The 57671-nt window shown below is 44.2% G+C and carries 44 protein-coding genes, 2 tRNA genes and 1 other RNA gene (2 of these 47 running past the window's edge); 27 read left to right on the forward strand and 20 right to left on the reverse strand.

What is annotated here, in order from left to right; genetic code table 11:
- A protein-coding gene (gene leuD / locus IP485_RS02300; RefSeq protein WP_198325821.1) for a 3-isopropylmalate dehydratase small subunit crosses the window boundary here: on the reverse strand, nt 1-282 show its start. 369 nt of this gene lie to the left of the window's left edge; only the first 282 of its 651 coding nucleotides appear in the window; its start codon is at nt 280-282; its stop codon lies off the left edge, out of view.
- Nucleotides 283-416: 134 nt separating this feature from the next.
- The gene (gene leuC, locus IP485_RS02305) at nt 417-1835 is read right to left on the reverse strand and encodes a 3-isopropylmalate dehydratase large subunit (protein WP_197175527.1); all 1419 of its coding nucleotides are present in this window, start codon (nt 1833-1835) and stop codon (nt 417-419) included.
- Nucleotides 1836-2180: 345 nt separating this feature from the next.
- On the opposite strand from leuC, the gene IP485_RS02310 reads away from it, so the two are divergent.
- Together IP485_RS02310 and putP are read left to right on the forward strand one after the other, a co-directional pair.
- Nucleotides 2181-3053, forward strand: coding sequence for a LysR family transcriptional regulator (locus tag IP485_RS02310; protein ID WP_194362982.1), 873 nt, complete (start codon nt 2181-2183; stop codon nt 3051-3053).
- 459 nt (nt 3054-3512) lie between these two features.
- Nucleotides 3513-5012, forward strand: a complete 1500-nt coding sequence (gene putP, locus IP485_RS02315) for a sodium/proline symporter PutP (RefSeq protein WP_194362981.1) — start codon at nt 3513-3515, stop codon at nt 5010-5012.
- Between the two features lie 812 nt (nt 5013-5824).
- Here putP and IP485_RS02320 read toward each other — a convergent pair.
- From IP485_RS02320 to IP485_RS02330, 3 genes are all read right to left on the reverse strand, one after another.
- Nucleotides 5825-7255 carry an outer membrane protein transport protein gene (locus IP485_RS02320; protein WP_198325822.1) on the reverse strand — a complete coding sequence of 477 codons (1431 nt, stop codon included), beginning with the start codon at nt 7253-7255 and terminating at the stop codon, nt 5825-5827.
- A gap of 377 nt (nt 7256-7632) precedes the next feature.
- Nucleotides 7633-9132 (reverse strand): outer membrane protein transport protein, encoded by a 1500-nt coding sequence (locus tag IP485_RS02325; RefSeq protein WP_198325823.1) that lies wholly within the window; start codon nt 9130-9132, stop codon nt 7633-7635.
- Nucleotides 9133-9346: 214 nt separating this feature from the next.
- Nucleotides 9347-9604, reverse strand: a complete 258-nt coding sequence (locus IP485_RS02330) for a SlyX family protein (RefSeq protein WP_198325824.1) — start codon at nt 9602-9604, stop codon at nt 9347-9349.
- Between the two features lie 250 nt (nt 9605-9854).
- Here IP485_RS02330 and IP485_RS02335 point away from each other — a divergent pair, with 250 nt between their 5' ends.
- The 6 genes from IP485_RS02335 to IP485_RS02360 all read left to right on the forward strand — a co-directional run bounded on the left by IP485_RS02335 (nt 9855) and on the right by IP485_RS02360 (nt 16260).
- The gene (locus tag IP485_RS02335) at nt 9855-11792 is read left to right on the forward strand and encodes an ATP-binding cassette domain-containing protein (protein WP_198325825.1); all 1938 of its coding nucleotides are present in this window, start codon (nt 9855-9857) and stop codon (nt 11790-11792) included.
- Between the two features lie 541 nt (nt 11793-12333).
- Nucleotides 12334-12918: a ubiquinol-cytochrome c reductase iron-sulfur subunit gene (gene petA / locus IP485_RS02340; RefSeq protein WP_194362976.1), complete on the forward strand. Its 585-nt coding sequence runs from the start codon at nt 12334-12336 to the stop codon at nt 12916-12918.
- Nucleotides 12919-12940: 22 nt separating this feature from the next.
- Nucleotides 12941-14146, forward strand: a complete 1206-nt coding sequence (locus IP485_RS02345) for a cytochrome b (protein WP_194363251.1) — start codon at nt 12941-12943, stop codon at nt 14144-14146.
- A complete protein-coding gene (locus IP485_RS02350; RefSeq protein WP_197175503.1) occupies nt 14146-14862 on the forward strand; it encodes a cytochrome c1 in 717 nt (238 codons plus the stop codon). Before IP485_RS02345 ends, IP485_RS02350 begins: the two co-directional genes overlap by 1 nt.
- Nucleotides 14863-15057: 195 nt before the next feature.
- Nucleotides 15058-15672: a glutathione S-transferase N-terminal domain-containing protein gene (locus IP485_RS02355; RefSeq protein ID WP_198325826.1), complete on the forward strand. Its 615-nt coding sequence runs from the start codon at nt 15058-15060 to the stop codon at nt 15670-15672.
- A 150-nt stretch (nt 15673-15822) separates the two neighbouring features.
- A complete protein-coding gene (locus IP485_RS02360) occupies nt 15823-16260 on the forward strand; it encodes a ClpXP protease specificity-enhancing factor (RefSeq protein WP_198325827.1) in 438 nt (145 codons plus the stop codon).
- Nucleotides 16261-16366: 106 nt separating this feature from the next.
- Here IP485_RS02360 and dcd read toward each other — a convergent pair whose 3' ends face one another.
- The 8 genes from dcd to IP485_RS02400 all read right to left on the reverse strand — a co-directional run bounded on the left by dcd (nt 16367) and on the right by IP485_RS02400 (nt 24182).
- On the reverse strand, nt 16367-16942 hold the full coding sequence (gene dcd / locus IP485_RS02365; protein WP_058024138.1) for a dCTP deaminase: 576 nt from the start codon (nt 16940-16942) through the stop codon (nt 16367-16369).
- 128 nt (nt 16943-17070) lie between these two features.
- The gene (locus IP485_RS02370) at nt 17071-18225 is read right to left on the reverse strand and encodes a DUF2804 domain-containing protein (RefSeq protein ID WP_198325828.1); all 1155 of its coding nucleotides are present in this window, start codon (nt 18223-18225) and stop codon (nt 17071-17073) included.
- Nucleotides 18226-18237: 12 nt separating this feature from the next.
- Nucleotides 18238-18675 carry a hypothetical protein gene (locus IP485_RS02375; RefSeq protein ID WP_198325829.1) on the reverse strand — a complete coding sequence of 146 codons (438 nt, stop codon included), beginning with the start codon at nt 18673-18675 and terminating at the stop codon, nt 18238-18240.
- A 64-nt stretch (nt 18676-18739) separates the two neighbouring features.
- Nucleotides 18740-19963, reverse strand: a complete 1224-nt coding sequence (gene apbC / locus IP485_RS02380) for an iron-sulfur cluster carrier protein ApbC (protein ID WP_198325830.1) — start codon at nt 19961-19963, stop codon at nt 18740-18742.
- A 196-nt stretch (nt 19964-20159) separates the two neighbouring features.
- Entirely contained in the window at nt 20160-20960 is an 801-nt protein-coding gene (locus IP485_RS02385) for a 3-hydroxybutyrate dehydrogenase (protein WP_198325831.1), read from the reverse strand.
- Between the two features lie 141 nt (nt 20961-21101).
- Nucleotides 21102-21731, reverse strand: a complete 630-nt coding sequence (locus IP485_RS02390) for a 3-oxoacid CoA-transferase subunit B (RefSeq protein ID WP_114700885.1) — start codon at nt 21729-21731, stop codon at nt 21102-21104.
- A gap of 141 nt (nt 21732-21872) precedes the next feature.
- Complete coding sequence (locus IP485_RS02395) at nt 21873-22586, reverse strand: CoA transferase subunit A (RefSeq protein WP_057759287.1); 714 nt, start codon at nt 22584-22586, stop codon at nt 21873-21875.
- Between the two features lie 255 nt (nt 22587-22841).
- Nucleotides 22842-24182, reverse strand: coding sequence for a short-chain fatty acid transporter (locus IP485_RS02400; protein WP_198325832.1), 1341 nt, complete (start codon nt 24180-24182; stop codon nt 22842-22844).
- Nucleotides 24183-24581: 399 nt separating this feature from the next.
- Here IP485_RS02400 and IP485_RS02405 point away from each other — a divergent pair, with 399 nt between their 5' ends.
- Together IP485_RS02405 and metG are read left to right on the forward strand one after the other, a co-directional pair.
- Nucleotides 24582-25997, forward strand: a complete 1416-nt coding sequence (locus IP485_RS02405) for a GntP family permease (protein WP_198325833.1) — start codon at nt 24582-24584, stop codon at nt 25995-25997.
- A gap of 495 nt (nt 25998-26492) precedes the next feature.
- On the forward strand, nt 26493-28586 hold the full coding sequence (gene metG / locus IP485_RS02410) for a methionine--tRNA ligase (RefSeq protein WP_198325834.1): 2094 nt from the start codon (nt 26493-26495) through the stop codon (nt 28584-28586).
- Between the two features lie 93 nt (nt 28587-28679).
- Here metG and IP485_RS02415 read toward each other — a convergent pair whose 3' ends face one another.
- Nucleotides 28680-29069, reverse strand: a complete 390-nt coding sequence (locus IP485_RS02415; RefSeq protein ID WP_198325835.1) for a hypothetical protein — start codon at nt 29067-29069, stop codon at nt 28680-28682.
- Nucleotides 29070-29495: 426 nt separating this feature from the next.
- On the opposite strand from IP485_RS02415, the gene IP485_RS02420 reads away from it, so the two are divergent.
- From IP485_RS02420 to IP485_RS02460, 10 genes are all read left to right on the forward strand, one after another.
- Nucleotides 29496-30536 carry an ABC transporter substrate-binding protein gene (locus IP485_RS02420; protein WP_197175485.1) on the forward strand — a complete coding sequence of 347 codons (1041 nt, stop codon included), beginning with the start codon at nt 29496-29498 and terminating at the stop codon, nt 30534-30536.
- 92 nt (nt 30537-30628) lie between these two features.
- Nucleotides 30629-31654, forward strand: a complete 1026-nt coding sequence (locus IP485_RS02425) for an ABC transporter substrate-binding protein (protein ID WP_198325836.1) — start codon at nt 30629-30631, stop codon at nt 31652-31654.
- Nucleotides 31655-32010: 356 nt separating this feature from the next.
- Nucleotides 32011-32910 (forward strand): ABC transporter permease, encoded by a 900-nt coding sequence (locus IP485_RS02430; protein WP_197175483.1) that lies wholly within the window; start codon nt 32011-32013, stop codon nt 32908-32910.
- A 64-nt stretch (nt 32911-32974) separates the two neighbouring features.
- Nucleotides 32975-33769, forward strand: a complete 795-nt coding sequence (locus IP485_RS02435) for an ABC transporter ATP-binding protein (RefSeq protein WP_194362961.1) — start codon at nt 32975-32977, stop codon at nt 33767-33769.
- 169 nt (nt 33770-33938) lie between these two features.
- Nucleotides 33939-36254: an FdhF/YdeP family oxidoreductase gene (locus tag IP485_RS02440; protein ID WP_198325837.1), complete on the forward strand. Its 2316-nt coding sequence runs from the start codon at nt 33939-33941 to the stop codon at nt 36252-36254.
- 157 nt (nt 36255-36411) lie between these two features.
- Nucleotides 36412-37440 carry a formate dehydrogenase accessory sulfurtransferase FdhD gene (locus IP485_RS02445; RefSeq protein ID WP_198325838.1) on the forward strand — a complete coding sequence of 343 codons (1029 nt, stop codon included), beginning with the start codon at nt 36412-36414 and terminating at the stop codon, nt 37438-37440.
- 783 nt (nt 37441-38223) lie between these two features.
- Complete coding sequence (locus IP485_RS02450; RefSeq protein ID WP_320159109.1) at nt 38224-39873, forward strand: sodium:solute symporter family protein; 1650 nt, start codon at nt 38224-38226, stop codon at nt 39871-39873.
- Between the two features lie 84 nt (nt 39874-39957).
- Nucleotides 39958-40092, forward strand: coding sequence for a putative transporter small subunit (locus IP485_RS13955; RefSeq protein ID WP_211181310.1), 135 nt, complete (start codon nt 39958-39960; stop codon nt 40090-40092).
- A 189-nt stretch (nt 40093-40281) separates the two neighbouring features.
- Nucleotides 40282-40355 (forward strand) — tRNA-Cys (locus tag IP485_RS02455).
- A gap of 124 nt (nt 40356-40479) precedes the next feature.
- A tRNA-Leu gene (locus tag IP485_RS02460) sits at nt 40480-40566 on the forward strand.
- 83 nt (nt 40567-40649) lie between these two features.
- Here the strand turns inward: IP485_RS02460 and IP485_RS02465 are convergent.
- The 3 genes from IP485_RS02465 to IP485_RS02475 form a co-directional block, all read right to left on the reverse strand.
- A complete protein-coding gene (locus tag IP485_RS02465) occupies nt 40650-42281 on the reverse strand; it encodes a long-chain fatty acid--CoA ligase (RefSeq protein ID WP_198325840.1) in 1632 nt (543 codons plus the stop codon).
- 258 nt (nt 42282-42539) lie between these two features.
- Nucleotides 42540-42898, reverse strand: a transfer-messenger RNA (tmRNA) gene (ssrA, locus tag IP485_RS02470).
- Between the two features lie 85 nt (nt 42899-42983).
- Nucleotides 42984-43655, reverse strand: a complete 672-nt coding sequence (locus IP485_RS02475; RefSeq protein WP_198325841.1) for an alpha/beta hydrolase — start codon at nt 43653-43655, stop codon at nt 42984-42986.
- 173 nt (nt 43656-43828) lie between these two features.
- Between IP485_RS02475 and IP485_RS02480 the strand changes: the two genes are divergently transcribed.
- From IP485_RS02480 to IP485_RS02495, 4 genes are all read left to right on the forward strand, one after another.
- Nucleotides 43829-45214 carry a glycerophosphodiester phosphodiesterase family protein gene (locus tag IP485_RS02480; RefSeq protein WP_198325842.1) on the forward strand — a complete coding sequence of 462 codons (1386 nt, stop codon included), beginning with the start codon at nt 43829-43831 and terminating at the stop codon, nt 45212-45214.
- 220 nt (nt 45215-45434) lie between these two features.
- Nucleotides 45435-46217, forward strand: coding sequence for a response regulator (locus IP485_RS02485; RefSeq protein ID WP_198325843.1), 783 nt, complete (start codon nt 45435-45437; stop codon nt 46215-46217).
- A 78-nt stretch (nt 46218-46295) separates the two neighbouring features.
- Entirely contained in the window at nt 46296-48014 is a 1719-nt protein-coding gene (gene creC, locus IP485_RS02490; protein WP_198325844.1) for a two-component system sensor histidine kinase CreC, read from the forward strand.
- Nucleotides 48015-48127: 113 nt separating this feature from the next.
- The gene (locus IP485_RS02495; protein WP_198325845.1) at nt 48128-48328 is read left to right on the forward strand and encodes a hypothetical protein; all 201 of its coding nucleotides are present in this window, start codon (nt 48128-48130) and stop codon (nt 48326-48328) included.
- Between the two features lie 183 nt (nt 48329-48511).
- Here the strand turns inward: IP485_RS02495 and aroC are convergent, their stop codons facing one another.
- Together aroC and prmB are read right to left on the reverse strand one after the other, a co-directional pair.
- On the reverse strand, nt 48512-49615 hold the full coding sequence (gene aroC, locus IP485_RS02500) for a chorismate synthase (protein WP_198325846.1): 1104 nt from the start codon (nt 49613-49615) through the stop codon (nt 48512-48514).
- 71 nt (nt 49616-49686) lie between these two features.
- Nucleotides 49687-50862 carry a 50S ribosomal protein L3 N(5)-glutamine methyltransferase gene (prmB, locus tag IP485_RS02505; protein WP_198325847.1) on the reverse strand — a complete coding sequence of 392 codons (1176 nt, stop codon included), beginning with the start codon at nt 50860-50862 and terminating at the stop codon, nt 49687-49689.
- Between the two features lie 353 nt (nt 50863-51215).
- On the opposite strand from prmB, the gene IP485_RS02510 reads away from it, so the two are divergent.
- Nucleotides 51216-52556 carry a L,D-transpeptidase family protein gene (locus tag IP485_RS02510; RefSeq protein WP_198325848.1) on the forward strand — a complete coding sequence of 447 codons (1341 nt, stop codon included), beginning with the start codon at nt 51216-51218 and terminating at the stop codon, nt 52554-52556.
- A gap of 135 nt (nt 52557-52691) precedes the next feature.
- Here the strand turns inward: IP485_RS02510 and IP485_RS02515 are convergent, their stop codons facing one another.
- Entirely contained in the window at nt 52692-52904 is a 213-nt protein-coding gene (locus IP485_RS02515; RefSeq protein WP_198325849.1) for a hypothetical protein, read from the reverse strand.
- Nucleotides 52905-53179: 275 nt separating this feature from the next.
- Here IP485_RS02515 and IP485_RS02520 point away from each other — a divergent pair, with 275 nt between their 5' ends.
- Both IP485_RS02520 and alaS read left to right on the forward strand, forming a co-directional pair.
- Nucleotides 53180-54877 carry a TIGR00341 family protein gene (locus IP485_RS02520; protein WP_227686370.1) on the forward strand — a complete coding sequence of 566 codons (1698 nt, stop codon included), beginning with the start codon at nt 53180-53182 and terminating at the stop codon, nt 54875-54877.
- A gap of 153 nt (nt 54878-55030) precedes the next feature.
- Nucleotides 55031-57671 carry the 5' portion of an alanine--tRNA ligase gene (gene alaS / locus IP485_RS02525; RefSeq protein WP_198325851.1) on the forward strand. Its footprint extends 38 nt past the window's final position, so the window shows 2641 of its 2679 coding nt (coding positions 1-2641); it begins with the start codon at nt 55031-55033; its stop codon lies off the right edge, out of view.

Consider the following 57671-nt stretch of genomic DNA (forward strand, 5'->3'; position numbering starts at 1 on the left):
ATGCTCACGGCTAGAACCACAACCAAAGTTTCTACGTGCTAGTAAAATGGTGGCGCCTTGATAACGTGGCTTATTCAAGACAAAGTCAGGATTAATCACTCGCGTGCTGTTGTCTTGACCAGGGTACCCTTCATCCAGATAACGCCAGTCATCAAACAAGTTCACGCCGAAGCCTGTGCGCTTGATCGATTTTAAAAACTGTTTTGCAATAATTTGATCGGTATCGACGTTGGCGCGGTCAAGGGGGCAAACGATACCAGTTTGGGTGTTATAAGCTTGCATAAAATTTCCTATCAATTATGTTCTTTATGATGGTCTATCATCCAAATGAGTCATAGCTAACACCTCGATATTGCTCATTAGCCACTGGCAGGTAGCAGAGAAGGCTATCTAGTATCAGCTATCCATCACTGTTTTTAAAACGTGCGTACATCCACAAAATGACCAGCCAATGCTGCTGCCGCTGCCATCGCTGGGCTAACCAAATGCGTACGACCACCATTACCCTGACGACCTTCAAAATTACGGTTAGAGGTTGAGGCGCAATGCTCTTGTGGCTCAAGCTTGTCAGCGTTCATGGCCAGACACATTGAGCAACCTGGCTCACGCCATTCAAAGCCTGCATCAGTGAACAAAGTGTTCAGGCCCTCTGCCTCTGCTTGTAGTTTCACTTGACCAGAGCCTGCGACCACGATCGCTTCTTTGATATTGTCAGCGACTTTACGCCCTTTAATAACGGCTGCCGCATCACGTAAGTCTTCGATACGCGAGTTGGTGCACGACCCAATAAAGATACGATCAAGCTGAATATCAGTGATCTTTTGACCTGCCTCTAAACCCATATAAGTATAAGCGCGTAACCAGCCTTCTTCTTGAGCCTCGTCAATGGCTTGATCAGGTGTCGGTACGGACTGCGTGATATCAACGACCATCTCAGGGGATGTGCCCCAAGACACTTGCGGTGCTATCTGACTACCATCAATCTCAACCACAGTATCAAATACCGCGTCATCATCTGAATACAGCGTACGCCAGTACGCTTCCGCTTGTGCCCATTGTGATTCTGTTGGTGCATATGGGCGACCTTTTACATAGTCGATCGTTGTGCTATCGACAGCCACCATACCCACACGAGCGCCCGCTTCAATCGCCATGTTGCAGACGGTCATGCGACCTTCCATACTCATATCTTCAAACACTTGTCCTGCAAACTCAATGGCATGACCTGTGCCACCTGCCGTACCGATCTTGGCTATAATGGCCAGTACCACGTCTTTTGATGTCACGCCAGCACCTAGCTGACCGGTGACACGGATTTGCATATTTTTTGATTTCTTTTGAATCAAGCACTGGGTTGCCAATACATGCTCGACTTCTGAGGTGCCGATACCATGTGCTAGGCAACCAAGCGCGCCATGAGTCGCCGTATGTGAATCACCACATACTACCGTCATGCCAGGTAATACCAAGCCTTGCTCAGGGCCAACGACATGCAAGATACCTTGGCGTGCGTCATTGATCGTAAATTCAGCGATATCAAATTTGGTGCAGTTCTCATCCAAAGTGACAACTTGTAGACGTGATACCTTGTCCTTGATACCAGGCACACCCTCTAGGCGCTCTTTGGTAACCGTTGGCACATTATGATCAGGGCTTGCGATATTGGCAGATAAGCGCCACGGTGCTCTATTGGCCAGCTCCAATCCTTCAAATGCTTGCGGGCTCGTCACTTCATGCAACAGATGGCGGTCGATGTAAATCAGGCTTGAACCATCGTCACGCTTGGTGACTTCGTGAGCGTTCCAAAGTTTGTCATATAACGTTTGACCAGCCATGTTGCTATCCTTTATTAGTTGCTAATTGCGTTGTTCTCAGCTTGCTTATATAGCTTCATGTGCTTCTATATTTTTCAGCTAGCGATTTTTAAATGAGATATTTTTGATACTTATTACTGTCTATTTTACAGCCATGCCACTCTTAGCGCTTGTTTTATGCGGTATATCATCAAATACCTATAATAAATATGTCACAATACGTCTTGATGTCTTGTGATTATAGCAGGCTAATCCTATAATAATAATTGATGATTTTTAGCCAGACGCAAACTTTTATTTCTAATACATTGTGATTGGGTCAGCCAACTTTTATTTATAGCTCATAAAGCAGCTAAGGACATTCGTTTGAATACCACAAACTTAACCACATTCGTCACCGTCATGCACACCGGCAGTATCTCAGGGGCGGCAGAAAAACTGTTTATCACGCAGCCTGCTGTCAGTAAACGCATCAAAAACCTTGAAGATGAATTCAATATTACGCTGTTTGATACCGTCGGACGCGGCATTGTACCGACCCAAGCGGCCAGCGAGATGCTACCACATGCCAAGCGCTGGTTAGAAGACTACGAAAATTTTAAGATAAATCTGCAACACTCTCAGCATATCGTGTCAGGTAAGTTGGTCATTGGCACAAGCCATCATATTGGTTTGCATCATCTAGCACCTGTACTCAAGCACTTCATTCAAGCCTATCCTGCTGTACAGCTAGAAGTGCATTTTGTTGATTCAGAAAAAGCGCACAAAGCCGTATTGGATGGCGATTTGTCACTGGCATTTGTGACGCTGCCGCCTGTCTATGATAAGCGCTTGACGTACCATACCCTATGGTCAGACCCGCTCTACTTTATGACAGGCACCTTATCCGCACTTGCTAGCAAATCCAATGTAACATTGGAGCAATTGGCACGCTATCCCGCTATTTTACCGTCTGCCAATACTTTTACCAGTCAAATTACTTTGGCAGAATTTGCCAAGCACAACCTCAAACCCTATGCCACGATGAGCACCAACCCACTTGAATCGATTCGTATGCTCGTGTCTGTCGGTCTTGGTTGGTCGGTACTGCCTCAAACGATGGTCAGTCAAGATTTAGAACGTATTGACATGGCTGATAATATCGAGCTTCAGCGTTATCTTGGGGTGGTCATCAATCCAAAACTGACTCAGTCTAGCAGTGTCACTGCTCTGCTCGATTTGCTCTCACCTATCGAGTAAAAGTCGCCTGCGATAATATATAAATTGAACCTGTTCGCATTTGTATCTATCATGCGTTATAATACGCTTGACGTTGTTTTTATAACAAAAATTTACTACAAGGACACTGGTAGTCATATATTGAATCTTTTCAGTAAGATATGATGGTTAACAGTAAGTTTTATAGTCTTATATGATTGGTTACATAGGTTGCTAATACTCATATATAAATAGTAGATGCGAGCAATAAAAACAGAAAAGCGAAATGCGCGTTTTCCATTGTTCTCTATCTCTATATGAGTGCTAGCCATAGAACAGCACCGATTATATATCACTAAAAGCACGTACTGAAAGAAGCCATTATGTCTTAATTAATGGCTTTTTTTGTCTTTGATTTTTGTTTCAGACCTTGTCTTGTAAATATAAAATTTGATAGTTAAAAATAATTACAGCCAACAATGTTGGTTAAGGACAATTTTTATGAACGGAGTTTCAGGTGGTGTGCTTATATCGTTAGGCGCTTATTTCTTAGTCATGCTGGGTATTGGTGTTTATGCTTATTTTAAGCAGTCCAATGATACTGAGGGCTATATGCTGGGTGGTCGTAATTTAGGACCAGCAGTTACTGCATTGTCAGCAGGTGCATCAGATATGTCAGGTTGGCTATTACTTGGTCTACCTGGTTATATGTTTGCCGATGGTGTCGTCAGTATTTGGATTGCGCTTGGTTTAACGCTGGGTGCGTTATTAAACTATATCATCGTGGCACCGCGTCTTCGTGTTTATACCGAAGTGGCTGATAATGCCATCACCCTGCCCGATTATTTCGCCAACCGCTTTGAAGACAAGTCGCACATGCTACGTGTCATCTCAGCAGTGGTTATCATTCTATTCTTTACCGTTTATACTGCTGCCAGTCTGGTTGGTGGTGGTAAACTGTTTGAAAGCTCGCTTAACTTATCTTATGGCACAGGCCTTTGGGTCACTGCAGGCGTGGTCGTTGCATACACTCTATTTGGCGGATTCTTAGCCGTATCGATGACCGATTTCGTACAGGGTGTTATCATGCTTTTTGCGATGGTAATCGTGCCTGTCGTTGCCTTTACCGATCTTGGTGGTATTTCAGCCACTACGGAAGCCGTTAGAAATATTGATCCGAGTTTGCTAGATATCACTAGTGGTATGACTGTTATTGGTATTATTTCGCTAATGGCATGGGGTTTGGGCTATTTTGGTCAGCCACATATTATCGTTCGCTTTATGGCGATCCGTTCAGTTAAAGATGTACCTACTGCACGTAACATCGGTATGAGCTGGATGGTTGTCAGTCTTATTGGTTCGTTGATGACTGGTTTTGCTGGTCGTGCCTATGTACAAAAAACAGCCATGACACTAGATGACCCTGAAACCATCTTTTTGGTATTCACTCAATTCTTGTTCCACCCACTCGTATCAGGTTTCTTGTTGGCAGCCATTTTAGCAGCCATCATGAGTACGATTTCTTCACAGCTACTCGTTGTATCAAGCTCACTGACTAAAGATGTCTATAAGCTATTCTTTGATAAAGATGCGCCAGAAGCTCGTCAGGTATTGGTTGGCCGTATTTCTGTAGTAGCGGTTGCTCTCGTATCTATCATGCTTGCTTCTAATCCAGAAAGCTCAGTATTGAACTTGGTTTCTAATGCTTGGGCAGGTTTTGGTGCTGCATTTGGTCCATTGGTTATCTTCAGTCTGACATGGCGCGGTATGAACCGTAACGGCGCTGTCGCTGGTATGGTCATTGGTGCATTGACAGTCATCCTATGGATCTATGGTCCTTTCCAAATGAATGGTATGGCATTAAATAGCTGGTTATATGCTATTGTACCGGGCTTTGTACTCAGTACTATTGCAATCTTCGCCGTTAGTATCATGACTGGTGGTCCAAAACCTTCAGTATCTGCTAAGTACAAAGAAATGGAATTAAATCTAAACAAATAAGTTTAGGTAATACTATAATTGTAACGCTATAGAAAACCTCGCCAATAATGGCGAGGTTTTTTTATGGCTTATTGCTTATTGCTTATTGCTTATTGCAGTGATAGCAAACTATCACCAACCATCAATGCTCCATCACTCACTCTATGGTCAATCCTCTATAAAAGCGTTACCGCGTAAACCTCGCTTGAAGTATTACGTACACATCTGCACTCGGTTTCCCTGTATCCAAATACTCTTGAACTCACTCTATATCCTAATACACCGAAAATGAATGGGTACAGTATCAATGTCACTCTCAGTGGCTGTACAACGATATGATAATAGTGGTGTTCAGAGCGCTCTGTCAGCTGATTGTGTTAGCCTTTGAGACATGTCATTATTCAAATTACGAGGCTTTAAAGGAGGGAAGTGACCGCTAAACTGGTAGGGACTCGTCGCAGATATGCGCGTATTGATAAAGCTTCTGACAAAGTTTGGCGCAGCTTTGGCCGCTTTTAAGCCGTCTAAAACGTGATACTTAGACTGCAGACACGCCCTAGTACTTGATTAACGTTTTTCAAGGTATACACTCAATCGTAATTGACGTGCTTTGTGCCAATCTGAGGTCGCTAGACGTAAAGCCACTGTATTAATGAACTCGTGCGACTGGTATCAATGGTAACTGCTTGTGAGCCAGCTCAGAGACTAAGAAAAATTCATCCTACGCTCATGATGTTGGCCTTGACAGACCTCGATGATGCAACAATGTCATAGCCATAAAAAAGCGACCTATGATAGGTCGCTCTTTGTTAGGTTGCTATTATAAAGTCAAATTATCTCGCTTGATAAGATAGCTTCACACCAGCGATAAAGCCGTCATTGTCTTCAAAATCAGCAACGATTTTGTCTGTTGGTAGCGCACCTTGAGCATCACCGAACCACAAGTATTTGCCGCCGGCAGATACTGCCCAGTTCTCAGTCACGTTGTATTTAGCACCTAGACCGACACTATAATAGCCTTCGACTGGACCTAGTGAGGTCGTTGGATTACCAGCGCCACTGTCCCAACCAACCGTACCACTAATAGCAAGTGCTGGTGCCACACGTTTCGCTAAGCCTAGCTCCACCTGCCATTGGTCATCATCATACTCGACCAAATTTAGTCCGTCATCTGCGTATAAAGGATTAAGTTTACTAGTAGCATTATACAATGGTGGCGTGATGACAAAATCGCTCCATGGTACCCAGCGTACTTTTGCCGTGGCTAGCGTCGTTGGATTAATACCAGTCTGGAAATCAAAGTTAACTGATTTAGGCGTACTAATTTCGTACTTGCTGTTTCTATTCGCTGCTGCCGCTGCTTGTTCTGGCGTAGCTCCTACTGATGCAGCTCTAATAGCTACTAACGGATAATATTCAGATATTTGTGTGTCATGATCAATCTCAGAACGATAAGTCAACGCTGCTTTTAACGCAATTTCAGGCTTGTAGTATGCAACACCAGCGATATAACCATAATCCATATCAGGGTTACTGGTTGAGGTATAACCAGTAGCAGGACCATAAGCTAGGCCACGTAACTTAGTATCCGCTTGAATACGCTGCGCGACTGGACCACCATAAATCTGGAAGTTTTTGTTGGCGCCGAACTTCATACCAAGAATACCCGTTAGGCTTTGGCTACGAACCTCTACATTGGTTTCTTCACCTGCGGTACTTGCTTCGGCTGTTGCTACTGCCACTGCTCCACGTAACCCATCCAACTGAGCTTGCTGTGCTGTGGTTAACACACCAGCTGTTTCTCCTGCAGCCAGTGCACCAATTCCAGCCTGTGCTGCTGCTAGGCTCGGAGCGGCGCCGTTAGTAATAGAAGAAATGGAAGCGTCAAGATCTCCTTCCGATACAAAGTTGCTTTGAGTGTATCCAGCAGCAGCGCCAAAAGGCTCGTCGTATAAGATACCAACACTAAAAGTATCGTTAATATCTGCTTTTACGCCATAACGGAAAAAGTCATAAGATTCAGCGATATCACCAGTAGAGTCTCCCTTAACATAGGTATTACTAGAAGGGTTACCGTTAGCGCTATCGTAGCCACTTACATCGGCATCGATATACGTATAGACAGCTTCTGCGTAGGTACCGTCTTGGAAGAAAGCAGTGACGTCTTGGCCTGAGCGATCCAGACCAGCAGCGCTAGCCACGCTAGCAACAGAAAGAGTAGCGATCGCTACTGCAAGGGTTTTCAAATGAAAGGTAGTGCGCATTGTGTATCTCCAACGGTCCTTGTTGTATTATTACTTTAATATCCAATAGTTAGCGTTACTCTGCTCAACATTTGAATTATCAAAGTCTTGTCCTAAGTTGAATACTAATGCCTTTTTGACACTAAAACAACAATTAAAGTGCTTTATTTCCCAAATATGACTGAACAGTACAAATAAGATGTTAGACGTTCAATAATAGTAATATTTGAAACTCATGCAGTTATGTTTTGAACAGACAGATGTCATCTCTACACACAATGGCACGCTAACTCACACGCTTAAGTATTATTTTGCAAAAATCAGATCATAAAAAAGCGACCCATAAAGGATCGCTTTTTTCGTTATTAAATAACAAACATCATATAGTTAATTATAGTTTACTGAGCTTGGTAAGAAACCTTTACGCCAACAACATAACCATCATTGCTTTCGAAGTCACTAACAATCGTTTTCGTTGGGATTTGACCTTCAGCATCACCAAACCATAGGTACTTACCACCGGCTGAGATTGCCCAGTTCTCAGTGACATTATATTTGGCACCCAATCCTGCACTGTAATAGCCTTCGATAGGACCTAAAGAGGTAACTGGATTACCTGCACCACTATCCCAACCAACGTTACCACTGACCGCTAACGCAGGCGTCAGACGTTTCGCAAGACCTAGTTCAACTACCCATTGGTCATCGTCGTAGCTGACCAATGACAATCCTTTGTCATCAAGAGTTGCTCGCTTACTCACTTCGTTATAAAGCGGCGGTACAATTGAGAAATCACTCCATGGTACCCAGCGTACTTTTGCCGTCGCTAATGTCGTTGGATTGATACCTGTTTGGAAGTCAAAGTTAACTGACTCAGGTGTGGTGATATCTATTGTGCCGCCTTGAGTTGCATCTCCGCCTAAAGCAGCGACCACTGGATAGTTTTCGTCGATATTCATGCTGTGATCAATTTCTGAACGATATGTCAGAGCAGCCTTTAAAGCAATTTCAGGCTTGCTATAAGAGATACCCGCTAGATAACCATAATCTTGATCTGGGCTAAGATGAGCGGTATAACCAGTCGCAGCGCCATAAGCACTACCGCGTAGCTTAATATCAGCTTTTACACGCTGAACAACCGGACCACCATAGACTTGGAACTCTTTATTTGTACCAAACTTAGCGCCCAAAATACCCGTTAAGCTCTCTGTACGAACTTCAACATTGGTGCTTTCGTCATTAGCAAGACGTTCATCTGCAAAGCCTTCTAACCGCTCAAGTTGATTCAACTGTGCTTGACCTGCAGCTAACTGCGTCTCACCAGCAGCAATACCCGCTAAACCAGCTTCGATCTGCGGACGAAGCACTGATTCAAGCGCTGGGTTTTGGCTAACAGCTGCTTGAGCTTGTCCAACCTGTGCTCTCGCTGCATCTAAACGGTTTTCAGCAGCACTTAGTTGGGTTTGAGTTCCTTCAACCAAAGCTTTCAACCCTTGAATATCAGTAACACCTGTGCCAGTTAAACTTGAAGCAATAATATTATTGACTGCATCAGTGGGCGCACCTACAAAATTGTTGGTGCCAGTATAGTCAGCTGCTGCACCAAACGGTTCGTCATATAAGATACCAACACTAAATGTATCATTAACGTCTGCTTTTACGCCATAGCGAAAGAAGTCATATGATTCTGCAATGTCGCCTATCTTATTACCTGAAGTGTCTTTACCTGTGACGTCAGCATCAATATAAGTATAGACCGCTTCAGCATAAGTGCCGTCTTGTAAAAATGCGGTGACATCTTGGCCTGAACGATCAAGACCGGCAGCGTTAGCCATGCTAGCAACAGAAAGCGCTGCAACAGCAACTGTAAGAGTTTTTAAGTGAAAGGTGGCCCGCATTGTATATCTCCAAACATCCGCATTGTTTTACTGCTCGACACTATTTTTAGTAATGAGCAGCATCCTAGGTGGAAGATATTAAAGATTTTTTAACATGAAAACAACTATAAAAATACATTATATCTGCCTTATGACTAGACAGTATCTTTATGTTTAAATATGAATATATTACTGCGCAGTAGCCAGCCCATCACTGGATAGATTTCTCTATTTTTTAATAATGTGGTGGTCTGTCTGCCATCACATCAAATGGAGCGATACCACTATCCGTGTCTTGATTTTCAACTTGCTTGTATATCAGCTGTAGTTGACGCTGTAGTGTTTGCAGATCTCTATCCTGACGTGCGATCACCTCATCAAGACGCTCTACTGTCATCTCAAGATGTGAGAAGTTAGTTTGTAAGTCGATGAGCTGTGCTTGCAGATCAACTTGGCTCATAGCAGTCTCATTTATATCGCTGGATTGGTTCATATTCTTCTCTTAATTATAATAGGTAGACAATAAGCATACTCGCTCATGAGAGCGATGAAAGTCGAATGGTCAGTGCCAGACAGTCGCTAAAAAATTGTGATAATAATTAGACAGTAGTCGCAAATGATAAAAGCGATAAATAGTACTGATAAAACCATTTACTCGCACTACAGTCTCGTGGTGGCATGTTATACTGCTGGCAATTTTGCAACAACCCTTACCTCACTATTATATAAGCTTAAGATACTCTATGGCACTGATACATTTAAAAGATATCCACCTAGCCTTTGGCGTGGCTCCTGTTCTTGATGGCATTGATTTTGCGATTGAAGCTGGCGAACGCGTTTGTCTGATTGGCCGTAATGGCGAAGGCAAATCAACCTTGTTTAAACTGATTAACGGCACCTTACAGCCTGATAGCGGCGAAGTCATTATTAATAGTAGCGTAAGTGTTGCGATGCTAGAGCAAGACGTTCCTGAGACAAGTGGACGTATTCTAGACATCGTCATGGGTGGTAGCCGCCGCACCGCTGATCTGCTAATCAATTATAACGCCCAAACCGATTTATGCGCCAATGGCGACATGGATGCTTGCGAGCGTATGGCCGATTTGCAGCATGATATCGATGCCGTACATGGTTGGGACTTAGAGCGCGAAGCCACCCGTCTGATCAAAACCATGGGGCTTAATCCAGACGATGACTTGTCTTCACTATCTGGTGGTCGTAAGCGCCGTGTACTATTAGCGCGCTCATTGGTTACCAAGCCTGATGTACTACTACTCGATGAACCAACCAACCATTTGGACGTTGATAGTATTGAGTGGTTAGAGCGCTTCTTATTAGATTGGCAAGGTCTGACCCTACTGTTCGTGACCCATGATAGAGCGTTCGTTAACAAACTATCGACGCGCATCATTGAGCTGGATCGTGGTCAATTGACCAGCTATGACGTGACTCAAGGCGAAGGTGGCTATGCACGCTACCAAGAGTTAAAAGAGCTACAGTTACTCGCTGAAGAAAAGAACAACGCCAACTTTGATAAAAAATTGGCACAAGAAGAAGTTTGGATTCGCCAAGGTATCAAAGCCCGTCGTACCCGTAACGAAGGCCGCGTTCGTGAGCTAAAAGCACTGCGTGAAGAGCGTAGTGACCGCCGTGAGCAAGTCGGTAACGTTAATATCACCATGGGTCAAGGCGAAAAAAGCGGTAAGCTTGTCTGTAAAGTCAAAAACCTACATCTTGAGTATGACGGCAACGTATTGGTTGATAACTTTACAACCACTATCATGCGCGGCGATAAAATCGGTATTGTCGGACCCAACGGTGCGGGTAAAACCACCCTTATTAAAGCCCTACTCGACATGTCTGATGACGAAGTCACCAAGTCTGGTAACGTCGAATTAGGGACTAACCTAAAAATTGCTTTCTTCGACCAGCTACGTGATCAGTTAGATCTTGAAGCGAGCGTGGCACAAAACGTCTCAGAAGGCTCAGACTTTGTAGAAGTGGGTGGTCGTAAGACGCACATCATGAGCTATCTACAAGATTTCTTATTTGCCCCAGAGCGTGCGCGTACTCCAGTCAAAGCACTGTCAGGTGGTGAGCGTAACCGCGTCCTACTTGCCAAGCAGTTATTGAAACCTGCCAACATCCTCGTACTCGATGAGCCTACCAACGACTTGGATATGGCAACCCTTGAGCTACTAGAAGAATCAGTCGCCAGCTTTGGTGGTACGATTTTGCTCATCAGTCATGATCGCTCATTTATGGACAATGTCGTCACCTCAACATGGGTGTTCGGCGAAGATGAAGATGGCAAAGGCACGGTTAGCGAATACGTTGGCGGTTATCAAGAGTATCTGGTACAAAAAACCCGTGAGGAAGCTGCACACGCTGCTAGAGCACCAGCCAATAATGCAGCAAGTAAAGTAGCCAGTAAACCAACTGCAGCAAAGTCCAGCAAAACCGCCAAAAAGCTTAACTTCAATGAGCAGCGCGAACTGGACAATTTGCCAAAAGAAATCGCTGCACTAGAAGCAGAACAAGCCCAACTACAAGAGAAACTGGCTGATGGCTCATGGTTCACGACTGACATCACTGCAGCCACTGCCGCGAGCGAACGTCTGCTAACGATTGAAGATGAAATGATGACTAAGCTTGAACGTTGGAGCGTTTTAGAAGGCTAGTTTTAGAAAGCTAACATTATATTAGCGATTCGCGAGCTAAGTTCATTGAGAATAGCATACGCATTTTTTAGTATGCATTTCAGTAAGCAAGTGCCTGATAGCCAGATAAAAACGCCATTGCTTATTATGAAAATATCACCACTTTATTGTATAAAGTGGTGATATTTGTTTTACAGCTGCTTACATAGTGATTAGATAGTGAAAGTTAGTGAACATTACCTTAATTTCAAGTATCATTCGCTATTGCTAAAAACCCTTATTAATTTTAAGGTCATCACGCTTACAATCCTTGTTAAAACAAAACTGCCGTTAAACACTGATAATCTAGCTCTTTTGGCTTGATTGCCCTATTCAACCTTATAATATGTCCTATCAAGGTTGCTTTATTTTTAACGCAATAATTTATTTTATCACCGAAATAGCTTAGAATAGCAACAATTAGCAAAATTAGGCACAGCCAAAGTGGCTTGATATTGTATATTTTCTAAGCCACAAACCCAGTGTGGGATAATCCCATTTCATTCACCTGGAGGAAGTATTAATGAGCCAAGCCGAAGGCGTTAATGTACAACGCCGTAGAGTTCTTATTGCCTCAACTGCCGCAATCGGGGCAGCTGGTGTAGCTGCCGTGGCGACACCTTTTGTCCGTTCTTGGTACCCAAGCGCTAAAGCTGAGGCTGCAGGGGCTGCAGTAACCCAAGATATTGGTTCTATCGAAGATGGACAAATGATCGTTGTCAAATACCGTGGCAAACCTATTTATGTCGTCAAACGCACAGAAGACATGGTTGCAGGACTTGAGTCAGTCAAACCTTTACTGTCTGATCCTGAGTCGGATGCATCTCTACAGCCTGAATATTGCAAAAATCCTACGCGCTCTTTAGATCCTACCGTATTGGTAGTTGAAGGCGTTTGTACGCATTTGGGCTGTGCACCAAACTACCGTCCTGATGTGGGCGCGGTTGATTTGGGTGGTAACGACTGGTACGGCGGATTTTTCTGCCCGTGTCATGGGTCAAAATATGACCTAGCAGGTCGCGTCTATAGCGGCGTCCCTGCACCACTTAACTTACCCGTCCCAGACTATGGTATGGATGGTACCATCTTGACCGTTGGGGAGGCTTAATATGAGTATTGGCAAAAAGTTAATGCACTGGGTGGACGCGCGTTTTCCAGCGACTGAAACCTATGAATACCATATGTCAAAGTACTATGCACCAAAAAACTTTAACTTTTGGTACTTCTTTGGTGTGCTGTCAATGATTGTATTGGTCAACCAATTGGTGACTGGTATATGGCTGACAATGATGTACAACCCAAGCGCTGAAGGGGCATTTGCCTCTGTTGAATACATCATGCGTGATGTAAAAGGCGGTTGGCTCATCCGATATATGCACTCGACCGGCGCCTCTGCGTTTTTCGTTGTGGTATATCTGCATATGTTCCGCGCATTGCTATATGGCTCATATCAAAAACCGCGTGAGCTTATTTGGCTCATTGGTATGGGTATCTACCTAGCGCTGATGGCAGAAGGTTTCTTCGGATACCTCCTACCTTGGGGCAACATGTCGTTTTGGGGTGCTCAGGTTATCTTGAACTTACCTGCAGCGTTACCAGTCATTGGTGACGGTCTGGCTGAATGGGTACGTGGTGATTATATTATCTCAGGTATCACGCTAAACCGCTTCTTTGCTCTGCATGTGGTTGCTATTCCGCTCGTACTGGTGGGCTTAGTATTCATGCATATCGTGGCACTGCATCATGTGGGTTCGAACAACCCTGATGGTATCGATATCAAGAAGCTAAAAGACAAAAATGGCGTGCCATTAGATGGTATTGAATTCCATCCGTACTACACTGTGCATGACATGGTTGGTATAGTTGTATTCTTTATCTGTTTCTTTGCCGTGGTATTCTTCTTCCCAGAAGGCGGCGGTTTCTTCCTTGAGCCACCAAACTTTGAGACAGCGAACTCACTGAAAACACCAGCGCATATTGCACCAGTATGGTACTACACACCGTTCTACGCCATCTTACGTGCGGTTCCTGATAAGCTTGGTGGTGTTGTCGCGATGGGTGCTGCTATTGCTGTATTGTTCTTGATCCCATGGCTTGATAGATCGCCTGTACGTTCTATACGTTATAAAGGCATCTTGTCTAAGATTGCATTGACTGTGTTCGCTATCAGCTTTGTCGTACTAGGTTACTTGGGTGCAACGCCAACGACGCCGACAGCAACTATCATGGCGCGTGTGTTCACGATTCTATATTTCTTGTTCTTCTTACTGATGCCGTTCTACACTGCCATTGAGAAGTGTAAACAGCCACCAGAACGCGTTACCGGAGGTCACTGATGAGCACGCTAATTAAATCCCTAGCAGGTCTAGGCTTAGGCGCAGCATTGACCTTGACGGCTGGTACGGCATTTGCAGCTGGCGGTCATGGCTGTGGTACATTTACCAATGCTGAAGGTGTTGAAGAGCATTTGGCTTGTAGCACTGCCCCTATTGATTTTACCAATAAGGGCTCGCTACAAAACGGCGCGAAAACTTTCATGAACTACTGTGCTGGGTGTCACTCAGCCAAGTACGTTCGTCACTCGCGTATCGCCAAAGATTTAGAGATACCGCCTGAGTTGGTTGAAAAGTATCTAATGGTCACCACCGATCAAATCGGTGATCATATCAACGCTGAGATCGATCCTGAGGTTCAAGCGTCTTGGTTTGGTGCAGCGCCTCCTGACTTGTCACTTGAGACACGTCTGCGCGGCGATGACTGGGTATATACTTACCTGTTGTCATTCTATGAAGATCCAAGCCGTCCTTGGGGTGCCAACAACTTAGTACTAGCAAACGCTGCAATGCCTCATGTATTGCATAACATGCAAGAAGAGTTGAGCCAAGAAGAGTTTGAATCTGAGGTTGGTGACTTGGTTAACTTTATGGCGTGGATGGGTGAACCTGCTCGTCACGATCGTCAAGTAATTGGTTTCTTCGTCATTTTATTCTTATTGGTACTGCTCATCCCTGTTTACTTATTAAACAAAGAGTTTTGGAAAGATGTTAAATAAGTAGCAGTTAGCAGATAGTTTTAGAAATAAAAAAGGCACTACTTCGGTAGTGCCTTTTTGTATGTCCTTGTATCAGTTATATTTACTAAATAAGCTGAAAACAGGCGGCTCAGTGGCAATGTTTACGTACGTTGCCTTGATAAAGTGTACGACTTTGTTTACGATGACAGCCTTCACTCTTAACATTAGGTTTTCATGATTGACGCAAACGATATTCCAAGTAGTCAGCTGATTTTGTACGCTGATGACGGTTACGACAGTCATGTGGTACGCCTGTTGCTTGAAGAAAAAAAGCTTGATTATTATTTGTCACGTTTGCACTCTGAGCGTCCTGAAGATCTGACCGAATTAAACCCTTATCATACCTTGCCTGTGTTACAGCAGCGCGAGATTGCGCTGTATGAAATTAACGTCATTTTTGAATATCTTGAAGAGCGCTACCATACTAATAAATTGCTCCCTGAGACACCACAGGAACGTGCACAGTTTCGTCAACTGGCTTGGCGCATTCAACGGGACTGGCTGGTCCTCGGTAAGCGCCTACTCATGCATCCAGATAGTTTTAACAAGGCACAGGCAGCGTTGGCCAAAAAACAACTGAGCGATTCATTAATCACTTTATCTCCGCTATTTGCTCACAAGCCGTATTTTATGGCGGATGAATTTGGCTGGTGTGATGTTCTTTTAGCGCCACTGCTATGGCGATTAGATGAAATGGGGATTGAGCTACCACGCGCAATCAGTCGTCCATTGTCTGAATACCAGACGAGAGTGTTTGAACGCGCCAGCTTCAAAAAAAGTGTTCGTTGATTAGACAAATACAAAAAGCTGTCTTAGAATAAATACTAACCCTAGAATAATTATAAATAAGACAATAGCCAGTTTGCATTTACTATGTTTTAAATCGCTAAATAAAATAACTTCTAATCATTAAAAATCATTAGTATAGGAAATCATCAGATGAGCGAAACCACCTCTATTACCCCAACCCGTCCATACATGGTGCGTGCGCTCTATGAATGGATAGAAGACAATGAACTAACGCCATATCTAATGGTGGATGCGACTGCTGATAACGTGCAGATACCGACTGAACACGTGCAAGACGGTCGTATCGTACTGAATATTGCTAGTCGTGCCACTGGTAATATGAGTATGGGCAATGACTATATTAACTTCAGTGCGCGCTTTGGCGGTGTCTCACAAGAGATTTGGGTACCAATCACTGCTGTCTTAGGCATTTATGCTAAAGAAAACCAACAGGGCATGTTTTTCGACCCTAACGAGTACGACAACTATGAGCCAGCAGACGAGTCAGCTCCTATGTCTAACAAGTCTACTGCCGCAGCGCCTAAGCCAAAGCGTGACAATAAAGCGGGTCTAAAAGTTTTAAAATAGTTGATCATCCAAGATAGAACACCCAACTTGATACCATAAAAAAGCCCGTCATATCATTATGACGGGCTTTTTTATTCATTACTCAGTACTTATATCTTTAGTACCATTATGTCCGCGGTAATGTCACACCGCGCTGACCTTGGTATTTGCCACCGCGGTCTTTGTAGCTGGTCTCACAGACATCATCAGCATCGCTTTGGAAGAACAGCATTTGTGCCACGCCTTCGCCAGCATAGATACGGGCTGGCAGATTGGTGGTATTACTAAACTCTAAAGTAACGTGCCCTTCCCACTCAGGCTCAAGCGGCGTTACGTTGACGATGATACCGCAACGCGCATACGTTGATTTACCTAGGCAAATAGTCAATACATCACGCGGAATACGGAAATATTCCATAGTACGTGCTAAAGCAAACGAGTTCGGTGGAATGATACACTCATCACCAACGATATCGATAAAGCTTTTATCATCGAAGTTTTTAGGATCAACGACCACTGAATGTACGTTGGTAAAAACTTTAAACTCAGGAGCACAGCGCACATCATAACCGTAGCTTGAGGTGCCGTAGCTAACCAAACGCTCTCCTGCATCATTAAAGCGCACTTGACCTGGCTCGTACGGTTCAATCATGCCGTGCTCTTCGGCCATTTTACGAATCCAGCGGTCAGACTTAATAGACATTGTTGTTCCTTAGCAAATATTTAATAGCGACGATTATACGGAATTGATGGCTGAATTTATAGGGGAGCGGCTACTTAAAACTGAATACAACCAATAATCTCATTTACTCGCATGTTATATCTTAGAAGCTACCATTTGGCAAAATGATCTTCTGCGAGCCCCATGACATTATCAAGCCTAATGACTTCATCTCTTATTCGAATTTCACCACTATAAAAACCTATCCACTGCTCAAAAATACTGGCTATCACACCAAAATTATCAGTCTTTTTATAGACGGTAATCGGTGTGAAGCTCAAATCAATATCGACATTGCTCCATCCAAGATTTTGATGATAGATACGCCATGGCTTTGAGATGCTAGCGTCAGTTTCTATACTTTCTATACTTGGCTCAAGACTGTCTGGCTGACTTGATCGAATATTTGAATCCTCACGAGCAAACATAACGGGTGGTAAATAGAATATCTGCCCGTCAAGCCAGCAAGCATTTTCACTGGCTCCGGTCTCATTGACACCCATAGACAGATTGAGCAAAAAGTGTCGACCATCTGACAAATAACTAGTGATACAGCTCCAAAACCAATTGGTCTCATGACGCATATAGCCGAGCGTCCAATCTATATTGGCAATAGTAGCATCGGTGAAAGTTATTTTTTGAGGTTGAGCATCAGGAGTGTTAAATGCTGAGTTGGCTTTAATGAGTAAATGCCCAGATAGTGCGGTCAACGGCTCTTTTTGCGTAAACGTCCAGCCACGCCTACCAGTCGGCGTACATATGGCTAACGGTTGTGCACTTCGTGCTAACGCTGCCGTTATTGCAACATACTGACTGTCGAGCGCAATAGTCATCTGAGCAGGACTAAAATCCAAGGTGACGCTGAGCTTTGTATGTGTAAATGCCATCTGCCCTTGATAACCATCACCATATAAGTGCGTATGATGCGTCAAAGGCTGTAGCGCCTCACAGACTTCCAGCTGCTGAGTATCTTCATTATAAATGTAAACGAAAGCACTAGTCGCAAGCTTAATCGTTGCGAGCGCGAGGCACACTCGATACGGGGGCTGGAGTATCTGAATGAAGCAGAATTGGTTGGCTTTTAATTCTTTACGCCAGTTAGGTAAGGATTTTTGTGAAATGAGATGACTATAATAGTCTAAGTAGTTGATACTTTTGACTTGGGAGAAAACACCAAAAACAGGCTGACCATTTTGGATAAGATATTCGAGATTTGCTAGTTTTAAGTTGGCGGCAGTATACAGTTTGTCGTGGCTTTTATTCATGATATCGGCATCCTAGCCAAATTTTTCTAAAGGTACTATCTGTCCTTGATAGCTTACGGTGCTATGTAAAATTCTTCTTTTTGCCTGTACAGCACCCACAAAAAATGCTTCAGTTATCACCTTAACTTCAATATTGGTTAATCCATCTGCTAGTGTTTCTGTAACATTGATTGATGCAAGCGCACTCACCCATAAAAAGTGTCTTGGAAACTTTTTTAACAGCTCAGCGAGAGCCTTTGTGAATTTGTTAAAATCGGCAATTACCATTCGGCGATTGCTAAAGTCAGCATTAATCTGATAGCGTTTGCTACTGCCATCTTTATAGTAGCAAACGGCAATCAACTGATTGTTTGAGATTTCAATGATGTATATCGGTGGGCGAAATAATCGTAAGACTCTATACTGCTTGGGAGTATTGTCTAAATGGCTTTGATAAATAGATAAGTTCAAGATATCCTCTTTTTAGACAATACATTCACTTTAAAAGTCGCCAACTTAGGCTACTTCTCCATCATCAAAAAATCCGCTTATCGTCGACAGGCTTTGCGAATTTATTGATGTTGGTTTCGATATTTTTGGCAATATCTAGGTAATATTGTGCAAACTCATCATCAGCTAAGACGCTTGGCACGCCTTTATCAACTTGTGCACGAATGCCACTGGCAAGTGGTAACTGACCCAATAGTGGTACCTGATATTGCTCAGCGATAAACTCACCGCCACCCGTACCAAAGATCGCTTCGGTATGATTACAGTTGCTACAGGTGTGTAGCGCCATGTTTTCAACCACCCCAAGCACAGGTATATTGGTTTTATTGAACATCTCAACGCCTTTTTGCGCGTCAAGCAAGGCAACATGCTGCGGTGTCGTGACAATGACAGCACCCGTGACTGGAATACGCTGCGCCAATGTCAGCTGTATATCACCCGTACCTGGCGGCATATCAATCACTAGATAGTCTAGCTGCGGCCAGTTGGTTTGATTATATAGCTGCATTAATGCACCCGTGGCTTTTGGTCCACGCCATGCTACAGGGGTATTATCTCCATCGAGCAAACTACCGATAGAGAGCATTGCCATACCGTGCGCATCAACTGGCACGAACTGCTCGTTTTCTAGTTGCGGCTTCACATCAGCAACGCCTAACATCGTTGGCATACTAGGACCATAGATATCGGCATCCAACACACCAACACGATTGCCAAGCTTCTGTAATGCTAAAGCGATATTGACCGTGGTGGTTGATTTACCAACACCGCCCTTACCTGATGCCACGACAATAATATGACGGATACGAGGATGCGCTGCCAACGATGCTTGGGTAGGTGCCGCTTTTGTAATCGGTGGCTCAACGTTAGTGCTACTAGCATTGTTATTAGCGCCAGATGAAGGTTGAGACTCCATCGCATTGGTTGTCTTTGGCATCTGCTTTGGTAAGCTTGAACCTGAACCCTTTTCTGGTGCAGGCAGACGCACATTCATATGAATCGTAGTGATGCCATGTGGATGTAGCAACTGTCCAAGCTCCTGCTGGATAACTTCAGGATTGCTATCTTTTGGCAAACGTAGGTCTAAGGTAAGTGCTTCGCCATCACGCTCAAGTCCTGTAACCATCGTGGCAATACTGACAGCACCTATTTCATATCCAAGTAGGACTTTGTCGACGGCACTATCACGCTCTGCCTGCTGCTGAGGCGTTTCGATTTTTGTGGTTTTTTTCTTCATAAAGTTAAACATAGCTACTATTATGGCCTATACAAGTGGGTAGATCTGGCAAATTGCTCAAGCCGTCTCATTGCATACCTCGCAACAGATAGCGTTAATAAGTACATTTGCCAAACCTTCTATCGTGACAGTGTAGCTGAATTGGACTCATAAAAAAACCACAACGCCAGTAGGTCTGACGTTGTGGTATATGCAAATTGTATATATATTAATTCATAAACCAACCATGGCTGGCAACGATAGATTGTCCAGTAAATACATTGGTTGGGAAAGCGGCTAAAAATAGCGCCAATTGGGCAATGTCTTCTACCGTCGTAAATTCTTTATCTACCGTGTTAACCAGCATGATATCGTTAATGACAGACTCTTCACTGATGCCCTTTTCAGCTGCTTGCTCTGGGATTTGTTTTTCTACCAAAGGTGTTTTAACAAAGCCTGGACAAATTACATGCGAACGTACCTTATGCTCTGCACCTTCTTTGGCCAATACACGGCACAAACCTAGCAGTCCGTGCTTGGCGGTCACATAAGGGGCTTTATATAATGAGGCCTCATGTGAATGAGCAGAACCCATATAAATGACTGTGCCACCTTTATCGCCTTTATACATGTGCTTAATCGCTGCTTTGGTGGTTAAAAATGCACCGTCCAAATGGATGTTGAGCATTTTTTTCCAATCACTGAAGGCCATTTTATCAATAGGGTCAATGATCTGAATACCAGCATTAGAGACCAGAATATCAATACCACCAAAGGTATCTACTAGCTGCTGTATACCGTCATTTACCGCATCTTCTGACGTAACATCCATGGCAATCGCCAGAGCACGCCCACCAGCAGCTTCAATCGCATCAACGGTTTTTTGTGCTGCTTCAAGGTTTATATCGGCAATACCAACCACTGCCCCTGCTTTTGCATAAGTCTCGGCGATGTCACGTCCGATACCACTTGCAGAGCCAGTGACCAATGCTACTTTGCCTGTCAAATCTTGTTCTAATTGGGTCGCCATACATATTCCTTATCATGGTCTAAAATATTATTAGTTTTTATAAAATTGAACTGAACAAATACGCCACTATGATTATAGTGGCGTATTTATTTGCGGGATAAAACATATTAATCTTACGACAGTCACTTTACTGTACAAAGTTTACTGAATAATACTTACTGGTGTTTTTTCTTGTAGTTCGTCAAAGCTTACGCCATCTGCTAATTCAACCAGCTTCAGACCCTTATCAGTAACATCTAATACAGCAAGCTCGGTGATGATACGATCAACCACGCCTTTACCTGTCAATGGTAGCTCACAGTTTGCCAAGATTTTTGGTTCGCCATGCTTATTGACCTGCTCCATCAATACAATCACACGCTGCACGCCTGCAACCAAATCCATCGCGCCGCCCATGCCTTTAACCATCTTTTTGGGAATCATCCAGTTGGCAAGGTCGCCTTTTTCTGACACTTCCATTGCACCCAATATTGCCAAGTTGACATGACCACCACGAATCATTGAGAAAGACTCTGAGCTACTAAAATAGCTAGCACCAGCTTCTGCGGTCACTGTTTGCTTGCCCGCGTTAATCAAGTCGGCATCAACGTTTTCTGTTGTAGGGAACTCACCAATCCCTAGTAAGCCATTCTCTGATTGTAGCCATACGTCCACGCCTTCAGGAATGTAGTTGGCGACCAACGTTGGGAGACCGATGCCTAGGTTCACATAGTAGCCATCTTGTAGCTCTTTTGCAGCGCGTTGCGCCATTTGCTCTCTTGTCCATGCCATGCTGATTTCCTTATTTTTTGCGATATTCTATTTTTATTCATTTAGACAGCCAGTTATCGAATCAATTAGCTGTCTAAACTATTATCCATCTAAAATCAACTGTTGATTTCACGTACGATTAAGCGTCGACCACGTTTTTATTTACGCGCCTTCTACAGCTTTAGTCGTGGTCTTTTCAATACGTTTTTCAGGGCTAGCATTCAATACAATACGCTGAACAAAAATACCTGGCAGATGCACTTCGTCTGGATCAAACGTACCTGTCTCAACGATTTCTTCGACTTCAACAATTGTGATTTTACCGGCCATCGCACAATCTGGATTAAAGTTACGAGCCGTTTTATTAAATATCAGATTGCCCGCTTTATCAGCCTTTTGCGCTTTGATTAAGGCGACATCAGCGCGTAAAGAATGCTCTAGCACATAAGTGCGACCATCAAAATCACGAGTCTCTTTGCCTTCAGCAACCAGCGTACCTACGCCCGTTGCGGTATAAAATGCAGGAATACCAGCACCGCCTGAGCGCAGCTTTTCAGCCAAGGTACCTTGTGGCGTCAACTCAACCTCTAGCTCGCCTGCCAAATACTGGCGCTCAAACTCTTTGTTTTCGCCCACATAAGATGAAATCATTTTTTTGATTTGGCGTGTCTGTAGCAACAGACCAAGACCGAAGTCATCGACACCAGCGTTATTACTGATACAAGTCAGCTCTTTGACTTTGCTATCGCGCAGCGCTTCGATTAATGCTTCTGGAATACCGCATAGACCGAAGCCACCTATCGCGAGCGTTTGCCCATCACTGACGACACCTTTTAGCGCTTCTTCGGCACTGTTATATACTTTTGATTGACTCATGCTTGTCTCCTATGACTGTTATTTATATTTTTAATCCGTGCATAAACTAATGCTGAATTAAGTGTCCCAATTATCCATTTGATTGTTGCTTTTAATAAAACCTAACAGTGAAAATTCATCATGCTTATTTTTCTTTTGAGCGTTATAACGCCATATAGTCGATTCAATTTAAAAATAGTACAAGGCAACCGAGTGTAGATGTATATTAAATACTTTAAGCGAGGTTAACGCAGTAATATTTTTATAGTGGAATGACTATACCAATAGCCAGAAAACGCCCATGATAATGGCACCCGATACTGCCAGTACTATCAAGCAATATCCCATAATGGCTCGCGCATCTAAACCTGCGATACCTAGTAATGGCAAGGCCCAAAACGGCTGAATCATGTTGGTCCACGCATCACCCCATGCAATCGCCATTGCAGTAACGGCTGGATTGACGCCCAGTTCAATACCAGCTGGAATCATAACAGGACCTTGTACGGCAAACTGCCCACCACCTGATGGTACAAAGACATTGACCAAACCTGCACTCAAAAATGCAAAGATCGGGAAGCTATCTGCAGAAGCTGAATTGACGAAAAATTCGGTCACCTGCGTACTGATAGAGATACCATCAGCGTTTGCACCTGTCATGATACCCATAATACCGCCATAGAACGGGAACAATAACACAATACCTGTGATGCCACCGATACCTGAATGTACGGCACGATGATAACGCTCTAACGTGCCATGCGATAGCAAACCTATGAATAAGAATAACCCAATGACAATATTTAGCCCCAAATTAAATCCATTGGTGCCAAACTCGCTAATATAGTACATCAGTGCCAATGCTAGCAAGATCACAGCGATAATACGGCTGTCATCTAGTTTTTGTGCAGGCGTGTCTCTCTGAGGTGCGACGTAGACCTCTTCTTTGATGAGCTTAGGATCAATGACGGTAGGATTTTTTGGGTGCATAAAGCGATTGACGAGGGGCAAAATGACAATAAGCAGACCCACTAGCAGTAAGTTATAACCCGCAAATACCGTCTGTGACAGAGGCACCGCTTCCGTCATGGTATTGCCTGACAACGTCAACAGTGTCTCACCGCCAGAGCTAAGTGTCAGTGGTATCGAACCTGAAAAACCGCCATGCCAAATCACGAAACCTGAGTAAGCAGCAGCGACCAATAGCGGATAGTCGACGTTGGCCACTTTTTTTGCCAATGCTTTGGCAAAGATAGCCCCGATAATCAGACCGAAACCCCAGTTTATCCATGAACCAACCAATCCCACCAAGGTTGATACGATAATGGCGGTCGTAGGAGAGTGAACACGACTAGCCAGATTGTCCAATAAGCGTTGAATAAATGGTGCGCTGGCAAAGGCATAGCCTGTCACTAAAACCAACGCCATTTGCATGGCAAAGCTATGCAGTGACCACAGTCCATTGCCCCAATGCCCTGCCATCGCAATCATATCTTGGCCAGTAATTGCCAGTCCTACAGCAAATGCAATGAGTGTCAATACGATTGAAAACACGAATGGGGATGGTAGATAGCGGTTGACTAACTGTACGCTCGCATTAGTGATGGCACTAAACATATTCACATTCCTTGTAAATTTGATGTTTGGTTTTAAGAGTTATTATTAGAGCTTTATCAGACTTGAGAGCGACTACTGCGTACTCTACCTGATAAATGGCAAGCATTATATTTTACATTATTATCCATAACAATACATTTTATCTCGCTATATCATGCGTGAAACAGTTGTGATAACTTAACATATTATTTTCGTAGCGACTAGAAAATAACAAGCAGCGCATGCGAGTCAACGCCCTGCACCCCATAGGTCGACAGAATATCGATAGCCAACAGCATATTAGTCTGCAATTATGTTTAGTAAAACAGAGGAAATAGGCTGATTTTGATTAATTTAATTGACCTATATCGATAAGCACGGCATACTCGCTGCCTTAATTTTTTGCCAAGGAGGGCCGTCATGTTTAGTACACTTGCTATTGTCATTACCCTATTATTACTCATGTTCTTTGCTTATCGCGGTTATTCTGTGCTGATCCTAGCACCGATTATGGCGACATTAGCAGTCTTACTGTCAGGTGACTTCTTAAGCACCATTCCCGCTTATACCGATGTCTTTATGGGCGCGTTAAGTGGATTCTTACTCAAATTCTTCCCAATATTCTTGCTAGGCGCCCTATTTGGACGCTTAATGGCAGACTCTGGCGCAGCAACCGCCATTGCCAATACGGTCGTCGAAAAGCTTGGCGCAAGTAAAGCCATACTTGCTGTGATTTTGGTCTGTGCTATTTTGACTTATGGCGGCGTATCGTTGTTCGTTGTGGCTTTTGCTATCTATCCAATCGCCAAAGACTTGTTTAGAGCCGCAGATATCCCAAAACGTTTGATTCCAGCAGCGATTGCTCTAGGGTCATTTACGTTTACGATGACTGCCCTACCAGGTACGCCAGCCATTCAGAATGCTATTCCAATTCCTTACTACAACACCAACGTATTTGCCGCCCCTATTTTGGGTATTATCGGTGGTACGATTATGTTTATTTGTGGTTGGATGTGGTTACAATCACGCGCCAGAAAAGCCAATGCAGCGGGCGAAGGCTATGGTCAGCATGATGAAGAGGATGTGGGCGGGCTTGGTGCAGACACACAGGAAGCTGAAGCATTAAATACGCATCACACCTCGTTTACCATTGCAATGATTCCACTCGTATTGGTCATTGGCTTGAACGCTTTGTTGACCTATGTGGTTTTCCCGTCGATAGATTTTACTAGTCTACAGGCGCAGTTTCCTGACTTAAATATCGCAGGCTCACTCGGATTATGGTCAATTATTATCTCATTGGTCGTGGCTTGTGTGGTGTTGATTCTGCTACGTATTGGTCATTGGAATAATCTACAAAAAACCATTAACCGTGGTACTTATGATTCTATGTTGCCGATTTTTAATACCGCATCAGAAGTGGGTTACGGTGCGGTTATCGCATCGCTAGCAGGCTTTCTTATCATTCGTGACAGTATCCTAAACTTAACCCCTGACAACCCTTTGATATCAGAAGCAGTCGCAATGACCACGCTGGCTGGTATCACAGGCTCATCGTCTGGTGGTTTGAGTATTGCACTGTCGACTTTGGGTGAGGACTATCTCAGAATGGCAGTCAATGCTGGTATCGACCCTGAGCTGATGCACCGCGTGGCCGTCATGGCAGCGGGTGGTCTTGATACGCTACCGCATAGTGGTGCGGTCATCACCCTACTCGCTATTTGCGGATTAACACACAAGCAATCTTATTTGAACTTGGCCATGGTGACGATGGTTATTCCATTGATCGCTGTGACAGTGGTCATTATTTTGGGTACGATGTTTGGCTCGTTCTAACGCACACACAATACCCAAGCATTACTCGGTACATTTTAATATTAAAATAAAAACCCCATTCAGTGACTGCTGAGTGGGGTTTTTTACCGGCGCATTTTTATTATAAGTCCCTGACCTAGGGCGTGTCATCAATTAAATTGTGAGGCTTAAATGAGAAAAGTTGTAGATAAACAAGGAAGAAATTGCCGTTAATATGAACATATTGACAAAATTACTGACGATGTTTAGCAAAATTTAGCCATTTTAAGGCCACTAATTGCGTTAATGTGCTAATTGATGACACGCCCTAAGTAGCGCTGGCTAAAAAGTGCGCGGTCAACGCCTGTGCTGACAGAGTTAATTACCAAGCAATGGCACAAATTTGGCTGAATTACGGTATCATAGACACCATTTTTAATTTTCATAATATTTAGACTTTATAATAGTGCATCTGCCAACAACAGCTGATGGCTTAAAGCCTGTTATAACCAACCCGTTCATATAAAAATATAGGTGATGAAAGTGCGTGAGATTTTAGTAACCAGTGCCTTGCCCTACGCCAACGGCTACATTCATTTGGGGCATCTTGTAGAATACATCCAAACTGATATTTGGGTACGTGCGATGAAGGCGCAAGGCCATCAGGTCACTTACGTCTGCGCCGATGATGCTCATGGCACCGCCATCATGCTAAAGGCCCAAGATAACGGCATCACACCAGAAGAGCAAATCGCCACGGTTAAAGCCTCACATGAAGCCGACTTTGCTAAGTTCTTGATTAATTTTGATAACTATCATTCTACCCATTCAGAAGAAAACAAAGAATTTTCTGAGCTGATTTATCGTCGTTTAAGCAGTGCAGGTCATATTAGTACCAAAGATGTCGAGCAGCTTTTTGATCCCGAAAAGCAATTGTTTCTAGCCGATCGATTTGTCAAAGGCACCTGCCCTGAGTGTGGATCAGCCGACCAATACGGCGACAACTGCGAAGTGTGTGGTACCACATACAATGCCACCGAACTTAAAAATCCACAATCTACGTTGTCTGGTGCAACGCCTGTACTCAAAACCTCTAAGCATTATTTCTTTAATTTGCCAGAGTTTGAGCAGTTCTTAAAAGACTGGACACGCAGCGACAACCGTTTGCAAACGTCGGTCGCCAATAAATTGCAAGAGTGGTTTGAAGCAGGTTTGGCGACTTGGGACATCTCACGTGATGCGCCCTATTTTGGTTTCCAAATTCCAGATACCCCAAGCGATGAGCCAGACAAGTATTTTTATGTGTGGCTAGATGCGCCAGTCGGCTACATGGCAAGCTTTAAAAACCTGTGTGATAAGCGTGCAGGTACTGATAACGCGCTTGATTTTGACCGTTATTGGATGCAAGAAAACGAGCACAAAACTGAGGTTTATCACTTCATTGGCAAAGACATCGTTTACTTCCATGCGCTGTTTTGGCCAGCGATGCTAGCTGGTAGCGAATTACGTACGCCGACTGGCGTCTTTGCCCACGGCTTCTTGATGGTCAATGGCGAGAAGATGAGTAAGTCACGCGGCACTTTTATTAAGGCCGAAACTTATGCTGAGCATTTGCACCCAGAATACCTGCGTTATTATTTCGCCAGCAAACTGTCTGACAAAGTCGAAGACATCAACTTAGATTTAGAAGACTTTATGCAAAAGGTCAACTCTGACTTGGTTGGTAAAGTCGTCAATATCGCCAGTCGCAGTGCAGGATTTTTGGTTAAGAAGTACGACGGTATGCTGTCAGAGATTTGCGTCGAGTCAGAGCTATTAGAAGACATCACCAAAACGGGCGATGAGATTGCCGCTGCTTATGAGAATCGTGAATTCTCACGTGCCATGCGTCTAATCATGCAGTGTGCGGATAAAGCTAACGAATATATCGATGCCAAGAAGCCATGGTCACTAGCGAAATTAGAGGGCACTGAACAAGAAGTTCAAGACGTCTGCTCGGTCGCGATTAACATCTTCCGTCAGTTGATGGTGTATCTAGCACCTGTATTGCCTGAGCTGACTAATAATGCCAAAGCATTCTTAAACATTGACAGCTTAGACTTCGCTAGCCGTAACCAGTGGTTACTTGGTCATAAAATCAATAAGTTCAAACCACTGATGCAACGTATCGAAGAAAAAGATATTGAAGCCATGGTAGAAGACTCAAAAGCCTCTCTCGCACCAGTAGACGCGCCAGCGCCAACTGCTATCACAAACAACAAGCCAGCAGCGAAAGATACTGACGCCGATGCTGAACAAGCTGACTATATTGGTATCGAAGACTTTGCCAAAGTTGAGATGAAAGTGGCTCACGTTTTAGAGTGTAACCATGTAGAAGGTGCTGATAAGCTACTACAGTTCACCTTAGATGTAGGCGAAGCACAAACACGCAATGTGTTTAGCGGTATTCGCAAGTTCTATGAGCCTGAGCAACTGGTTGATAAAAAGGTCATTTGCGTGACCAACCTTGCCCCGCGTAAGATGAAATTTGGCATATCAGAAGGCATGGTACTATCAACTGGCGATCCGAAGACCGGCTTAACTGTCGTTACCTTGCCAGATGCTTGTGTTGTTGGCGACGTACTAGCATAACGGTTATTTTTAGTAGTAAAGAATAAAAAAGATGCCCTAGTGGCATCTTTTTTATGGTTGATTTATGCAATAGTTAAAAATCGAATCTTATATTTATCTGGTTAAAACATCGATAATCTGCAACGTATCATTAATCACTGTCACAATGTTATTTTCTGGCGTGCGAATACGAACGTAACGGTCATCGTAACGGTCTAAAACGACAGAACGATCATAATCTCTTCTATCAATCTTACCGACTACTCTATAACCATACTTATCAAGATCACGCTTAAACGAGGCATTAGGGCTAGCATTGCGATAAGCGTTGATATTAGGGTGGGCATTGCCACTATGCTTATAATCTTTACTAATATGAGCGGAGTTACCCTTGGCATTTCCATGCCCGTTACCATGGTTGTCTTTTGCCATAGCAGGCAAGCAAACTAATGAAGTAGCCGTGATACCAGCAATGGTTAATAACTTAAGATTAGCAGTATTCATAATATTATCCTTAAAATATTCATTCGAAAAAATCAGATAAACAGTAGAGTGTGTTGTACATTCACTATGTCATCATAATGATGATATGACTTTCAGACTCATTATGATTCTCGTATAAAAATTAGCTTACGTGAATTATGAAGGCAGTCCGTAATAGATGCGTTGCTAGCTTGTAAGATTTTTGATGGCGATTTTACTGAATAAGATAGCCAACCTACTCCTTATTAACACCTGTGACGAACACGACTGAATTTTTTATTGCGATAAGTTACATTGCTGTCATAATATAGCCATAATGATCAAGGAATCGATCGCCTCGAAGTTAGCCTACTATCGCAGATTTGACATCACAGAACTGACATTACAGGACTGATATTGCTGTCATTCGGCTGACCTGCACTCTCTAACCTATGAGCCAGACTAATAATGACCATTGCTTCTACTATACGCCTAAGCTTATGCAGCATTGCCATCAGTACGCTTGGCCTAATCGGCTGCTCAAGCGCTGACGATACGGCAACCACTGATAACACGGCAACAACCGATAAACCAGCCAAAACGCTGGCCATCACACAGATTGTTGAGCATCCCTCACTAGATGACATGCGCCGCGGCATCATTGATGAGTTGGCAGACAATGGTTATATTGAAGGCCAAAATCTGACCATTAATTTCCAAAGCGCACAAGGCAATACTGCAACAGCTGGTCAGATTGCCAAGCAGTTTGCTGGAGACAATCCAGATGCTATCGTGGCCATATCTACCCCATCAGCACAATCCGTTGTGGCGTCGACCACGAGTGTGCCGATTGTATATACAGCGGTTTCAGACCCACTCGCAGCCAAGCTCATCAATGCAGATGGCACCCCGTTTCAAGCTAACTTGACGGGATTGTCGAGCCAGTTGCCTTTAGAACCGCAAATTGACTTGTTACAACAAATCAAGCCAAACGCCAAAACCATCGGTTATGTGTATAGCCCAGGTGAAGCCAACTCAGTAGCACTACGTGACAGGCTAAAAGAGATGTTGCCAACGCGTGGCTTGTCTATCTTAGACATACCTGCCAATCGTCCAACCGATATTGGTATGGCAACGCGCAGTCTACAAGGGCGCGCTGATATCATTTATACCTCAATGGACAATAACGTGGCCTCTGCGTTTGAAGCCATGACACAAGCGGCAAATGAGCTAAAAATGCCGATTGTGGCCTCTGATGAGTTTAGTGTGCAACGCGGGGCGACGGCTGCTTTAGGCGTCAATGACTATGACTTTGGTCGCAAGACTGGCAAAATGGTTTATAGAATTTTAAATGGCGAGGCTGTCAGCACCATCAAGCCTGAGATCATGAATGACTTAACGTTATATGTCAGCCCTAAACATGCCAAAGCACAAGGCGTTAGCCTATCAGCAGAGATGATGAAAAACGCTGTTGATGTGGATACCAAAGCAAAAACCGATAACAAGTAACCCGCAATAAGAGCATCAACCAGCAGTAAACGCTTAATAAGCACGTTAACTATTTATGTATGGACACATTATTATTTTTAGGAGTAACACCCATGTTGTATCAGAATCGTTTTGCTAAAGCCTTACTATGGGGCGGTGTTTGTACCGCTATTTTGACCGGTTGTAGCCAGTCAGCAGAAGACACCACGGCCAATGATGGCGCGGCCACTGCCGATGCGGCAACCGCTATGAAAACCGTTGCCATTACGGCCATCGTTGAGCATCCAGCTCTTGATGACGTGCGTAAAGGGGTAATTGAAGAGCTTGCTGAAGCAGGTTTTACAGAAGGTGAAAACTTAACTGTTAACTTCCAAAGTGCACAGGGTAACACCGCAACCGCTGGTCAGATTGCCAAGCAATTTGTCGCAGACAACTCAGATGTCATCGTTGCCATTGGTACGCCATCAGCACAATCGGTTGCGGCAGCCACCAGCACCATTCCTTTGGTATTCTCTGCGGTGACCGACCCAGTAGAAGCCAAACTGGTCTCTAAGCTTAATGGTTCTGGCACCAATGTCACAGGCGGTTCTGATGCGCTCCCTTATGAGCCACAAATTGAATTGATGCGCCAAATCATTCCAAGCTTGAAAAATGTGGGTTATGTGTATAGCCCGGGTGAAGTGAACTCGACCATCATCCTAAAAAATCTAAAAGAAAAACTGACCCCAATGGGCATCACGGTACACGAAGCACCTGCTCAGCGCAGTACGGATATTGCCATGGCAGCACGTAGTCTAGCTGGCAAGGTCGATATGATTTACACGTCAACCGATAATAACGTGGTATCTGCTTACGAGTCCCTGTTCCAAGTCGCCAAAGAAAGCAAAATCCCACTGGTTGCTTCAGACACCAGCTCTGTTGCACGTGGTGCCATTGCTGCACTAGGCGTTGACTATTATGCACTTGGCCGCGAAACCGGTAAAATTGTAGTGCGTATTTTGAACGGTGAAAAGGCAGGCGATATCCCTGTTTATACCCCGCAAGCACTTGATTTGTACGTCAGTCCAAAAAATGCCAAATTAGAAGGCATCACATTGCCACAAGCGGTTATCGATAAAGCAAAAGAAGTGGTAGAATAGCGCCCTCTGAATATGAGCCGCAGGTTAAACGATTATATTAATGGTTTAATCATAGATTGTTGCTGATATTTACTGCTATTATTTCAGTATAAAAATGACCCAGCTACTGGTATATGAGCTGGGTTATTTTTAATGTGATATAAGCATTACAACCGAATGTCGAACCAAGGTATTTTATGCTCATTCCTCATAGGAAGATGTTTTGGTTTACCCTAACCGCAGATTGCTTAATCTGTTAAATTCACCGCTTAGCCGTTTGGGTTATATAGGCCTATAGTTAGCATGGTTCCAACATTTGCTACTGTGTGCTTGTGATAATAATCGCTAAACGCTTGATGATAACCGACTAATATCTTATGTCCTTAATTGCTTTTTTTGGTGCACTCGAGAGTGGCTTGATTTACGGCCTAGTAGCACTTGGCGTGCTCATCTCATTCCGAACGCTCGACTTTCCAGACTTGACCGCAGACGGCAGTTTTCCGCTGGGTGGCGCGGTCGCCGGTATCTCTATTGTGGCAGGGGTTAACCCTTGGCTAGCCTGTGCCTTTGGTATGCTTGCAGGTGCGGTTGCTGGTATTGTAACTGCATGGTTGCATGTCAAACTTGGCATTCTGCAGCTATTGGCCAGTATTTTGGTCATGGTGGCATTGTATTCTGTCAACCTGCGTATTATGGGCGCGCCAAACTTACCGCTGCTAGGTGAGACCACGGTATTTAGTAGTTTGGTGACCGACACCAACGGCTATTGGATGCGCTGCTTAATCATTGGGGTTGTCATTATTGCTGCGAAGCTGCTGTTAGACTGGTTTTATAATACTGAAACTGGGCTTTCCATGCGCGCCACTGGCTCTAACTTGCGTATGGCTCAGGCACAAGGTATCAACACCTCATGGATGACCATCATCGGTATGGCCGTCTCTAATGGTTTGATTGCGCTCGCAGGCGCGCTGTTTGTCCAGACTCAAGGCGGTGCAGATATCTCTATCGGTATCGGTACGATCGTCATTGGTCTAGCAGCCGTCATCATTGGTGAGACCATCATCCCTGCCAAGCGTATTTGGCTGATTACTTTTGCCGTTATTATTGGTGCGGTATTGTATAAATTGTTTATTCAAGTGGCACTATCAAGCGACACACTGCGCAGCATTGGCTTTGGCCCGCAGGACTTGAACTTGATTACCGCACTCCTTGTGGTATTGGCCTTGGTATTGCCAAAAGCGAAAACCAAGTTTTTATCTCGTAAAGTGCGCGCCTAACGACAATTACAGCAAGTATTCATACACCTTGCGACGCTTGATAAGACAATAAGGAATAACGATTATGATGCAAGCCACTGATTTAAGGCTGACCTTTAACCCAGGCACGCCAATCGAAAACCCTGCGCTGCGTGGTATTAACCTTGATATTGCGGATGGTGAATTTGTTACCGTGATTGGTACCAATGGCGCAGGGAAATCGACTTTTTTAAATGCAGTAAGTGGTACGACACGTGTGGATAGCGGGTCCATTCTGCTCAATGGGATTGATGTCACTAAGAAAACGGCTCATCAACGTGCTCATTGGGTAGCTCGTGTCTTTCAGGATCCGATGGCTGGGACTTGTGAAGCGCTGACCATCGAAGAAAACATGGCATTGGCCTACAAGCGCGGCGGTAAACGTGGTTTAAGCTTTGCCCTAAATCCGAATAACCGCGACTTGTTCCGAGAAAAACTATCAGTGCTCAAGCTTGGGCTAGAAAATCGCTTAACAGACCGTATGGGGTTGCTATCTGGTGGCCAACGTCAAGCGGTGAGTCTGCTTATGGCATCGTTACAGCCATCTAAGATTTTGTTGCTTGATGAGCATACAGCGGCCCTTGATCCTAAAACCGCTGCTTTTGTTTTAGAGCTGACTGATAAGATTGTCACGGACAATAAGCTGACAACGATGATGGTCACACATTCCATGCAACAAGCATTGGCACATGGCACACGCACCGTGATGCTACACCAAGGTCAAGTGGTACTTGATGTATCAGGCGACAAACGTCAAGGCATGACTGTGCATGACTTGCTCGATATGTTTGAGCAAACGCGCGGCGAAAAAGTTGAAGATGATAGCCTGATTTTAAGCTAGCCTGTCAGACATTACAATGTTTGGCAATCTTCTAAACCTCCAAGAGAATTGATTTTTCTTGGGGGTTTTTTGTTATCTATAGTTAATGCTCATAGGAACTTTCCATTGTCCATTATATAGTTGTCGTCTATCAAAGCTTCGCTGTTTTCACTTATATATGAGGTCTGTCATGCGCAAAATTCCTATTTACTCCCACCCTGCCGCTGGTTGGCCTGCGCTGATCTCCTCTACTCAAAAGCTAATGGACTATAAGACATTTTTGCGAGGTAGTATAAGCGTATTTAAAAGCAATCAACCTCAAGGCGGGTTTGACTGCCCAGGCTGCGCATGGCCTGACCATAAATCGCATAAAGCCATCGACGTCTGTGAAAACGGTATCAAGGTCATTGCTAGTGAGACTATGACGAATAAGGCAGATGCCCAGTTTTTTGCACGTCATACTGTCACCGAGCTACAAAGATGGTCTGGGTACGAGCTTGAGCATAGCGGCCGCTTATCAGAACCGATGTATTATGATGCCGCGCAAGATCGCTACGTCCCTATCCCTTGGGAAAATGCTTATCGCATCATCGCTGAACAATTGGGGCAGCTTGATTCACCCCATGAAGCGTTATTTTATACCTCAGGCCGTGTCACCAATGAGCCAGCGTTTTTATTTCAGCTATTTGTTCGCTGCTTTGGGACCAATAATCTGCCTGATTGCTCTAATATGTGTCACGAGCCGACCTCTGTGATGCTAGGCAGACAGCTAGGCATCGGCAAAGCAACCGTCAAGCTAGAAGATTTTGAGCAAGCCAAACTGATATTAATGTTTGGGCAAAACCCAGCGACCAACCATCCACGGATGCTGGAGATGCTTGCGCATTCTCACGAGCAAGGTTGTCGAATCATCTCAATCAATCCGATGCGTGAGCAAGGCCTAAGCAAATTTAGAAATCCACAAAAACCTACTCATATGGCAGCCGGTCAAAGTGATGACATGGTCGATGAGGTCATTCAGATTCAAATCGGTGGCGATGCCGCATTGTTAACGGGCATTGCCAAATGGCTGATCGAAAACGATAAAATCAATCATGACTTTATTGCCACGCATACTTCAGGTTTTGAGCCAATAAAACAATGGTTGGCAGAGCAGTCATGGGCAGATATCGAGCTTGGTTGCGGTATTCTTAAATCAGAAATAATCGGCTTGGCTAAACTGGTCGGTGACAGTCCTGCAACGATTTGTACATGGGGTATGGGCATTACTCAGCATGTGCAAGGCGATGACAACGTCGCGATGATTACCAACTTGCTACTCCTGATGGGTATGATCGGTATCGATGGTGCCGGTGCATCTCCAGTACGTGGGCACTCCAACGTACAGGGCGATCGCACTATGGGTATCCATGAGCGTCCTAGCAAGAGCTTACTAGACAGTCTTGAGCGTGTGTTTGAGCATCCTATGCCACAAGAGCATGGTTATGACGTTGTCACAGGAGCCAAGGCTCTTATCGCAGGTAAGCTAAAGGTCTTTATGGGCATGGGTGGTAACTATGCCGTAGCAGCGCCAGATACGACTGCCATTGAGCAAGCTCTAACCACGACTCAACTGAATATATTTGTCGGTACTAAGCTCAACGAGACCATGCTATACCCAGGGGCAAACAATTTGATCCTGCCCTGCTTAGGCCGTACCGAACGTATTGTCACCACAAAGGGTGAGCAGTTTGCCACTATCGAAGACTCTATGTGTCAGATCGTACCGACTCAAGGTACGCTCAAACCTGTTAGCGATACTTTGAAATCTGAAGCACAAATCGTAGCGGATATCGCGACTCATGTACTCGGAGCCGACTCGTCTATTCCTTGGCTGGCAATGAGTGAGGATTTCGATGTTATTCGAGACTATATCGGTCAAGCTATTAATGGATTTGAAGATTTTAACCAACGCATCCGTACCACTGAGCGTGGCTTTCATTTATATCATGCGGCGCGTCATCGTGTATGGAATACCGAGAGCGGTAAAGCCCAGTTTGAAGTACCACAATATCCGATTACTTTTGTCGCCGCACAAATGGCAGCCGCCAACGATATCGATGACCATGCAGATACAGCGCAAAAGGTCTGGCAATTGACCAGTGTCCGTAGCCATGACCAATTCAACACTATGATTTTTGGGTTTAAAGACCGTTACCGTCAGACCGATCGCCGTGATGTGCTTTTTATGCATCCAGATGAGATAAGCCGTTTGGGCTGGCAAAAAGGAGATCGTGTCATGGTCTCTCGCCAGCGCGCTGATGACAGCCTAGAGCAGCCACGTATATTAGGACCATTGGTATTGACTGAGATGGACATTGCCTCCAATGCCGTTGCTGCTTACTATCCAGAATGCAATGACCTTTTTGATTTGGACACGCACGCACCAGACTCTCATATCCCAGCGTACAAATCGACAACTATCGTTTTAGAACGCGTAGAAGCAAGCACCGCTGAGCCTGCCTGATCATGCCTAAGCCTGACTGCGATAGCCAATGAAAATATCATTTTCATTGGCTATCCCTCTAATTGATAATAAATATACTGATAATTTTAGGCCATGATAAATCGTGATAACAATTGAAGATAACGCTGAGCAAAGTGAGAGTTTTATTGACCCTACTATGATAGATAACTCAACTGACATTAAGAGAGTTGCATCTGGATTGTCTAACGATGATAGGTTGTCAGAGACACCACTTGCTCGCAGCCATGAGGCCCAGAAACATTCTTACCCCTCACACGCTCAGGATGGTGACGATAAGATATCTGTTCGAGTAGAAAACCAGCACGCCAGTCTCGCCGTAGAAGCCGCTGTCTCTATTATCATTAATGGCATTCATTATGCGGTATTGATGGCCAGTCCTCACCAGCTAGAGTACTTAGCCATCGGATTCTTATTTAGTGAAGGCTTGATTCAATATAGTCACGAGCTACTCGATTGGGAAGTGACTCATCTTACGGATATCGCTAGCTACCAGAAGTTTGCTCAAGATTCGATCGATGAGAGTTTTGAACCAGAATCAATTGAGCAAAGCCTACAGAGATTTCAAGATTATGATATCTATGTCGTTGAGTTGGTATTAAGCCAACGCTGCCATCAACGTATCCAAGCACAAAGACGTCAGCTCGCAGGGCGTACAGGCTGCGGTATGTGCGGTATTACGGGTCTATCTCAAGCACTGCCTGATCTAAGCCCCTACTCACAAGACCATCTACAGCACGATTCTAACCAACCGACACGCATCGATAGCTCTAATACGACCGTACCAAGCCTTGACTATCTGTTGACACTGCGCCAGCAAGTAGATGCCGCGCAGCATACACATCAGCTAACGGGTGCTGTACATGCCGCAGCGGCGATGCATAATCAGCACCTGTACTTATTTGAGGACGTGGGTCGCCATAATGCGCTTGATAAACTCATTGGCTGGCAACTGCGCGAAAAAATAGACGTTAGCTGTGTGCTTATGACCTCACGTCTATCTATTGAACTGGTTCAAAAGTCTATTCGAAGTCAAATCCTGTGGCTAGTTGGCATGTCAGCACCTACCAGTACAGCAGTGCGCGTGGCTGAGCGTTACGGCCTCGGATTGGCTGGTTTTTTACGTGATAACCGAGTTACTTACTATACCAAACAAGATAGTATATAAAAATTCACTTCTACTTGTTCATTGAGAGCAACCATCTATCGCTCATTATCTATTTCTTTTTAATGAAAACTTCAGCTACTCATTCATAGGTAAAATTTAACTCATAGCGATATATCACTCGATGCTGCTCATAATCAAGCCCTATCTTTCAATGTTTTATTAAACATCTTACTAAATCTCTTTAAATAAATACTTATATATCATCTTCGATCATTATCTGGTAAATATCGGATAATGTTTGAGGTTAGTGACGTAATAGGTTACTCTTACCGCGCAAATATGTTACAGGTACTTAACAAATATGTAGTTTTATTTATTAATGCTGCTTAGTAACACATCAATCGCGATAGATAAGTAGAGACTTCCTACCTATTGCTTATTACAGCTGATCAGGCTGTCTAAATCGAGTTCGGGTCATGCCATCATGGCTTAGTGCTTATTCGTAATTCCGCTATAGACACTCATCACATGAGTTTTCTTTAGTACTTAGCTACCTTTGTGTATGCCTATTAATAGCGTCATGGTTTATCCATTTACTGACGCCTATTGAGAGTAGTCCCTGTCGTTTTGATTTAACACTATGTGAGTCATCAAACAGCGGCATGACACTTAGCACTTGCTTACCACTATTGTTGGTATTTTCACTATTTATATTAGCCACATACGTTCGGTATGAGGGTAATTTAGGCCGTGCTGTATTCCTAATGGTTTGGTATTTTTCATTTTTACTGAACTTTATTCATCAACTAACAATTGCGAGGTCTGAGTTTGAAAACTGAGTCATTGTTCCAATTTTCATCATTAACGATTATTTTATTATTATTAGTATTTTATGGTGGCACCTATTTGCTGTCCTTATTAATTAAAAAAGATAAAGAGACAACTTCTGGATTTATGGTCGCAGGTCACGGTGTTGGTTTCGGTATGGGTGCAGCCAGCATGACCGCCACCTGGATTTGGGCGGCCTCATTTTACGCTGCTGCTACCTCTGGCTACAAATACGGCGTATCAGGGCCGATACATTATGGTTTTTGGGGTGCATTGATGATTTTGTTCATCTACCCTTTCGGTATGCGCTTTCGTGAATTGGCGCCAGATGGCCATACTTTAGGTGAGCTTATCCATGCCCGCCACGGTTCATCAAGCCAATTAATCTTAGCCATATCTAATATTATGGGCAGTTTAATTAGCTTGATGGTCAACTTTACCGCTGCCGGGGCATTGGTGTCCGTTTTATCGCCATTGTCGTTCCAAACAGGGGTAATGATCGCAGGTATCGGCGTACTAAGTTATACATTAACATCAGGGTTTCGAGCATCCGTCTTTACGGATTTCGCCCAACTGGTCGCATTGATGGCCATTGGCATTGTCATTATTCCCGCCGTATTATTTGCCATGGGTGGCCCTGAGGTCATGGTCAGCGGACTGTCAAACCTGACCTTAGAGCAGCAGAACTTCTTCTCTTCTGAGGCATTTTTTCAACAAGGTGCGCCTTACTTCGTCGCTGTACTAGCATATGCTATCGGTAACCAAACCATCACTCAGCGCTTATTCGCGATTGATAAAACCAAAATCAAAGCGACGTTTATCACCGCCACAGTCGGCTATGCTGGTATCGTCATTGGTCTTGGGATGATTGGACTCATGGCTGTGACGATTGGTGTCGAACCACTCGATGGCAATATGAACAACCTCATCCCTCAAATGGTTAGTACTTATCTACATCCTGTCTTTATCGCCTTATTCTTTATCTTAGTAATCGGTTCATTATCCTCGACTGCTGATTCAGACTTGTCAGCGCTATCGACGATTATGATGGCAGATGTTTACGGTAAAAACATCGCCAAAAAAGGTCATGTTAAACCTAAAACGATGATGCTAGTTGGTCGCGGTACGATGATTATTGCGACAGCTGCTGGACTGATTTTTGCTAGCTTTAAGCTTGATATTCTCGTGATGCTGGTTTTCGTTGGTGCACTATGGGGCGCTATTGTCTTCCCAGTTATCGCCAGTGTGTTTTGGAATCGCGTTACCAATACCGCCTTTACTTCAGCCGTCATCGTTGGCTTGCTCTTATTTTGCGTCGCCCGCTTCGAATTACTCCCAATCACTGGTGCCACTGCCCTATTCTTTGAAATATTGGCCAGTGTCGGTGCAGCCGTCGTTATTGGGCTAATGGTCTTTGGGTTCTTAGGACGCAAGATTGGCATGGTGGCCGCAGCTATTACGCTGGTATTGATGCTAATCTTCGCTACAGGCTTCTTACGTCAATACATGGTCCTGCTAGCCTCTCTAACGGCTTACGGTGCCAGTACCGTCGTCTGTGTGATTATCAGCCTGATGGGAGACGAACACTTTGACTTTGATCTAATTAAGCAACGTGTGGGCAATTATGATGAAAAAGCGGAAGTACCATCGCCGCCTAACTCTTAAACTAAAGTCATTTCATCCGAGTAGCGATTGCTCAGCAGTCTATAGCTAATGGCTACTTGCTTAGAGAAACTATAAGGAGATATCATGGACAACGTTTTTATCTACGGCTTATATATTTTAATTTGGCCAGCAATCACCCTTGGGGTACTAGTATTAATTTGCACGGCCACGTATCGCGATGTTAAAAGTGCTAAACGTGATAATAGAGATATTGTTTAGCGTATTATCGCTAATATTTTTTTAAAAGTACCACTAGGCACTTGCTAACTGGTAATGTTAGACAGCCTATTAACAGTATAAATAACTCTGAATCAGGGTTATTTGTGGGTAAGGTAGTAAATAACCTGTTTTTAATGAAAAAATGACTTGTAATTTATGATATTTTTGCTAATATAGGCCACCTTGATTGGCTGGATGGCAGAGTGGTCATGCAGCGGACTGCAACTCCGTTAACGCCGGTTCGATTCCGACTCCAGCCTCCAATTATTTATTAACTTTACGTTAATTTTGGCTTGCATTATTATCCCAACCGATTATAATAGCGACCACTTATCTAGTAACTAGATGGTCTATCAGCTAGCTTGCACATTAGATAAAACAAGTTTTGCCCGGGTGGTGAAATTGGTAGACACAAGGGATTTAAAATCCCTCGCTAGCAATAGCGTGCCGGTTCAAGTCCGGCTCCGGGTACCATTACATAGTCCTATACTATCTTATAGAAAAAGGAGCCCCTGATATCAGGGGCTCCTTTTTGCGTTCTGTATTATAAAAAAATACTATGACGTAGCCAACAGCACATCACCATGATCATCACGTAAGTCCTTTTTGACCATTTTTCCAGCACCATTGAGCAAAATATTCTCTACAAAAACAACTTTATCTGGTATCTGCCAGCTGGCTATTTTATCTTGATAAAAGCTCAGTACTTGCGCCTCATCGATTTCTGAATTTTCTTCTTTTACAACGATCAATACTGGACGTTCGCCCCACTTTTTATGCTTTGCCGCAATGGCCGCCGCGATTTTGATTTCCGGATGCGCGACTGCGATGTTCTCAAGCTCCACTGAGGATATCCACTCACCACCAGATTTGATTAAGTCTTTTGAGCGATCACGGATATTCATGTAACCATCTGCGTCAATGGTGGCGATATCACCTGTATCGAACCAGCCGTCTTCAGTAATGGCATCAGGGTTCTCAGTGTAATAGTCATTGATAATCCAATGACCTTTAATCTGCAAACGACCTTGAGACAGACCATCTTCTTTTACGCGCTGCAATGGCTCATCAGTGTCTATCAAACGTAGCTGAACGCCATAGGGCGGGCGACCCTGAGACTTACGTAAATCATTAATTTCTTCTTTACTCAGTGATTTATGCTTGGCTTTTATTTGATTCATCGTCCCAAGCGGACTGGTTTCCGTCATGCCCCAGCCATGTATCGCATCGCAGTTGAAATCTTCTCTAAATGTTTTGATGACTGATGGCGGACATGCTGCGCCGCCAACGATGGTTCGCGTCATACTCTCAAGCTTGCTGCCTCTAGATTTTGCAGCGGTCAATAGACTTTGCCAAATCGTTGGAACGCCTAGTGCGACTGTTACCTGATAATCATCAATGAGAGAGACCAGACTGTCGCCGTCGAGATTGGGGCCAGGTAATATGATAGAACAACCTGTTAATGCAGCAGCATAAGGCGTGCCCCATGCATTGACATGAAACATGGGTACTACCGGCAGTAAAACATCTTGCGCAGATAGTGCTGAGACGTCAGGCATACATAATGCCATTGCGTGAAGTACAGAAGATCGGTGAGTGTATAAAATACCTTTAGGGTTGCCTGTGGTGCCTGAGGTATAGCATAACGAGCTGGCCGTAGATTCATCAAACTGAGGCCACTCAAAATCTGGAGAATGCGCTGCTATCAACTCATCAAAGAACAGTACATTAGGTAGCTGTTCTACGACTTTTTCATCTCGAGCGCTCAAGCAGATAAAATGCTCAACGCCTTTGATGCTTTCCTTGATTGCCATAATTAATGGCAAAAAAGTCACATCAAAGAACAGTACGCGGTCATCAGCATCATTAATGATATAGCTGAGCTGTTCAGGAAATAAGCGGGGATTGATAGTATGACACACCATACCACTGCCTGAAATCGCATACCAAGCTTCTAAATGACGGTGATTATTCCAAGCCAACGTAGCGATTCGTTCTGAGGACTTCAATCCAAGTGTAGCCAGCGCGTTGGCCAAACGTTTTGAGTTGTTTGAGACATCAAGCCAATTAGTATGCGTTATCTGTCCATTAACTTCTTTGGAGACAACCGCTGTATCACCATGATAGCGTGCAGCATGTTCAATAAGACCACTGATCAGCAACGGCTGATACATCATTTTTCCTAACATAGTACATTCCCTGTAGTTGTTTGAACGTCAGCTTACTCTTATTGGTATATCATCTAATACTCTGAATAAGCCACAATTAAGAATAATCAGAATTATTGGTTAAAACAAGCAAATACTATGACCTCAATTGATGAAAAAATAATGTCTGCTCTCCTAGACTCCAGCTCTAAATAGTGATTCATAGTCATTTTGGATACAGACACCTAAAATTTAGACAAAAAAAATCCGACCACATTGAGTGATCGGATTTTTAATATTTGGTGGAGATGGCGGGAGTTGAACCCGCGTCCGCCAGCATTACGCTCATGAATCTACATGTTTAGTTTCTGTCTTTAATTTTAGTCTGCACCGATCCGACAGTCAGGATGGATTAGCCGATTCTCTACTTTTGAACCCAAGCGATTGAGACAATCCCTTGTGGCGAGCCTACATGCGGACGCTTCAACTTAGTTGACCAACTGTAGGTGATCAGCAACTTAGTAAGCAGGGTTTAAGCTGCTAGAGCGTAATTTTCGTCGTTTGCGACTATAACAATATATGTTGGATTAACGAGAGGACATATACTCTCGACATGCATCATTGAGTTTCATTACCAGCGTCGAAGCCAGAACATCCCCAATAAGGTCGACTATTATATAGTAGGTAGTGGGTAGGTTTCAACCTTTATAAACCCTGTATTACATTACGTTACAGCTCAGTTATTTAGGCCAAAACGTTGTTTAACCATTTGCCAATATTCTGAATCTGCGGCATACATACTTGATGCGCCATCGGATAAGTATGATATGCCACGTTATAGCCTTTATCAGACAATAATTGCTGTGCTTGCTCACCCAAAACAACAGGGACAACCGGATCATGACTGCCATGTTCAATCAAAATTGGCATGTCTTTATTAGCAGCACTATAATCGATATTGTCATTGGTTGCCAAATAGGTCGAGAGTGTCATTAAGCCGGCCAAACGCTTTGGATAACCAAGTGCCACATGGTAAGCCACTGCCCCGCCCTGCGAAAACCCTGCAATAACGATATGCTCAGGTGCCACGCCGCGCTCAACCTCGCGGCTGATCAAATCATTGATTTGTTGGGCAGACTCTTCAATTTGTTCAACATCGATTTTACGTTCTAGACTCATCTCTAAAATATCATACCAAGCTGGCATGACCATACCACCGTTTACCGTTACCGCACGCTTTGGCGCATGTGGGAAGATAAATCGTACAGCCATATCATCAACCAAGCCTAGCTGGGGTACTACAGGCTCAAAATCGTGACCACTGGCACCTAAACCATGAAGCCAAATGACAGCACGGTTGATGGTTTTTTGGCTAGGATTGTGCTCAACGATAACAGCGTCTAAATAGTCATTCATACCTGATCCTTAATACAGTTTTGATAGTTTGGTTTTAATAATTTGGAGTGAAATATTTTTGTAACAATTACTTGCCTGTCATCATCTTTTAAATATTATCGGGTAACTTAAAGGATGAATCAATGACCGCAATGTTGTACTTATTATTTTCACTTTTTGTAGGGACAGTTTACATGACAATATTAGATAATTCAGTGGCTAGGCTCAATCAACTCAAAAAAACGCCATTTAAAACCGTTAAGACAGTCAGTATAGTCATAGCACTAGGAACCACTTGCACTCTATCAATGGCAGCAGACGATATACGAAATACCACATTGACTCAAACATCCAATCAAACCATTAAGCCATCAATAAAACAGTTATCAAAAAACTTGCCTGCTAAGCCTCAAGCCTCTACCTATGGTGTGCGGCCATTCTACTTGGTCAATGACATGGATGCAGGACCATTAAAAGACGAACTAATGGCTTGTAGTGCGCAAACGCCTAGCAAAACCAACTTTTCTATCGCGCATCGCGGTGCACCGCTGCAATTACCTGAACACACTTATGATAGCTATGTTGCCTCAGCACAAATGGGCGCAGGTATCTTAGAGTGCGATGTAGCTTTTACCAATGACGGAGAGCTGGTCTGCCGCCATGCGCAAGACGACCTGCATACCACTACTAATATTCTGGCTACCCCGCTAGCCAAACAGTGTACCGTACCGCCAATTATCGACGCCAACGGTGTACTGACCAATGCTGACAGTATTGAATGTCGCACATCAGACATTAGCGCAAGTGAATTTAAGACCCTCACAGGAAAAATGGATGCTGCGGATAAAACAGCCACCAATCTCAATGATTATATGAATGCAACCGCTGCATGGCGAACTGATTTATATTCACAAAATGGCCAAGTGCTCACGCTAAAAGAACATATTAAGCTTGCCCAAAGCCTTGGCATGAAGCACACGCCAGAGCTAAAAGCACCAGCCGTTACTATGCCATTTAACGGCTATAGCGTAGATGCTTATCGTCAGCAGTTGATTGACACTTACAAAGACGCAGGCGTGGCTGCCAGTGATGTGTTCGCGCAGTCATTTAATATTGAAGATGTGGATTACTGGATTAAAAAGGAGCCTGCTTTTGGTGCCAATGCCATTTACTTGATTGACGATAGCAATGAGACCGCCACTGGCAAAACCTTTGATAAAAATGACCCATCTACTTGGAAGCACTCACTCACTAATATCAAAGCACGTGGCATTAAAACCATTGCACCGCCACTTTGGATACTAGTGACCACTGACATGACAGGTAAAATGATACCGTCCGCTTATGCCAAACAAGCCAAAGCGCTTAATTTAGACATTATTGCTTGGTCAATTGAACGCTCAGGGCCGTTAGCAGCAGGTGGCGACTGGTATTATACTGACTTAGGCAAAGCCATTAATAATGATGGTGATATGATGACTTATATCGATGTGCTGGCACAAGACGTTGGTGTAAAAGGTATTTTTTCTGATTGGCCTGCGACCGTTACGTACTATGCCAACTGTAAAGGTTTGAGCTAGACCTTATTGAACATTTATAAATAGCGCCTGCTAATAACCAAAAGGTCAACTGAGTCGCAACTTGGTTGGCTTTTTTTGTACTGCAAACTTAATCACGCTCCTGTTTTTCCATCAATTTTTCATGGGTTTTCACCCGCTACCACATAATGGTTCGATGCTTTTGTGCTACGATAATTTAACAAACTTAATTTGCACGCACTTTTTACATAAGTATATCGCCATGACTCATATTTTACTGGTAGAAGACGACCCCGCTATTGCTATGTCGCTCAAGGTCACTTGCAAGCGTGAAGGCTGGCAAATTACTTGGCTAGACAATGCCAGTAGTGTGCTACCGATGCTGCATACTGAGGCAGCACAAACATTATCGGCCATTATCTTGGACGTCGGCTTGCCCGATGGTGACGGCTTGAGCTTATGCCAACAAATACGTCATACACCTGATATCAAAGCGCTAAAAGACATCCCTATTGTATTTTTGACCGCTCGTAGTGATGAGGTCGATCGCATTTTAGGATTGGAGATGGGCGGTGATGACTATTGTGCCAAACCCTTTAGCCCGCGAGAGTTGGTCGCCCGATTAAAAGCCATTTGGCGACGCGAGCAATTATTGTCGCAGCAGGCGGTCATAACTACTGCAAGCGCAGACAATATGACTGCCAATCAGTCTAACAACGCTATGTTAGGGCAAGCATTAACCTTTGAAAACCAATCGGGCATTTGGCATTATCAGCCGCTCAATTACTCACTGAGATGGCAAGAGCAAAAGCTGGAGCTGAGTAATACCGAGCGCAAAATCCTATTGACCTTATTACAAGCGCCCAATCAAGTATTCAGTCGCGAGCAACTGCTCAATGCGGTCAGTGACTATCCCGATCATCGATTGGCAAGAACGATAGACAGCCACATTAAGTCCATTCGTAAGCAGTTGGCAGTGATTGATGAGCGTATGGAGGTGATTCATACGCATCGCGGTCTGGGCTATGCCTTATGTCCTGCCTAATTAGCTATTTTTGGCATACGCCTTTTTATATGATTATGCCCTATCAGCACTCATACGCTCTATTGCGGTTCTATACCTATGAATCATAAAGCCAAGGCCAACAGCAGTGCTGGTAATGACACTCAGAATCACCATAGCAATTGGTACGCTAAGCTGCATCCTATTGGCACTACGCAGCAGACACCCAAACGCAAAAAACTGCTGAATTTGAGTATATTTTTCAGGATTTGGCTGGCCGTCGCCTTGGTATTGATTATTTGTGGTGTGGTGGTGTTTACTCAGTTATTTGGCTACGTCAAGCCGACCGCGCAACAGGTCATCGAGGACACCTTATTAGATACCAGTAAACTGTTAGCCGCTAGCTTGCAAATACCGCTCTCTACTGGGCAGATATATGATGAGGCTTATCAAGCGCAACTTGATGCCGCATTTATTGGCGTGCCAGCGATGGACGAATCAATAGGAGATGTCAATCAAACTAAAAGCTATAGTAGCTTTCGGATATATGTGACAGACAGCAAAGGCGTGGTCATTTATGACTCCTTACCCAAGTCAGAGAGCAGTGAAGGTCGATACTATGGGCGCTGGAATGATGTCTATCTGACACTAAAAGGCCAATATGGTGCTAGAAGCACGCTGCGAGACTATCAGCAGCGTGATGGCTCAGTCATGTATGTGGCACAGCCAATAAAAGACAATGCTGGTGATATCATTGGTGTGGTCAGTGTGGGCAAGCCTGTCGCTAGCGTGCTGCCCTATTTAGATGACACGCGCAATCGTATGCTCATCACCGCGCTACTGATCAGTATTGCTGCCCTGATACTGGCGGGACTGGTTGCGTGGTGGCTTAAGCAAAGCATTACGTTGGTGACCCAATACACCAGCGCACTGGCTGAGGACACCAAAAAGCCCTACTTCTATCTAGGTCATGAGCTCAATAGCCTGACCGACACGATTGAAACCATGAAGCATCGATTGGAAAATCGAGCTTATGTCACCGATTATGTTCATACCTTAACCCATGAGCTAAAAAGCCCGCTTACCGCGATACGTGCCAGCAGTGAGTTATTAGAGGATGATGGGTTAGATGGTCATATATTAGATCATGACGATCGGCAGATGCTTATCGAGACTGTGGGTGAGCAAAGCATCAAAATGCAGCAGCTTATCGACCGCCTGCTATTACTTGCCAAAGTCGAACAACCAACTTTCAAGCTTAATCGGCAGCTAACGTCTTTACTGCCATTACTACAGAGCCTTATCAAGGACAATTCTGCCAAACAGCAGCAGCAAAATCTAAAGCCTATCAATATCTATATTAATGACAAACAAATAACTGATACTATGAACTTACCAGCAGATGTCTTAGCGTCTACGAGCGTGTTTGCGGATCAATTTTGGTTGATACAGGTATTACAGAATGTATTAGACAATGCCATTCATTTCGCTGTGAGCACTATCTATATAGCTTTGCACAGTACCGCACAGATGGTCACCATTGACATATTTAATGACGGTAAGCTCTTGCCAGACTATGCCATCGATAAAGCGTTTGAGCGTTATTTTAGTTTGTCTCATCAAAGCCAAACTGCGTATCACGCCACTGAATCAGCAAAACTCAATCATGCGAATAACACACCCAAAAAAGGCACTGGCCTCGGTTTGACACTGGTCAAGCAAGTGATTGAACATCATGGTGGTTCTGTCACTATCGCTAATATTGATGCCCGTCATCAGGCTAATACCGAAGACCTGCATTCTGGTGTCATGGTTAGCCTCACCTTGCCTTTGGCTTGAGAATAAAAAATAGTGACAGTTCATCAACTTTCCATCATGGCTACACATGTTTTCTATTTGTTTGTTTTACGATAGCGTCATTCACAGTCGTAACACGCATTAGGAGCCATTTTATGCCACATTTATCAGTCGAATATCCTGTCATCAACAGTCTCATGGGTCATAATCGTCAGCACTGCCTTCAGGTATTATCGAATCAAAGCATCGACAGTACCGATTTTGGGCATTGGCTTGCCATTCCCAGTCAGTGTTTATTATTGGTTTTTCGCCATCAGCAGTGTGTGGCTATTGATGCTTATCAAATAGCGGCTTAAGCACTTATTCAACTTTACATCAGATAGTAACCCACCAATTTAAGAAGTTTATAAGCATTCATGAAAAAGCCCTGTTCTAACTCTAATCAGAAATCATTAGAGCCAGCGCAGGGCTTTTTCAATCACATTACGATAAAAATACTGGTACTGGTACTGGTGCAAGTGTTTCTACTAACACTAAAGCTATGTAATAGACTGTACTGGCGGTTTCACATCTGCATTTTGGCCACGATGACGCAAATAGTGATCAAGTAATACAATTGCTAGCATCGCTTCTGCAATGGGTGTCGCACGTACACCAACACAAGGATCATGACGACCTTTGGTCAGCATGTCGACGGCTTCCCCTTGCGTATTGATGCTCTTGCCAGCGGTGGTAATACTAGACGTTGGTTTGAGCGCAATACTGACACGGATGTCTTGCCCGGATGAGATACCGCCCAGCACACCGCCCGCATGATTGGCCGCAAAACCATTTGGCGTCAGCTCATCACGAGCACTATGCCCAAACTGCCCAGCCACAGCCATACCATCACCGATCTCAACACCTTTGACCGCATTGATACTCATCATCGCATGAGCGATATCGGCATCCAGACGATCAAATACTGGCTCGCCAAGTCCAACAGGTACACCACTTGCGATTACTTCAAGACGTGCACCGCAGCTCGTACCTTCACGGCGCAAATTATCAATCAAGGTTTCAAAACGACCAACGGCTTCTTTGTCTGCACAAAAAAACGGGTTGCTGTTTACAAAATCCCAATCGGTTTGGCTAGGGTCTAGTACATTGCTATACTCAGTACCAATTTGGGTAACATGACCACGGATTTGCACGCCCAGTCGCTCTTGCAAGTACTTCTTCGCAATAGCACCAGCCGCTACTCGCATGGCAGTCTCACGTGCTGATGAACGTCCGCCGCCACGATAATCACGAAAGCCATACTTCATGCTATACGTATAATCGGCATGACCCGGACGAAAAGTGTCTTTGATATCACTGTAATCTTTTGATTTTTGATTGGTATTACGAATCAACAAACCAATCGATGTACCCGTCGTTTTACCTTCGAACACACCAGAGATAATCTCGACTTCATCAGACTCGCGGCGCTGGGTTGAGTACTTAGAAGACCCAGGCTTGCGGCGATCCAAATCTACCTGCAAATCTTCTGCAGATAACACCAAACCCGGTGGAACGCCATCGACGATGGCCATAAGACCTGCACCATGCGACTCACCGCAAGTGGTGACCGTGAAAACCTGCCCTATACTATTGCCTGCCATAACTGTCCTTAAACAAGTAAACGCTACTGATGACTACTCAATTATTGGTGACTGTCGATATTCATGCTTGGCTATTGAATGCTGTCTAACAGCTGAACATAAGAGGCAAACAACTGACGATGTGATACTAACTCATCATAAGTGATCGCAAACACCCCATGTCCGCCATGGGCAAACTTCAACCAATCAAATTGAATATCAGGATACGCTTGATTTAATGCCCATTCGCTGTCACCCACTTCGCAGACCAGCAAGCCTTCTGGGCTCAAATAATCTGGCGCTGCAAACAAGATACGGTGTACCAAATCAAGACCGTCTTGGCCAGCAGCTAGTGCATGTTCAGGCTCATATAAAAACTCAGGTGGCAAATCTGCCATGATGGCCGCATCGACGTATGGCGGATTGGTCACAATAAGCTCATACTGGTTTTCAGCTGGTATCTTTGCAAAAAGATCTGATTCAATCACATTGACCTGATGACCAAGATCATGATGATCAACGTTGACCATGGCTACTTCTAATGCACCTTTATCGATATCGACCGCATCGACCAATGCATCAACAAAACGAGTCGCAAGTGCAATGGCGATACAGCCAGAGCCCGTACACATATCTAAAATACGCTCAGGCTGTGACAACTGCTTGATGTCTAGACCATGGTTATAAAACACGGCTGACTGCTCATTAGGACTAGTACCCAGAGGCTTTGCCAACTCAGTCACATCAAAGTACGGGTGGAACTGCTGACGAATCAGCTCTGCAATGGGTGAGCGAGGAATCAATACACGCTCATCGACATAAAATGGCAAATCACAGAAATACGATAAGTTAATCAAATAGCTCAGTGGCTTACGTTCAGCGATGCGCTCTTCGAGTAAGCTCAGTATTGACAACTTTTCTGTGTTTGTTAAACGGCAATCCAAAATCTGCTCATTGGCTGACCAATCAAGCGATAGAGAATGCAAAACAATGGCAGCGGCTTCTGCAAACTCGTCCGTGGTGCCTTGTGCCACGACCACATCGTAATTACGCAGCTGCGTAACCGAAAAACGGATGAAGTCACGAATACTCACCAGCTGCTCGCGCGCCTCTTCTAACTCTGCAGATAAGTTGGCAAACTGATCGTCTTCACCTAGGAGTCCTGTCTCTAAATCATACGTCATCTCACCTTCTAAGCCCTCAGACTCATTGTCATCGAAGTATTGATTTTGAAACTCTTCTGCACTCATTGTTTGGTCTTCTGACATATCGCACCTTGTTGATTTCATGCTAGCGGATTACATGCTGATGGGTTAAATTACTTTTTGCAAAAATCGATTGATTTAGTAAAAATCTAATCATACATTATAGACGTAAACACTAAGTTGCGCCAATCACTGTCGTTTTTACTTGAATAAAAGCAAGGAACTCATCAGCGATTTGCGTAAGAATCGAGCACAATGCCATACATATCGCTGTCAAAATATTACCGGACTGTAGCGAATACGTCAGCAGTTGACGTTTGATGAGTCTTAAATACAAAAACATGTGTCAAAAGTTTGCGAACCTATTAAATTATGCGCATAATAGCCGCATTAGTAGCAACCACAAGTGATCCAACATGATGAAAATAAAGCCTATTATTACTGCTATATCTATCGCTGCTGTTAGCGTTAGTGCCATTGCCGCCACTGCTGATACGACTCGCACATTGCCAGTTCGTACAGTTGATTCGCTTGCCAAAAAAGTTAGCCTGAACTTACAAGAAAATCGCAGCAGCTCATTAGACAGCCGCGGCGCGACTGACAGTATGACTCAGCTAATCGATTCAAAAGAGGCACCAGCGGCAGATAATATGAGTGCCGCAGAATTGACACGTAAGGATGAGCAAGCTGACCGTAATGACGATGAAAGTGAAGGTCAAGCGGTTGCTGCCCCAAGCGACCTCTCATCTATCAACTCATCTGACCCACTTGCTTTTGAATTACCTGAAAACGAAAAACGTCAAGATTTTAGTGATGACCCTACCATCAAAAACATCGAAGACAAAGATGGTAAAAGACACACCACACTTAACTTATCAAACTATGCCAAGCAAGTGAATAGTGCTGTCTGGTCACCCAGCATGAAAGTCAATTCTGCAATGACTATCAAGATGCAGGCGTTACTTGATTGGAATCATGCGTCTCCTGGCCCTATCGATGGTGGTTGGGGTATGAACAGTAAAAAAGCCCTTGTCAACTTCCAAACCATGAAAGGCTTGCCAGCAACGGGTAAAATGGATCAAAAAACATGGAGTGCTTTGATTAAAAACATTCCTGCTAATAAGCCCGTATTAGTTACTTATACCTTAACCAAAGAAGACCTTAATACCAACTTTGCGACCACCCCTTCTGGTTCAGAAGCCAAATCGAAAATGAAAGGTTTGTATTATCAAGACATCAAAGAGATGCTCGGCGAACGTTTTCACATGGACGTACGCTACTTAGACAAACTCAACAAGAACAAAGAGTACAAAGTCGGTGAAACGATCACCGTATTGAACAACCGCGGTGAGCTTAACCAACGTATCAACCGTATCGTCGCTAATAAAGCAGACCAAACATTATATGCGTACAACGGTGACAAGCTGGTTGCTACCTACCCGACCACTGTCGGTAGTGCTGCTACACCATCACCAAAGGGCACTTTTAAGATCATCAATAAAGTGAAAATGCCTTGGTATAAATCGACCGTCGGCGAAGGCGCTCAAAAGAAAGTCCATATGATCGCACCAGGACCAAATAATCCAGTAGGTGTTGTTTGGATGGGACTGTCAAAACCTTCTTATGGTTTACATGGCTCACCAGTACCTGAAGGTATAAGCCGCCAAGGCTCAGCAGGTTGTGTACGTTTGACCAACTGGGATGTACTAGAGGTTTACGCCAATGTTGAAAACGGCGCGGTTGTCGAACTTCAATAACGCTGGTTCACGACTCTAATTAGCAATGACAAAAAAGACCTCAATATTGAGGTCTTTTTCTTTGCTAATAAGCCATGTCAATTTACGTCGATCAACAGCCCTAATGTTTGAATATCAAACAGACCCTATCCGATTTTATGTTTTATAGCCTTCTTCGTTTCCAGTAATACTGCCGATTTTTTTGGTAAAGAATAGCCCTGCAGGTATCGATGCCAAAATACCCAGTCCTACTGCTATTTGAATATGAAATATCTCATCAAACCCTGTAACTAATGCACCAATCATAAAAAGCCCAATCGTAACGGTTACTGCCATTGAGTAGATAACAGAAAATAGCGGCCAGTTCATAAGTTATTCCTTATATTTATTGTGGATATAACATATTTAACCTTAATTCCACAAAAAAAGTAAGTGTTTACCGTGAACCCTTGTACCAGTTATAACGGAAGACTTTATATCAAAAACCATGCTATTATTAAGGTTTTATACTTAGTCAAAAAAACGCTCGTTTTTTCGCTTGTTTTCTTACAATGCTTTCCTATTTTTCTTAAAAATCTCCTATATTTTTATCTGTTTATCATTACAATAATGACTTTCTTTGTCTATTAAGAATGCTATCTGTTATGACCTCATCTGAAAAACCAAATAAGACTGACTCAATACCTGAGAACGAATCGTCAATCACTATGACGCACTCACGTCAGAAAGATACCTTGGATGGCTCAATAGCAGATGATGCAGCAGACAATACTGAGAAATCAGATACTCATCAAGACGCAGATGAATCGACCGCAGATGCCAAAGCTCCTGAAGCCGAGATAAAGATGGAGTCAATTAGTGAGGACGTGGTCGTCGTGACACTAGAGTCATCTGAACCAGAGCCTGAAATACAATCGAGCGACGAAGAATCTGCATCGGTCTCAAAATCAGAGCAAGGGTCAGACTTTTTTCAGCCAGATGCTGACATTTCAGAGGCAGCAGAGCACACCTCACAAGAGGATGCTAATGCTAATGCTGAGGTAACTGTAGAAGCTGAAAGTGAGCCCGCAACTGACAGCCAAAATGCTGCTATGCAATCAACAGATAAGAAGATAGCAGGTAAGCCTAAAACTAACATTAAATCTAATGATAATCATCAGAATAAATCTAACGTCTCACAGGATAGTGGCCAAGATACCGATACTGAATCGGACAAAGCACAAGATAGTGATGAAGAAGAGGGACAAAAAGAAAAAGAGGACAAGCTTGAATCTTATAAGCAATTTGTCGCCGAACAATTTAGCAATCAAAAGGTAGATTATCCAGAGGTAAGGGTTAGGATTGAGGCGAATGCGCTGCCTAGCAAGATGTACTTCATCATGAACATTCTGTCTGCCATCATTGCCAGCTATGGACTAGTGACCAATTCAGCAGCAGTCGTCATTGGCGCCATGCTGGTTGCCATGATGTTAGGCCCCATTACTGGCGTAGCGCTGGCTATCATTGACCACCGGATGCCGCTATTGCGAAAGTCGCTGATTACTGTCATTGCTGGTGTCTCACTGGTGGTGTTGGTCGGTTTTATTGTTGGTTGGCTACATAAGGATCAACCGCTAACAGCAGAGATATTATCACGCACCCAGCCCACCTCTATGGATCTGATGATTGCCTTAGCTGGTGGTACAGCTGGTGCTTATGCGATGGTATCCCCGCATCTATCAGTGGCTGTCGTCGGTGTTGCTGTTGCGACTGCTTTGGTGCCACCACTTGCCGCCAGTGGTATTTTATTTGCCAATGGAGAGATGCAGCTTGGGTTGGGTGCGCTCTTATTGGCAGTGACCAACATCATTGCCATTCAATTTACCAATGCCCTAGTGCTTTGGCTGCTAGGGTTTCGACGTTTGGTCGATGACGACTATAAATCAAATACCTATCTGACTTTTTTGCAGCGTAACGCCGTGACTTTATTACTATTGGGCGCGCTAGGTGCTTACTTAACCATTAATTTACAAACCAATGCCAAGCAACAAGTATTTGAGAGTAGCGTCAAAGAAACGATCAATAGCTACTTTATTGGTCGAGGCAATGTATTGACCAATACCCAGTTCGACACGCTCGACGACAATCAAGTGGTACGGGCGGTCATTCGCGGTGAAACCTTACCCACCTCAGAAGATGTCCGCAAAATAGAAACCATTATTACTCAAGATATGGCTGATAACTTCCCTGATTATTTGCCCATCAAGCTACAACTGCGTTACTTACCCGTACAAGTAATAGAATCCAATCCGTTGGTAACAGACAAGCTTGATAAAACTGATGCGGCAATCTTAACCAATTAGCCTCTATAATTTGTGACATGAGCGATGGCTGCATTTGAAGAATCACTCAGCAGATGTAACTCTTGTACCAAGAGCTTGGGCGTTTGTGCTAAAATCGCTTGCAAAATTATTTTATGTCATCTACTCAATTCTATCCGTCAGTAAGGAGCCGCTGTGAGCCAGCCATTTCGCTCAGCCGATATTCGTCAAGCCTTTATCGATTTTTTCATAAGCAAGCAGCACACCCAAGTTTCATCGTCTAGCTTGATTCCTCATAACGATCCGACATTGCTATTTACCAATGCCGGTATGAATCAGTTCAAAGAAACTTTTTTGGGTATGGATCCACGTGACTATACCCGTGCTGTGACGTCACAGAAGTGCGTCCGTGCTGGCGGCAAACACAACGATCTAGACAATGTCGGCTATACCGCCCGTCATCATACGTTTTTCGAGATGCTGGGTAATTTTTCGTTTGGTGATTATTTCAAGCAATCAGGTATCGAGTATATTTGGGAGTTTTTGACCTCAGATAATTGGCTAGCGATTGATAAAGATCGTCTCTATGTCACCATCTATGAAACCGATGACGAAGCCTTTGAGATTTGGAATAAGAACATCGGCATTCCAAGTGAGCGCATCATTCGCATTGGTGACAATAAAGGTGCGCCTTACGCATCAGACAACTTTTGGACGATGGGTGACACCGGTCCTTGCGGTCCTTGTACCGAAGTTTTTTATGACCACGGTGCCGACATCGAAGGCGGCTTGCCAGGTACTCCTGAAGAAGACGGCGATCGCTTTATTGAGATTTGGAACTGTGTATTCATGCAGTTCAATCGTCAAAAAGACGGCACGCTATTGCCGCTACCTGCCCCAAGTGTCGATACGGGTATGGGTCTTGAGCGTATTAGTGCCATCATGCAAGGCGTGCATGGCAATTATGAGATTGATTTGTTCACTCATCTGATGGATGCGGCGGCTGAGATTTTAGAGATCAGTAATGAACAGCAATCATCATTAAAAGTCATTGCCGATCATATCCGTGCCGTGTCGTTTTTGATTGCTGATGGCGTCACGCCAAGCAATGAAGGACGTGGCTATGTACTGCGCCGCGTCATTCGCCGTGCCGTACGTCATGGTAACAAGCTGGGTGCTGATAGTGATTTCTTTTACAAAATGGTCGCACCGCTCGTCGCTGAAATGGGCAGTGCCTATCCTGATCTAAAAGACAAGCAAAGCGTCATCGAAAATTCCATTCAAAAAGAAGAAACTCAGTTTGCCAAGACACTAGCGCAAGGTTTGCGACTATTAGCCACTGAACTTGAAGGCTTGCAAGATGGTGATACGCTCTCTGGTGAAGCGGCGTTTAAACTGTACGATACTTATGGTTTCCCGCTTGATTTGACCGCTGATATCACTCGTGAGCGCGGTATTGTGATTGATGAAGCTGAGTTCGATGAGCATATGCAAGCGCAACGTGAGCGTGCGCGTGATGCGGGTAAATTCGACGTTGATTACAGCAGTGTGATCCAAGTAGAAACACCAACGATATTCATCGGTTACGAACAGCTTGAAGAAAATGGCGTGACGGTTGAAGCGCTTTATCAAGACGGCAATCCAGCAGAGCACTTGAGTGAAGGCATGGAAGGTGTCGTGGTAATCGATCGCACGCCTTTCTATGCTGAAGGTGGTGGTCAAGTCGGTGAGCTTGGCGAGATTCGTACTGCATCTGGCGTCTTTGAAGTCCAAGACACCAAAAAATCTGGTCAAGCGATTATCCATCACGGTGTTGTCACCATGGGCGAGATTACGACCAAACAAACAGCAGATGCGCAAGTGCTCTCAAGCATCCGTGCAGCCAGTGCCAAAAACCACTCAGCCACTCACCTATTACACGCAGCGCTCAGAGAAGTATTGGGCGACGCGGTCACGCAAAAAGGATCACTAGTCTCAAGCGAAGTATTGCGTTTTGATTTCTCTTATGACAAGCCCGTTAGTACTGCTGAAATCAGCCGTATCGAACGTCTCGTCAACGAGCAAATTCAAGCCAACACCCCTGCCCGTATCGAAAACATGTCGATTGATGAAGCCATGAACCAAGGCGCGATGGCGCTGTTTGGTGAAAAGTACGGCACTGACGTTCGCGTGCTTACTATGGGTACAGATAGCATCGTAGACGGTCAACGCAAGCCTTTCTCTATCGAGCTATGCGGCGGTTTGCATGTACAGCGCACTGGCGATATCGGTGTACTAAAAATCACTAGCGAATCAGGTATTGCGGCTGGTATCCGCCGTATCGAAGCCGTCACAGGTATGAATGCGGTCAAAAATATTCAGCAAAGCGAACAGCAATTGAGCGAGCTTGCCAGTCAGCTTAAGGTCAAACGTCCTGAAGTTGCTCAGCGTGTCCGTACCATGGCAGATAAGCAGCGCGACCTAGAAAAACAACTAGAGCGTTTGCAGCAGAAAATTGCCAGTGCCCAAGCGGCCAACTTACTCGATGATGTGCAAACGATTGCAGGTACGCCAGTGCTGATCAGCATGTTAAGCGGTGTCGATGGTAAGTCAATCCGTACACTAATGGATGACATCAAATCTAAACTGCCTGATAGCGTCATTGTATTGATTGGTGATAAAGATGATCAGCTGGCACTAGCAGCGAGCGTCGCAAAATCTGTTACGGCCAAAGTCAAAGCAGGCGATATCATTCGTCATTTGGCAGGTGAGCTGGGCGGTAAAGGTGGCGGTAAGCCAGATTATGCACAAGGCGGCGCACCAAAAGCGGCCAACACGAGCGCGGTTGTGAGCGCCC

This window comes from Psychrobacter sp. NG27, from assembly GCF_016106655.1.
Taxonomy (GTDB): Bacteria; Pseudomonadota; Gammaproteobacteria; order Pseudomonadales; family Moraxellaceae; genus Psychrobacter.

What these genes read in the sequence shown, in the direction of transcription:
- leuC (WP_197175527.1), bottom strand. Translation starts at nt 1,835, where the DNA reads ATGGCTGGTCAAACGTTATATGACAAACTTTGGAACGCTCACGAAGTC.
- putP (WP_194362981.1), top strand. Translation starts at nt 3,513, where the DNA reads ATGAACGGAGTTTCAGGTGGTGTGCTTATATCGTTAGGCGCTTATTTC.
- IP485_RS02320 (WP_198325822.1), bottom strand. Translation starts at nt 7,255, where the DNA reads ATGCGCACTACCTTTCATTTGAAAACCCTTGCAGTAGCGATCGCTACT.
- IP485_RS02325 (WP_198325823.1), bottom strand. Translation starts at nt 9,132, where the DNA reads ATGCGGGCCACCTTTCACTTAAAAACTCTTACAGTTGCTGTTGCAGCG.
- IP485_RS02330 (WP_198325824.1), bottom strand. Translation starts at nt 9,604, where the DNA reads ATGAACCAATCCAGCGATATAAATGAGACTGCTATGAGCCAAGTTGAT.
- IP485_RS02335 (WP_198325825.1), top strand. Translation starts at nt 9,855, where the DNA reads ATGGCACTGATACATTTAAAAGATATCCACCTAGCCTTTGGCGTGGCT.
- petA (WP_194362976.1), top strand. Translation starts at nt 12,334, where the DNA reads ATGAGCCAAGCCGAAGGCGTTAATGTACAACGCCGTAGAGTTCTTATT.
- IP485_RS02345 (WP_194363251.1), top strand. Translation starts at nt 12,941, where the DNA reads ATGCACTGGGTGGACGCGCGTTTTCCAGCGACTGAAACCTATGAATAC.
- IP485_RS02350 (WP_197175503.1), top strand. Translation starts at nt 14,146, where the DNA reads ATGAGCACGCTAATTAAATCCCTAGCAGGTCTAGGCTTAGGCGCAGCA.
- IP485_RS02355 (WP_198325826.1), top strand. Translation starts at nt 15,058, where the DNA reads ATGATTGACGCAAACGATATTCCAAGTAGTCAGCTGATTTTGTACGCT.
- IP485_RS02360 (WP_198325827.1), top strand. Translation starts at nt 15,823, where the DNA reads ATGAGCGAAACCACCTCTATTACCCCAACCCGTCCATACATGGTGCGT.
- dcd (WP_058024138.1), bottom strand. Translation starts at nt 16,942, where the DNA reads ATGTCTATTAAGTCTGACCGCTGGATTCGTAAAATGGCCGAAGAGCAC.
- IP485_RS02370 (WP_198325828.1), bottom strand. Translation starts at nt 18,225, where the DNA reads ATGAATAAAAGCCACGACAAACTGTATACTGCCGCCAACTTAAAACTA.
- apbC (WP_198325830.1), bottom strand. Translation starts at nt 19,963, where the DNA reads ATGTTTAACTTTATGAAGAAAAAAACCACAAAAATCGAAACGCCTCAG.
- IP485_RS02385 (WP_198325831.1), bottom strand. Translation starts at nt 20,960, where the DNA reads ATGGCGACCCAATTAGAACAAGATTTGACAGGCAAAGTAGCATTGGTC.
- IP485_RS02390 (WP_114700885.1), bottom strand. Translation starts at nt 21,731, where the DNA reads ATGGCATGGACAAGAGAGCAAATGGCGCAACGCGCTGCAAAAGAGCTA.
- IP485_RS02395 (WP_057759287.1), bottom strand. Translation starts at nt 22,586, where the DNA reads ATGAGTCAATCAAAAGTATATAACAGTGCCGAAGAAGCGCTAAAAGGT.
- IP485_RS02400 (WP_198325832.1), bottom strand. Translation starts at nt 24,182, where the DNA reads ATGTTTAGTGCCATCACTAATGCGAGCGTACAGTTAGTCAACCGCTAT.
- IP485_RS02405 (WP_198325833.1), top strand. Translation starts at nt 24,582, where the DNA reads ATGTTTAGTACACTTGCTATTGTCATTACCCTATTATTACTCATGTTC.
- metG (WP_198325834.1), top strand. Translation starts at nt 26,493, where the DNA reads ATGAAAGTGCGTGAGATTTTAGTAACCAGTGCCTTGCCCTACGCCAAC.
- IP485_RS02415 (WP_198325835.1), bottom strand. Translation starts at nt 29,069, where the DNA reads ATGAATACTGCTAATCTTAAGTTATTAACCATTGCTGGTATCACGGCT.
- IP485_RS02420 (WP_197175485.1), top strand. Translation starts at nt 29,496, where the DNA reads ATGACCATTGCTTCTACTATACGCCTAAGCTTATGCAGCATTGCCATC.
- IP485_RS02425 (WP_198325836.1), top strand. Translation starts at nt 30,629, where the DNA reads ATGTTGTATCAGAATCGTTTTGCTAAAGCCTTACTATGGGGCGGTGTT.
- IP485_RS02430 (WP_197175483.1), top strand. Translation starts at nt 32,011, where the DNA reads ATGTCCTTAATTGCTTTTTTTGGTGCACTCGAGAGTGGCTTGATTTAC.
- IP485_RS02435 (WP_194362961.1), top strand. Translation starts at nt 32,975, where the DNA reads ATGATGCAAGCCACTGATTTAAGGCTGACCTTTAACCCAGGCACGCCA.
- IP485_RS02440 (WP_198325837.1), top strand. Translation starts at nt 33,939, where the DNA reads ATGCGCAAAATTCCTATTTACTCCCACCCTGCCGCTGGTTGGCCTGCG.
- IP485_RS02445 (WP_198325838.1), top strand. Translation starts at nt 36,412, where the DNA reads ATGATAGATAACTCAACTGACATTAAGAGAGTTGCATCTGGATTGTCT.
- IP485_RS13955 (WP_211181310.1), top strand. Translation starts at nt 39,958, where the DNA reads ATGGACAACGTTTTTATCTACGGCTTATATATTTTAATTTGGCCAGCA.
- IP485_RS02465 (WP_198325840.1), bottom strand. Translation starts at nt 42,281, where the DNA reads ATGTTAGGAAAAATGATGTATCAGCCGTTGCTGATCAGTGGTCTTATT.
- IP485_RS02475 (WP_198325841.1), bottom strand. Translation starts at nt 43,655, where the DNA reads ATGAATGACTATTTAGACGCTGTTATCGTTGAGCACAATCCTAGCCAA.
- IP485_RS02480 (WP_198325842.1), top strand. Translation starts at nt 43,829, where the DNA reads ATGACAATATTAGATAATTCAGTGGCTAGGCTCAATCAACTCAAAAAA.
- IP485_RS02485 (WP_198325843.1), top strand. Translation starts at nt 45,435, where the DNA reads ATGACTCATATTTTACTGGTAGAAGACGACCCCGCTATTGCTATGTCG.
- creC (WP_198325844.1), top strand. Translation starts at nt 46,296, where the DNA reads ATGAATCATAAAGCCAAGGCCAACAGCAGTGCTGGTAATGACACTCAG.
- IP485_RS02495 (WP_198325845.1), top strand. Translation starts at nt 48,128, where the DNA reads ATGCCACATTTATCAGTCGAATATCCTGTCATCAACAGTCTCATGGGT.
- aroC (WP_198325846.1), bottom strand. Translation starts at nt 49,615, where the DNA reads ATGGCAGGCAATAGTATAGGGCAGGTTTTCACGGTCACCACTTGCGGT.
- prmB (WP_198325847.1), bottom strand. Translation starts at nt 50,862, where the DNA reads ATGTCAGAAGACCAAACAATGAGTGCAGAAGAGTTTCAAAATCAATAC.
- IP485_RS02510 (WP_198325848.1), top strand. Translation starts at nt 51,216, where the DNA reads ATGATGAAAATAAAGCCTATTATTACTGCTATATCTATCGCTGCTGTT.
- IP485_RS02515 (WP_198325849.1), bottom strand. Translation starts at nt 52,904, where the DNA reads ATGAACTGGCCGCTATTTTCTGTTATCTACTCAATGGCAGTAACCGTT.
- IP485_RS02520 (WP_227686370.1), top strand. Translation starts at nt 53,180, where the DNA reads ATGACCTCATCTGAAAAACCAAATAAGACTGACTCAATACCTGAGAAC.